This is a genomic window from Sphingobacterium multivorum (genome assembly GCF_900457465.1).
In the GTDB taxonomy this organism is placed as follows: Bacteria; Bacteroidota; Bacteroidia; order Sphingobacteriales; family Sphingobacteriaceae; genus Sphingobacterium; species Sphingobacterium multivorum.
Window position 1 is genome coordinate 632,627 of record NZ_UAUU01000008.1, and the last position, 57,671, is coordinate 690,297.

The window sequence follows — 57,671 nt, forward strand, 5'->3', positions numbered from 1 at the left end:
CCAAATTTGCATTTGATTATTTGACCGGAGGAGCCAATGAAGAATTGAACCTTGCCAGAAATGAAAACGATTTTGATAATATTCTGTTGAAGCCTCAATATCTGCTTGCGAGTGAAGAAATAGACCTTTCGGTCGAACTATTCGGTCGCCGTTACAGTGCGCCGTTTGGGGTTTCGCCTATTGGACTTCAGGGATTGATGTGGCCGAATGCGCCAGAGATTCTTGCAAAAGCAGCTGCAAAAAATGATGTTCCTTATATTTTGAGTACTGTATCAACAAGTAGTATTGAACGTATTGCCGAGGTATCTGATGGGAAAGCGTGGTTCCAGCTCTATCATCCGACAGAAAACAGGTTGCGCGATGATATTATTCGACGTCTACAGGCTGTTGAATGTCCCGTATTGGTAGTTTTGGTCGATGTTCCTGCTTTTGGACTTCGTTATCGCGAGATAAAAAGCGGATTGTCTATGCCACCTAAAATGAGTATCGCCAATATCTTGCAAACTTTTGCCTGCCCGACTTGGGGGATAGAAACATTAAGACATGGAATTCCTTCTTTTGCAACATTGAAGCCTTATATGGAAAAAGGTCTTGATTTAGCTCAGCTGGGACAGTTTATGAATAGAACATTTACCGGTAAGGTAGATGTTGAGAAAATTAAAGCTATTCGCGATCTTTGGAAAGGGTCATTGGTGCTTAAAGGGATTGCCACCGACGAAGATATGCAGGCTTCTATCGCATTGGGCGTGGATGGCGTCATTGTCTCAAATCATGGTGGACGACAGCTCGACGCAAGTGAATCTTCGATCAATTCATTGATTCATTTGGCGAGCAACCCAGAATATAAAAATAAGATAAAAATCATGTTAGATGGTGGTATTCGATCGGGAGTTGACCTAGCCCGCGCCCATGCGGTTGGATCAGATTTCAATTTTATGGGAAGACCATTTATGTATGGCGTTGGCGCATTGGGCAATGAAGGTGGGGAACATACAATCAATATGTTCAAGACACATTTGTATCAGGTTATGAAGCAATTGAGTCTTTCAAAGATTGAAGATTTGCCGCAACGTCTACAAGCTGTCCTGTAACCATTGTAGCAGCTCGAGTTTTCGATCCAGCGTTGAGGTGGGAATCAGGCTCACCATAGAAAGAAGAGAATGTCTCTTATGTTTGTATGAAGCAAATGTAGGAGACATTTTTTGTTTTATAGTTTGACATAAAAGCTAGTTGGCTTTGATGTAATATGATTAAGTTTTCGATATAGCAAACGGAGATCAATCGGTGGCCAAATTCGCGATTTTAACAGTGCTTGTTCAGTGCTCGTTCAGTGCTTGTTCAGTGCTTGCTCAGTGGAGACTGAATAAACAATGACTAATTACTGTCCAAATATTGAATAAAAATTGTTTTTTCACCTAATTTGGTATGAGTATGTTTCCTTGATAATGTTTATCTTTAATATCTATAACATTATCAAGCAATTATGGCAATCGTTAAAAATGGTGTTAATGGAACTGTTTCCGGGAAAGCAGGTTCTGTTGTATTTGTGTCGACTAAAACAGGAAATTATGTACGATCTCTCCCTCGTGTTAAAAAACGGGAGCCCAGTCCTGAGCAACTGCTCAGTAGAAAACGCTTCAAAATGGTGAGGTCACATATTAGCCAGTTAAAACCGATCATCAATATGGGGTATAAAGCGTACAGCTATCCTAAACGGGCATACGATGTCGCGATGTCTTATAATTTGAAAGAAGCGCTTATCCAGGAAGAAAATGGTTTTTTGATTGACTGGCAGAAATTTATGATTGCCAAAGGAAGCCCCAATCCCATCACTTCCTACACAATGGATTTTGACAAAGAAAACCAAGTACTTCAGGTTACCTGGGAATATGACGCCTATCTGGAGGAAAAGTTCAATACCAGAACTTACGATTCCTTCTTGGTCCTGTATAATGTAGCGGATAACGGGAACGGATATTCACTTGTCATGAACGACTTCAAAGGTAGCTTACTATCTGGCAAACAACATATTGAAATGCCAAAACATAGAAAGGAAGTGACCTATCAGGTGTATATCTTTTTTATCGAGAGTTACGGTGGAGGTAATACAGACAGTCTGCATTTGGGTTCAATAACGATTTGAGTATACATAGTGCTGACACGATCGTGTATTATAATATAGCATAAAAAAGGGCTATCCACATTCGGCTAGCCCCTTTTTATCCACATTGGAAATAGTTTACCAGTCGATATTTCTATTGTCTGTTGAACCTACTTCCCATTGTTCGCTCACTTTACCGCTGTTGGCATCTTCTGGTCTGGCGTATGCCGAACCGGCGGCGATACCTTGTTCAAGTTCGATCGTCGTCATGTTTATTCGAGGGGCGATGTATGCTAATTTCTTTTCCATAATACCTTTTTTATCCTTGCTGAATTTCTATTGTTATGCTCAGCGTGTATTTAATTTTTAAGATTATTGATCTATTTATTGACTAATGGTGACTACTGACAAGGGATTTTCTTCTTTCCAGCACCTACACCTTTGATAATTGTACGTCCATCAACAAGTTGGGTCACTTTTACGGTGTTGCTTTGTGTTGCACTCCAAGGGAATGTGTTGAAGCTGTTGCCATTAACGAGTTTAAGTTCATATAGAGGACCGCCGGATGTTTTGCTACCAAACATGGTAACCTGGCCAGTTCTGCTGATGACAAGCTTGATCAATGGGGCTGCACTTGTACCTTTCATGTTGTAGACCTGATCAATTCTTTTACCAGTTTCAATATTGTTGCCTGCGTATTTGCTTCCATCAACAAACTGGATGTTTTGAGCAGAAGAGGCACCCACTTCAAATTGAATTTCTTGTTTCGCCAATTTGACACCATTTACTTCCATGTTAAATGCATTGTCCAGTTCGGTAATGTCGAAAACAAAGCCATAGTCTGCCGCTGGGGCAGTGAAATTTCTATCGATTGTCGTTCCATTGGCATAGAATTTTCCATCTTTCATAATACCCGTTTTACCTCCCGATGTAGTTGCCGGATAACTCCAGTCCAGGCCATTGCTGGTTACATTTTGTGTGCAGGTTCTGAAATTGAGTTTCAGATCGTATTTCTGTCCGGGATTGATCTTAACATTTGGAATGGTGATGTTTGTTTTAGTCTCATCATCCAGTGTTAGACTACCGAGCATCAGTGTTCCATTGCTGGTTGCCGGGTGGATCAATAAAGAGGGGTTACTGATCACGGTACGCAGGCCATTTCCTAAAGCCGGGAATTGCGTGGTCACGCCTGCGTTGTTCAAGCCATTGTAGGTTAGTGTTTGGTCTGAGAATTTCAAATTTGCACTACCATGACTAGGTTTTAATACGGCAGTCCCGATTTGAGTAATAGCTCCGGTCATACTTGGATCCATGGTCAATGTTGTGGTGATTTGGCTAAACCGGTGTTTTAATACAACATTTAAGTTATTTACACCACTTTTTTAACGTTAATGTGCCCGTGTAATACATCAAATCACCACTTATATTGTCTAAGCTGGCAGTGGACAGTGTATTTTGATTGTTGATACCCGGTAATGCTGTGGTACTATTGATCGAATAGGCAATGAACGTGTAAGATTTTTCCAGCGTCAAGAACGATACCTGCAGCAGTAGCTTCCTCACCATAGCTATAAATCTTTTCCGTTACGTAAGCGCCTTGGTTGTCATAGACAACAACTTTATATTTAACGTTTTTGTCCAATGGCTTCTCTTGTGTCTGGACAGCCGCTAGTTTGGGGGTGGACGAAGCGACGAGGCTTTTTGTGATCGCTGAATTGTTTGTTAGGACCACGTCGACAGAACCACCGTTTTCAAGCGGTACTGTCATTTCCTGTACATCAGGTGCATCGATTGATGTGCGTGAAGCTTTTGCAGATGCTTGCTTTTGAACAGCATTGTTGTCCGTTTCAGTGTAAGCTTCTACACCCGAAAGATTGACTTTAACGACAGTTTCTCCTGTCAATGCGGTGTTTTCTCCACTTTTGTTACAGGAGTAGAGACTAAGTGCGAAAGCACTGCAACCCAGCATGAACAGGTTAGTCAGTCGGTGATGGGGGATTAGATTCATGTTAATTGACATTTTGTTTTGTTATTGATTTTTTGATTTAGTTATTGATTTATTTGTTGTACTGTTTTTGCAGGTGTATGCCTGTTTATGTTTAAAATGTGGTATACGATTGCTTTTTTTGTTGCTATTATTTTTATCGATGCAATTATATAAATAGCATTTTACTTAATATGACGTATTTGTATTATCTTATTTTTCTTATAGAGAAATATCTACAATACAACTATTTGCTGCTTTAAGGCTGTTTAAACATGTTTTATGCTGTTTTTCTGTAAATTACAATTCGTTTTATTTGAATAATAATTTACTTGTAATTAATATTAGTATCGAGTGATTGTTCTTTGTTGGGTTATGCGGTTTGTGTGGATTTAAGGTTAAGAAAAGCGTTCGATAGAGGGCAACTGTTCCATTGTTTTTTAGGAAGAATAGGATGTGATGATCGCAATAGATTTCTGAGACTAAGCGGAGATTTTAATTTATTTTTTAAATTTGTGCATTCATGAGGTTAATTGTTTTCATATTGATAGCATATATTATGGGACTTTCTTTTGTTCCCTGCAGTGATTCTACCAATCGCTGCGAGCAGACTGCTATGGAAAGACAATTAAACCAAACTCATAACCATAATGATGACGCGTCCGATGCCTGTTCGATTTCTGCTATTGCAATTGTTGTAGTGGAAATATAACGGCTTATGCGTATCAATTTCCGCAAATAGATGGTGTCCCGGTTTCAATTTATTTTGATAATCGTAATCCTGTCCTCAATACAGCGATTGTTTCCAGTTATTTTGGGAGCATCTGGCAGCCGCCAAAGGTTAATGCTTAATTTTTCGTAAAAATTCTAGAAACAAATCTGATAGAGCATGCTATGCTGTTCTTTATTCAGCTTTGTGCTCGGAATACGCTTGTTGTATGGTATTACGACAAAAGATGAGCTATTCTAACGAGCTATTATTTAAGCATTAATCACGTATAATTGTGTTAGATCATATTATAAAATTTAGCATTAAGAACAAGATCATTATCGGTTTAATGACCTTGTTGCTTATCATTTGGGGGGCATGGAGTGCAACGAAACTGCCAATCGATGCCGTTCCCGATATTACCAATAATCAAGTCCAGATCTTTACCTCTTGTCCAACGCTTGCCGGGCAGGAAGTGGAACAATTGGTTACTTTTCCAATTGAACAAAGTATTGCAACTGTACCCAAAATTGAGGAGATCAGGAGTATTTCGCGCTTTGGACTTTCTGTCATTACTGTTGTTTTTGACGATGATGTAGATATCTATTTTGCCCGTCAGCTGATTGGTGAGCGTTTAAAAGAAGCGGTGGATCAGATTCCACAAGGTATTGGTAAACCTGAGCTGGCTCCAGTGAGTACTGGACTAGGAGAAGTATATCAATATATTATACATCCCAAAAAGGGAAGCGAAAAGAAATACAACGCAAAAGATTTGCGCACCATGCAAGATTGGATTGTTGCCCGTCAGCTCTATGGCACACCTGGAATTGCCGAGGTCAATAGTTTCGGTGGTGAGCTCAAACAATATGAAGTAGCTGTTGATCCGAATAGACTTAAGGCGATGAATATCACCATTCCAGAGCTATTTACTGCCCTGGAGAAAAACAATCAAAATACAGGTGGTGCCTATATTGATAAAAAACCGAATGCCTACTTTATTCGGGGAATTGGGCTGGCGACCTCCTTGGAAGATGTCAGAAATATTGCCATCCGAAAATCTGGAGCAATACCGATTTATGTTAAAGATGTTGCGGATGTACGTTTTGGTCATGCTGTGCGCTATGGTGCCTTGACATACAATGGTGAGGTTGATGCTGTGGGAGGTGTCGTCATGATGCTAAAGGGTGAAAACAGCAATGAGGTGGTCAACCGCGTGAAAGAAAAACTACCGACTATTCAAAAGTCGCTACCTGATGATGTGGTTATAGAGCCCTATTTGGACCGGACAGACCTCGTTGGGCGTGCGATAAGTACCGTTGAAAAAAATCTGATTGAAGGTGCCCTGATCGTCATTTTTGTCCTGGTCTTATTTCTTGGGAACTTGCGTGCAGGTCTTATCGTTGCGTCGGCGATTCCACTGGCGCTGCTGTTTGCACTTGGACTGATGAACGTCTTCGGCGTAAGCGCCAATTTAATGAGTTTGGGCGCGATAGATTTCGGTTTGATTGTAGACGGAGCCGTCATTGTGGTGGAAGCTACACTACACCATTTAGGCTTACGAAAGTCTACCGAGAAATTGACCCAGGCCGAAATGGACCATGAGGTATTTGAGTCTGCTTCAAAGATTCGTACCAGTGCAGCCTTTGGTGAGATTATTATTCTTATTGTCTATATTCCAATTTTAACATTAGTGGGTGTTGAAGGGAAAATGTTTCGTCCAATGGCACAAACAGTTGGGTTTGCTATTTTCGGCGCATTGATTCTCTCGTTAACCTATATCCCCATGATGTGCGCTCTGTTCCTACCGAAAAAACACAGCGACAAGAAAACGTTGAGCGACCGGATGATTGCGGGACTGCAACGTATTTATGAGCCTTTATTACAAAAAGCCATTCGGTTTAAATACCTAATCGTGAGTTTAACCGTTGCCATTTTTGCTTTGTCGGCCTTCTTTTTTAAGAATATGGGAGGCGAATTTATTCCACAATTGCAGGAAGGTGATTATGCATTCCATTGCATACTTCCCCAGGGAAGCTCACTTTCGCAAAGTATCGAAACCTCGATGCAGGCATCCCGGATTATCAAAGAGTTCGATGAGGTGAAGATGGTTGTCGGTAAAACAGGAGCTGCTGAGGTACCAACAGACCCTATGCCACCGGAAGCGACAGATATTATGGTGGTATTGAAGCCTCAAAAAGAGTGGAAGTCGGGCCGTTCTTATGAAGAACTGGGGAGCGCTATTCTGGAGAAACTAGAAGTAATTCCGGGTGTCTTCTTCGAAAAAAACCAACCTATTCAAATGCGTTTTAATGAACTAATGACGGGTATCCGTCAGGATGTTGCTGTAAAGATCTTCGGTGAAAACATCGATTCGCTGGCCGCTTACGCCAATGTGGTTGCCGCGCAGATTCAATCCGTTCAAGGGGCGACTTCGCCACAAGTGGAGCGTGTATCCGGCCTCCCACAAATCAATATCGTTTATGACCGCACCCGTATTGCAAATTATGGCTTGACGATTCAGGACGTCAATGACGTGGTGAGTACTGCTTTTGCCGGTCGAAGCACGGGACAGATCTATGAAAATGAACGTCGCTTTGATTTGGTCGTCCGGTTAGATACAACGCATCGAAACAGCATTGATGATGTGCGTAATCTGATGATTCCTACAGATACGGGTACGCAGATTCCGCTTTCTCAGGTCGCTGCCATTGATTATAAATTGGGGCCGGCCCAGATCAGCCGCGAAGCGGGTAAACGAAGAATTGTGATTGGATTTAATGTGGCCGGGCGTGATGTTCAAACCGTCGTAAAAGATATCCAACAACAATTGGCTGCAAATGTAAAACTTCCTGCAGGGTATTATTTCACCTATGGGGGGCAGTTTGAGAATTTACAGAAGGCGAGCTCACGCTTGTTGATTGCTGTGCCAGTTTCCTTATTGCTTATTTTTATGCTGTTGTATTTCACGTTTCATTCCTTTAAGCAGGCGACGCTTATTTTTACTGCAATTCCAATGAGTGCTATCGGGGGTGTATTTGCGTTGATGTTGCGCGGCATGCCTTTCAGTATTAGTGCCGGTATCGGTTTTATTGCCTTGTTTGGCGTAGCCGTACTCAATGGTATCGTTTTAATTGGGACATTCAATCAGTTGAAAAAAGAGGGTGTCGATGATATTTTTCAACGCGTTAAAGAAGGTACGTTGACTCGTCTGCGTCCAGTACTCATGACTGCGACCGTGGCTTCACTGGGCTTTTTACCGATGGCAATAAGTACAAGTGCCGGCGCTGAAGTTCAGAAACCTTTGGCAACGGTTGTTATTGGCGGATTGGTAACGGCAACTTTCCTGACCTTGTTTGTGCTACCCTTATTGTATATAATTTTTAATTCTAAATTGAATATGAAACGAAGTAGAGGTGCTAAGACCATCGTCACAATACTTGCTTTCCTATTTATGGCTTTGGGATCTCAGGTGTTTGGACAGGAGCGCATTTCTGTCACAGAAGCTGTAGAAACTGCGCTGAAGAACAATCGTCAGTTTCAGATCAACCAGGCTGAAATCGTGGGCGCTGGTTTCAATGTTAAGACGGCGACTGAAATTCCCAAGACCGGGATTTTTGCAGAAAATGAAGATTACCGTCCTACGGATAAGGCCGGCTTATTGAAAATTGGTATAACGCAAAGTATTGCCTGGCCTGGACTCTACACTGCGCGTAAGGCGTATTTTAAAGAACAACTAAAATATGTGAACCTAAATACAGATGTATTGAAAACTGCGATTACCAAAGACGTGAGGACAGCCTATTTTCAGCTCTGGTATCTTCAGGATCGCCAAAAACTGTATATGGAGTTGGATAGTATCTATACCGCCATGTTCAAAGCAACTGAACTTCGCTTTAGAACAGGTGACGTAGCTGCGCTGGATAAGATTGCGGCTGAAGCAAAGCTGAAAGAGCTGCAGGCACAACTTGTTCAAAACAAAAAGGATATCATTATTCAGCAACAGCAATTGATGATGTTGTTAGACCGTAATGAGTGGATGCTCCCATTGGATCAATCCTTGGAGAAGATTGTCGTGGACGCAAGTCCATCAGATGAAACGGCGCATCCTTTACTGGTTTTACAGCAGCAAAATGTAAATATCGCTTCATCAAACATCAGTGTTCAGAAAAATACCAATAAGCCTGAGTTCTCGGGTCGATTTTTCTCCCAACGTGTTTGGGGAGCCAAAGATCCATTATCGGGATTCTCGGTCTCCGCATCCTTCCCGGTCTTTAGCTTGGGCGCCTATAAAAGTAAAGTGAAGGTTGCCAACGCTGAAATGGAAGTTCAACAGCGTAAGTTGGAATATGATACGCAGGTATTCCAGACAAATAAAGGGAATGCACTTGCTGAAATTGACAAGAATAGTGCATTGCTGCAATTTTATGAGTCTTCGGGGTTAAAACAAGCTGATGCAATTATTAAAGCAGCTAGTTTGGGTTATAGAACGGGGGAGATCAATTTTGCTGAATTAAGCCAATTTTTAAGTCAGGCCATTGGCATTCGCCAGAATTATTTAGAAGTCCTCAATCAGTATAATCAATCAGCAATTCAATATAATTACTTCAATAACAAATAAGGCAACAATGAAAGTTTTCATAAAGATATTTATCGTATGTGTAGCCGTTACTGTTTTTTACGGTTGCGGTTCTAATGAGTCGGAGCGTAAAGGTCAACCGGAAGAAAAGGAAGTACCCAAAGCCGAAGCGGAGCATGAGGAAGGGCCGGTTACGGTGGCGGCATTGAGTGCTGCACAAATAAAGGCTGTGGGAATCGTTTTTGGAGGGATTGAAGAGAAGGAACTAACAGCTACCATTAAGGCCAATGGACTTTTGAGTGTACCCAATAACAATAAAGCGAATGCGACGGCGCTTTATGGTGGTGTTGTAAAGACATTGAATGTGCAGCTGGGGGACAATGTGCGTAAGGGGCAGGTGATCGCTACGATTACCAACCCCCAGTTTGTACAATTGCAGGAGGAATATGTATCCCTGGCAAGTAAGATTACCTTGGCCGAACAAGAAATGGCAAGGCAACAGGAACTCAATGAAGGCAATGCAGGCGCACGGAAAAATCTGCAGGCCGCAACAGCAGACTTCAACAGTTTAAGGGCCCGAAAGGCTTCTTTGCAACAACAGATCCAATTGATGGGTATTAACCCCAATAGCGTGAATCTGTCCAATATGCGAACTTCACTGGCCGTAACAAGCCCTATCAATGGAACAGTTAGTAATGTTTTTGCGAAAATAGGGAGTTATGTGGATGTCTCTTCTCCGGTGATCGAGATTGTTGACAATAGTCTGTTGCATTTGGATCTGCAGGTATTTGAAAAGGATCTACCTTTGGTTAAAGTCGGACAGCTCATCAACTTTCAGCTGACCAACAATCCGGATAAGACCTATACCGCTAAAGTTTTTACAATTGGATCTTCATTTGAAAATGACAGCAAGACCATCGCTGTACACAGTACGGTTGTGGGCAGCAAAGTGGGGTTGATTGATGGGATGAACATTACGGGTATGATCGGTGTCAAAAATGTGCGGACTCCGGCTGTTCCGAATGACGCAATCGTGGAGGCTGACGGCAAGTATTATATTTTTGTGGAGACCAACAAGAAACCGGAAGAGCATGAGGAGGGGCATGACGATCACGGGCATGCGCACGATGAAGGTGAAGCAAAACATGCACATAAAAATGAGCAAGAAGCCGGGCAGCATGGAGAAGAACAGGCTAAAAACATCAATTTTGAAAAAATTGAGATTCAAAAAGGCGTATCTGCTTTGGGATATACTGCGATTACCCCGGTTACAGAAGTGCCTGCTGGAACAAAAATTGTTGTGAAGGGTGCTTTTTTTATCAATGCCAAAATGAGCAATACAGGTGGGCACGAACATTAATTGACCGTATTTGTTAACATAATCAAAGCAAGTGATGGAACATAAACATCGTTATGATGCACAAGGCAGGCAGCTTTGTTGTACACAGACAGAAAAAATATATAATCAGGCTGGAGCTGAGGATCTTATTGGGAAAGCTCCGGCTTCCAGCCAAGGTCATGACCATAGCCATGATGAGGACGGTCACGATCACTCGACGGCAGGGGCCAGTCAGATGCAGTTATTTCTACCTGCGCTAATTTCTTTTATCTTACTCATTGCTGCTATAGCCATGGATAATTGGATTGCACAATCCTGGTTTAAGGATTGGGTCCGTACAGGCTGGTACATATTAGCTTATCTACCGGTTGGGTTTCCTGTTATCAGGGATGCTTTAAAGAGTATAGCCAAAGGGGAAATCTTTTCGGAGTTTTTGTTAATGAGTATTGCTACCATAGGCGCTTTTGGGATCAAAGAATACCCCGAGGCTGTAGCGGTAATGTTGTTTTACGCCGTAGGAGAGGTGTTTCAGACCTTGGCGGTAAGTAGGGCTAAAAGTAATATTAAGGCTCTACTGGATCAGCGTCCGGATGAGGTGACCATTTTGGAGAATGGAAAGAGCAAAGTGATCAAAGCTGCCGATGCAGGTATTGGAGCAATAATTCAGCTGAAACCTGGTGAAAAGCTTGGGCTTGATGGTGAATTGTTGTCTGAGCAAGGTGCATTTAATACAGCTGCGCTGACTGGCGAGAGCAAGCCAGATACAAAGATGAAGGGTGATGTTGTACTGGCTGGAATGATTAATATGAACACCGTGAGCCTAATTCAAGTGACAACAGCATATCAGGACAGCAAGTTGAGCAAAATCCTCGAGCTCGTACAGAACGCAACGGCTCAAAAAGCACCCACAGAGCTGTTTATTCGCAAATTTGCTAAGATTTATACCCCAATTGTCGTGTTTTTGGCCATTGGAATTTGTCTCCTGCCTTACTTGTTTGTGGATCAATATGTATTTAGCGAATGGTTGTATAGGGCTCTCGTGTTTTTAGTGATCTCTTGCCCCTGTGCACTCGTCATTTCAATTCCTTTGGGGTATTTTGGTGGAATTGGTGCTGCAAGTAGAAATGGTATACTTTTTAAAGGCAGTAATTTTTTGGATGCGATGGCAGCTATCCGCCATGTCGTGATGGATAAAACCGGAACAATGACTGCCGGCGTTTTTAAAGTGCAGGAAATTAAGCTACAGGCCGGTTACGACGAAGCAAGGATTTTAAAGCTCGTCAATAAAATAGAGAGCCACAGTAGCCATCCAGTTGCAACAGCGATTAGAGAATATGTCGGTCCGATCGATGAGTCTGTCGATCTCAATACCATAGAAGAAATCCCTGGACATGGACTAAAAGCTATGGCTGATGGCAAAGTGTTGCTGGTGGGCAACTTTAAATTGCTGGACAAATTTAATGTAGTCTATGATATCGATCCCAATAGTATCGTATATACGACCATCGCGATCGCTTTAGATGGTAAATTTGTAGGATTCATGACCATTGCTGATAGCATCAAAGCGGATGCTGCGCTTACCATACAGCTACTGCATAAACTCGGTGTAAAAGCCACAATGCTGAGCGGGGACAAGACGACTGTTGTCGCCTATGTTGCCAAGGAACTTGGAATAGATCAGGCCTATGGCGATCTGCTGCCGGAAGATAAAGTGAATAAAGTCAGGGAAATAAAGGGACTAAACGAATCTGTTGCTTTTGTGGGGGATGGCGTTAATGATGCTCCGGTTGTCGCACTGAGCGATGTTGGAATAGCGATGGGGGGACTGGGCAGTGATGCGACGATCGAGACGGCAGATGTCGTGATACAAGATGATAAACCTTCGAAAATTCCAATGGCGATTCGCATTGGAAAAGAGACGAAAAAAGTCGTTTATCAGAATATAGGCCTTGCCTTCATAGTTAAGGGGATCGTGTTGATTCTTGGCGCTGGGGGATTGGCAACGATGTGGGAGGCAGTCTTTGCCGATGTTGGCGTATCGTTGATTGCGATATTGAATGCCATAAGAATTCAGAAAATGAAATTTTGACATTTAGCATCAAGTTGCACCCGCCCTTTTCATTGGATGAAATGAAGGGTGGGTGTATGCCTATTTTTATTAGCCATCATCTAAAACACTAAATATATTAGTATATTTGGGCGTGATTTTTATGTAATGACGAAAGAGCAAATTGCCGGATTGCTTGAAGGAGTACCTTCAGCAGTCGGCGTATATTATATTTATGATAAGCATGATGCGCTAATTTATGTGGGCAAGAGTATCGATATTAGAAATAGGTTATTGCAGCATTTTAGAAGTACAGATTTTAAGGAACGTAAAATCCAAGGAGCAGCCTGCAGAGTTGGATTTGAACTGACCGGTCATGAATTACTTGCGTTATTGTATGAATCTGACCTGATCAAAAAACACCAACCCTACTACAATCGAGCGCAGCGTCGAACTTACTATGGATTTGGCCTTTATCTGGCTGTGAATCCGTCAGGTTATCAAGTCTTGCAGGTTGAGACACTTGATCCCGAACGTGAAGAGTTAATGACTTTTCGAGTTACCAGGAGGGGCGGGAGCAATTATTTCATATAGTGGAAGCTTATCAGCTGTGTCAAAAAATAAACAAGTTACAGACGTATACGAAACATTGTTTTCAGTATATGTTGAAGACCTGCAAGGGGCTTGTATTGCGCAGGAGCTTCCAGAAGACTATAATCGAAGAGTGCAGGAATTTGTCGTCTCTTCGGAGCTTCCGCTGGGCGAAATATTTTTGGAATTTTTAGGGCGTAATCCCAATGAAAAGGGCCTTGTTTACTTGTTGGACGGTCGGTATAAAGGATTTGGCTACTGCAATAAGCGTGTTTCTAGCGAAAAGAAAAAGCGAGAAGCCATCGTCTTCAAGGCCGAGAACAGAGATGTTAGACGTATTTTGAGACGCTATTTCAAACTCAACCCTGTTTAAATTTTTAACAACACTGATTTACTGGCTTGATACACCAGTAAATCAGTGTTTCACCTTTGGTAAAAACTTTTTGTCGTTCTCATCGGAATCTTTATAGTAGGCTCGCGCTTCGTCCAGTTTATGATGCATTTCTTCACGTACGTTGTGGTATCCTTGTACATGGTATACATTCTGCATTTCCTGTGGATCTTTTTCTAGATCGTATAATTCCCACTCATCTTTGTCATAATAGAAATGGATCAGTTTGTACCTTTCGGTACGAATTCCATAATGTCGTTTTACCATGTGAATGGAAGGATACTCATAATAGGTGTAATATACGGCATCGCGCCATTGCTTTTCTTTTCCATTGAGTAGGCCACGAAAAGATTTTCCCTGCATATCTTTCGGGATTGCAAGTCCTGCATAATCTAGGATTGTTGGGGCAAAATCGAGATTCTGGACAAGTGCTTTTGAGGATTGGCCAGCTTTAATTTCTGCTGGATAGCGGATCAATAAGGGAGTTCGAAGCGATTCCTCATACATAAAACGTTTATCAAACCAACCATGTTCACCTAGATAGAATCCTTGGTCTGAGGTATAAATGACAATGGTATTTTCGTCAAGTCTATTATCTTTCAGAAATTCCAATAGGCGTCCAACACCATCGTCTACCGCTGCAACGGTACCCAGGTAATCTTGCATATAGCGTTGATATCGCCAGCGCATCAGGTCTTCTTTGGACATGCTGGGATATTTTATCTTAAAATCTGCCATAATTGGGTTGTATATTGAATCCCATGTTGCACGTTGTGCTGCGGTCATTCTTCCTAAGTTTCCATTAAAGGCAGCTTTATCCCAAGATAGATATTCTTTTAGTCCCAATTCATCCATTAGCGTAGGCGGTATCTTATTGTCACCAGCCCAGTTCATGTGTTTAAGGATATTCATTTCCGCGGTTTTTGCGGCGGTTCCTCTTCCTTCGTAGGTGTCGAATAGATTGTCCGGTTCTTTATAGGTTTTTGATGTATATTGTTGAATATGCCGTAAAGCAGGTAGCCATTCTCGGTGTGGCGCTTTTTGATGATAAAGCACACAGAATGGTTTACTAGTATCTCTTTTAGCGATCCAATCTAAGGTCATATCGGTGGTGAGATCCGATACATAGCCTGGCATTTGTTGTTTCACACCATTGATAATGAAGTTAGGATTATAATATTCGCCCTGGTCGATAAGTACCGCGGAGTAGTTGAATCCTTGTGGCAATCCATCCATGTGGATTTTACCAATTAATGCTGTTTGGTACCCATTTTTTTGAAGAATCTTGGCAAAGTTGTCCTGATTCCAGTCGAATTTTGCCTCATTATCAATTTTCCCATTCATATAACTGTGCTTTCCCGTTAAAAGTACAGCCCGACTGGGCGCACATAATGAATTTGTCACGGTCGCACGTGTGAAAATGGCACCTTCCTTTGCTAATCTGTCAATATTGGGTGTTTCATTTAATCCGTAACCATAAGCGCTGATCGCTTGATAACCATGGTCATCACTCATGATATATACAATATTTGGATGCTTTTTTGTCTGCTCTTTTTGTGCCAATGCCCAAAAAGGTACACATGCGTACAAGGTGAACGTAAGAATATAATGATGCAATTTCATGGTTAAGGTTTGTATGTGTTGCGACGATCGTTTTTACCACAAGCTAATATAGCTGTTTTCATTGAGACAAAGATGATGCTATTAGTTTAATGATACCTTTTACTATTTAAATGATTTGTTTATTTTATTATTCTGATAGAAATTTGCAGTATTGATAATTTTACTTATATATGAAGAAGAGTTTATCAGCACTTGCACTAGGGGGATTAGGGATAGGTATTACCGAATTTAGTATGATGGGGATGTTACCGGACGTTGCCCAAAGCCTGCAAGTTTCAATTCCGGAAGCTGGTTATCTCATTACCGCTTATGCTTTGGGTGTTGTTATTGGTGCTCCACTATTGGTAGTTGCTATGAATCGGTTGTCGCCCCTTAAAACCCTGATTACCCTCATGGGATTATTTACCCTGTTTAATGGATTATCTGTGATTGCTCCAGACTACGGTCTTTTGCTGGTGTCGCGTTTTATTTCAGGATTGCCGCATGGTGCTTTCTTCGGTGTAGGGTCTGTCATTGCTAGTCGATTGGCCGATCCTGGGAAAGAAGCGCAGGCGGTAGCGACGATGTATTCGGGATTGACCGTTGCCAATTTATTTGGGGTTCCATTGGGTACCTATATAGGGCATCATTTTTCATGGCGTTATACTTTCTTATTGATTGTTGTCGTCGGTATTTTGACCATGTTAGCCTTAAAGTTGTGGATGCCTAAAATGAAAGCAGCACCTAAAAATAATCCCTGGAAGGACTTTGGCATTTTTCGCAATGTGAATGTCTGGTTTATGGTTTTATTATTTTCAGTGGCCCCAGGGGCGTTGTTTGCCTGGATAAGTTATATTGCTCCGCTGATGACTGAAGTGTCTGGGATTGCTGATAAATACCTGCCGTATATTATGGTGTTGGCTGGATTGGGTATGTTTGTGGGGAATTTGATCGGCGGGAAGTTGACGGATACTTTTTCGCCAACAAAGGTGGTCGTAGCCGTATTGGTGGTTCAGATTTTATGTATGCTGGCTATTTATGGCCTGTCCGACAACGTTGGGATATCCTTGGTGATGACTTTTTTAACCGGAGTCACTACTTTTGCGCTTGTACCTTCGTTAACCCTATTATTGCTTAATTCGGTAAAGAGTGATGCTGAAATGTTGGTTGCTTCTCTGGGGCCTGCATGTTTTAATATTGCGAATGCGTTGGGTGCTTTTTTAGGTGGTGTGCCTATTAATCAAGGCTATGGTTACACTTCTCCAGCTTTGGTTGGTGCGGTAATGGCGGCATTAGGGATAGTCATTTCTTTATGTTACATCCAACGAAGCAAAAAGCAGCCGACTATGGATAACAAAGAAGTTCTTGAGGATGCCGTTGGTCAACTTTCATAACCCTTCATGTCGTCTTGAAATTTGTTGTCGGTCCTAAGAAAATAGCGAATAGAATTGATGTTAACCAATATTTCCACCAATTCTATTGAAGATAGACTTAAATTGAACATCGATATTTTCCCCCAGGTACATGCGCTTGGCCCGGCGTTTTATAGGATTTCGTTGGTTCAATAGGAAGGAAACTGTGGTTGTATTCTCTTGAGGTAGTACAATTTTGGAATTTTGCCTTAAATAGAGTTTTAACAAAGCCATTCCGGCGGATTGTTTATTGGCGACAATAAGACCTTCTCCCAAAGTGGGAAGATAATAGCCGCGGACAGTTTCGTTCTCCACATAGACAAAGCCAGCCGTGAAATGTGGTTCTATTTCGAACCGTCTATTTTCGGCAGCAGTTTTCTGGTCGAGTGCCAAAAGTTGCTCGCTATAACGGGATTGATAGTGCTGTATGCTGTGGTCCGGTTCTTCAAGCTGAGTGATCTGTATATCCTCAAAGAAAAGATAGGAAGAAGATTCCTTAAAGCCGAGTTTTGTGTAAACTGGTGCGCCCATATCCGTTGCAATGAGTTGGATGCTCTTGCATTTTTTGCTATTTGCTATACGAATAAGTTCTTGGGTGATGTGTTTCCCATAGCCTTTTCCTCTTTCATCGGCAGAAACGATAATATGTCCCAACCAGGCTACGTTACTATGGATAATGGTCGTACCTATGGCGACAATTTTCTGATCGACCAGGAGTTTTATGGGAAAACAAAAAGGGCTTTCTATATAGTGTTGTATTTTGATCGTGATATTGCCCCATCCTTCCGGACTTAGCGTTGTAATTATGGGAAGATCGGAAAACTGAATAGGATCAAAATTCATGTAGCCTCTATTTTATTGCGGTTTTATTGTACTTGTTTTTATATTCAAGGGGGGATAGTCCCGTAAACCGGCGGAATATTTCACGAAAAGCCTTTACGTCAGTATACCCAATAGCGTACATTACTTCATTTACCGTTTTCCGCGAGCTTTCCAATTCCTTTTTTGCCGATTCCACTTTTATCCGTTGAAGATATTCCACAGGTGTATTACCTGTCGCTTTAATAAATCTACGGTCGAAATTCCGGCGTCCGACGGTGAATTTTTCAGATAACTTCTCCATGGAGATTTTTTCTGAGAAGTTATTCTCGAGATAGTCCTGTGCACGCATGACCATTTCATCGCCATGTGACTTTTGACCATTAAAGATCATAAAATCGGATTGCGTTTGTCTGGCAATATCAATTTGAAATATTTTGGAGCAATAAATCGCTGTCTGTCTGTCGTAAAACTTTTCAACCAGGTAAAGGAGGAGGTTGAGGAAGGAATAACCGCCACCATTGGTATAGATTCCCTGCTCATCGGTAATAATTTGTTCAGTTTTTAAGTTGACTTTGGGGAAGAGCTTATGGAAGTTTGCTGCTGATTTCCAATGGATAGAGCAGCTTTTGTTATCTAAAAGTCCCGTGGATGCGAGCAGATATGCACCGGTACACATGCTTGCTACATTTGCTCCTTTGGCATGATGGTGTAATATCCATTCTGAAAGAACGCTATTCCCAGCTTCTATTGCAGTAAAATTGGAAATGACAGCGGGTACAATAATGAGGTCTGTTTTTTGAATTGCAGTGATATCTTTCTGTGGCATGACCGTTAATAATCCATTGACAAAGTTACTCTGTTTAGAAACTCCTGCTAATTCTATAATAAATATAGGCTCCCTGTTCAGTTGATCGTAATAGCGGTTCGCTTCGGTGAATACATGGTATGTTCCAATAATGCACGATATGGTATTAGGGCCTGTCTGACTGTTTGGAACTAAGATCGTTAGGTGTTTCATGTTGAAAGTTTATAAGATTGAATAAACGATAGTACGCTTATTTGATACTATTCAAATATACCGAAACGACTTGTCTAAATCAACCGCTGAGAATGTCTATTTTACACCCCTTTTTGTGTTTTGAACTCCACTATATTTGATCTATAAATTTAAATTAATACGACAGGATGGTACGAATGATCGCAATATATAAGACCCCTACGAATAGGGAGTTTTTTGACAAACACTATTTTGAGACCCATATTCCCTTGGCAAAAACGCTTCCTGGACTTATTCGTTATGAAGTGGCCAAAGGTGGAATTATGTCCACGACTGGACACAACGATGTGTATTGTATTGGAACTTTATATTTTGAAAGTTTAGCAGCGATTAAAATAGCATTTGCGTCTGAAGAAGGAAAGGCGTGTGCAGTTGACCGAAGAATCTTGGCACCTCATGATCATGATGTTCAGATTTACATATTTGATTCGATTGAGGTATAGGAAGATAAGAAGTATGAGTTAATGGTTAAAAATACGAAGAATGATGAAAAAGGAAGATTTTAAAATGAGTATTACCGTTGATGCAGGTGCTCAACGCGTATTTGAAGCAATCAATAATGTCCGTGGATGGTGGTCTCAAAATATTGAAGGGCCAACTGCTGCTTTGCATGATGAGTTTATATATCATTATCAGGATGTACATCGTTGTCGAATACGAATAGAAACGATGGAAACAGATCGTAAAGTAGCCTGGCGGGTCCTCGAAAACTATTTTAAATTTACCCAGGATGAACGGGAATGGACTAATAGTTCCATTATCTTCGATATTGTTGAAGATGTAGGTACAACTACATTACATTTCACCCATCGTGGGCTTAATTCCCAGATGGAATGTTACAAGGTATGTCATGATGCCTGGACATATTACATAGCGGACAGCCTAAGACAATTGATTTTAACGGGGATGGGACAGCCTACTCCAAAGGAGGAAATAGCGCTGGACGCTATGGAAGAGAATCGCATACCACATGATCCTGGGACAAAAAGTATCTACCATAGATTGTTAATTGAAACTCCGGTAGAGACTGTTTACAAGGCGCTTACAACGGCGGAAGGACTAGCAGGCTGGTGGACACCAGATACGAAGGCAAAGCCAGAGATTGGTGCGATCCTGCGCTTTGGATTTGGTCCCAGCTATTTTAAAAATATGGAAGTTATTGCGCTGAAGCCTTATTCCAGGGTCGAGTGGCGCTGTGTCAAGGCATTTGAGGAATGGATTGGAACGACACTGACCTTTGAACTTGAACCTCAGCAAAAGGGATGTATGCTGCTGTTTCACCATGATGGCTGGACAAATTATAGTGCGGAATTCGCTTCCTGTAGTTTTGATTGGGCACTATTTTTCAGGAGTTTAAAATTTTTCTGTGAAAAAGGAAAGGGTTTTCCTTATCCCGAATTTAATGTATAAAATTCGGGAAGGGGCATAGTGTATTTTTGGTATAAAATGAGACTATCGCAATAGCTTGGCAATCGCATGCAGATAGTCTTTATTTTTAGAAAAATCATTATGTCCCTCCTTTGCCAACCGAATCAATTTATCCTGTTTTTTAAAGAATCTACTCAGTTTAATGGAAGAGTCAAAATAGACGGCTTTATCCTGGTCTCCGTGGAAGATGATCGTTCTACATTTTACTTTTTGTAATGCCGAAGCATTGTCGAAATGAAAGGGGAGCCCGCTTGTATCGAGCTCAGGAGCGATATGTTGCGTCCAATCTTCAAAACTATAGTAAGGTGCCTGAAGAATAAGTATTTTTGGGGCGTTATGCGAAGCAATAGTTGAAGCCAGTGCTGTACCCATCGATTGACCAATTATGATGATATGATCTTCCGGATAATGTTGTTTCAGGTTATCATAGACTATTTGCAGATCACTATAAAGTAGTTCTTCATTGGTTACTTTACCTTCACTTTTTCCGTAACCTCGGTAGTCTAACATAAAAAGATCATAGCCGTTATCAGTATAGATATTCGCAATTTTACCCCAAGTGTCTACCGCCCCATTACTGCCATGCAAATAGAAAATTAGTCCTTTGCTCTTGTCTGCCTTAAACAAGATCCCATGGAGTTTAACATGATCTGCTGTTGTGATAAATTTTTCTTCATATTTGCCCTGAAAATGGAAGGTTGAATCTTGGAGCTTTTTGCTTGGAAATAGTTGTTCCTCAAGGATCTCATTCCAGTTTGGTTTCACTTTAGCCTTACTATTGGCTTGCGCATGTACTACGAGGTATGAAAAGATGAATAGCAGGAGTAATAGCATTGGACGTGACCAAATGTGACGATAGAATTTTGTTAATGCGGTGGTATTGTTTACGTGCATAAATATACTTGGTCTATGATTTTTATTTAAGTTACACATTTCTGTGGCATCCAGAAAATGTGGGAATTCCTAGTTTTAGCGGTATCTTTCTTATAAACTTAATCTAGGTTAAGTTTACGCCTTAATCTAGGTTGTTGGAAGCAGACTTCTTCTTGTCGTACCTTTGAGATAGCAATTTAAAATGAAGTGATCATTTAGGCTTCAACTTAAATTCATCAAGAACGATAAAAAAGGAGATTATAACATGAAAAAATCAATTGAAAGAATTTTCCAACGTCCAGCTCAACCTGGCATGGTAGGAGATGGATTTCGTGTATTTAATATGATACCAGGGAATGGGATTTCCCAAAAGAGGATGAGTCCATTTCTTTTACTGGATTTCAATGCAGCATTTGATTTTGGACCTTCGGATCATATTAGAGGCGTGGATGTACATCCGCATAAAGGATTTGAAACCGTGACTATCGCCTACAAAGGTAGTGTAGCCCATCATGACAGTTCGGGGAATAGCGGTGTTATTCGTCCGGGTGATGTACAATGGATGACTGCCGGCGCTGGCATATTGCATAAAGAGTACCATGAAGAGGAATTTTCAAAGAAAGGCGGATTATTTGAAATGGTTCAGCTCTGGGTTAATTTACCAGCGAAAGATAAATCAACAGCGGCGCACTATCAGGCAATTACTGCCGATCAGAAGGGGAAAGTCGTGTTGCCCGATGCGGCAGGGGTAGTCAATGTCATCGCGGGGAAATTTCAGGATATGGTTGGACCAGCGAGCACCTATACCCCTGTCAATCTGTTTGACATCAAATTGGAAGAACAGCATGAAACGAACTTTTTGGTTCCACAAAATCATAATACAGCGATGCTCGTTGTGAATGGCGAGGTTGTAGTCAACGGTGAACTTGCTAAGGAGCATAGCTTTGTCTTATTTGGTCATGATGGTGAAGAGATTTCGATAAGGGCAAATAAGAATGCAGTTTTACTTGTGTTAAGTGGTGAACCCATTGATGAACCTATCGTGAGTTATGGCCCATTTGTAATGAATACACAGGCGGAGATTTACCAAGCCTTTGAAGATTTTCAAGCTGGCAAGTTTGGCGTACTTGAATAAATGAAATAAATTTCCATACATGGCTTATATCCTTAATATGTAGGCCATGTATGGAAATCAAAATGTCCGTTAACTTGCATTTCTTGGGATTGTCGTGCTCAACGACTAAGAAAAGTTTTTTGGTCGTCTATCATAGCCGACATGCACGATGAGGACCAGTAGTGTACAACAAAAGCCGGTCAATACCACGCCATTCCATTGAAAGTATTTCCAAGCCAGGGAAGCCAAGTAACTACCCAATGATCCACCGGCAAAGTAACTAAACATATAGACTGTATTTAGTCGGTTGGTTGCCCCTAGATTTAAGGAAAAAAAGCAGATTGATTGCTGATATGCATGGATTGTAAACCCAGGTCGATTAAGATTACACCTGTTATTAATCCGATATAGCTATTCCCTCCGATGTAGAATAAAATCCAGCTCAATAGCAGGATAAATATGGAACCAAGAATAATGGTATACGTAGAAACACGCGTTGCAATCCGGCCGACCACTGATGCTGCCAGCGCGCCAACAGCCCCTATTAATCCGAAGGATCCCGCTACGGCAGAGCCTGCGTAGAAAGGAGCTTCCTGTAAATGAAATACTAATGTAATCCAAAAAGCACTGAATCCAGCAAAGCCTAAAGCCCCTCTGAGTGCAGATAGCCGTAATACCGGTTGAGTTTTTGTCAGATGGACCAAGGAGTGCATTAATTGGAGATAAGTACCTTGAAATGTCGGTTTTACATCAGGTAGTGCGAAAGCTAATAATAACATGAATAAAACCATTAATGCTATAGCTATATAATAGATTGCTTGCCATCCCCAGATATCGCCAATAAATCCAGCTGCGACACGGGAAAGCAGAATACCCAATAGTAAGCCACTCATGACCATTCCGATTGATGAATTGCGTTTTTCGGGAGCAGCTAGTTCGGCCGTGAGGGGAACGAGCATTTGAGGAACGACAGAGCTGAATCCAACCATAAAGCTTGCGATATAGAGCAACTCGAGGGTGGGAGCTAAGACCATAGCCAATAAGGAGACTACGATCAGCAGAAATATGGTTAATATTAATTTCTTTCTTTTTATCATATCTCCCAAAGGGACGATAAAGAGCAGCCCGGTTGCAAAACCGATCTGTGTGAGCATAGCAATCATGCTAATTGTAGCTTCACTAACGTGAAAGTCTTTTGCCATCAATCCCAAAAGCGGCTGATTATAATAGTTGTTGCCGACCACTATTCCCGTTGTCAAGGTAATAAGCCATAAAAGGGGCTTCGTAAGTACAGGTGTATGCCGCTTTGAGTCTACGTGAAACTCTATGTTTTGATTTGTTATGTCTGTTGTATGTATCATTTTGAATTTTATTTCCTTGGCTGCAAATTTACAGCGATCAGTAATGGAGGAATTGAAGAATTCGATCCATGAATTGAAGAATTGAAGTTTGATTAACCTAAATTGATCCAGAAGTTCGATAATTATGTACTGGATTAGCTATTGTGTTGCTGTTTTTTGACTTAAGTCATGGTTTTTCAGTTGCGAGGCGATTAGTTTTGGGACTTAAATTTTTTATCAAATGACAGAACTCGAGCATATTATTTGGATTTCTATTATTTTAATTGTGATCACATCAGTTAGGAGCCGTTTAAAACTAGCACTCCCCATTTTATTGGTTATCGTGGGACTTATATTGAGTTTGGCACAGTGCTTTCCGGTATTGGCGATTAATCCCGATATAATTTTTAATATAGTTTTGCCGCCAATTTTGTTTGATGCAGCCTGGAATACATCTATTCCGGATTTCAAACGGCAATTTTCTAAGATTTCTTTATTGGCAGTCGGACTGGTATTGATTACAACGACTGTTATTGCAGTTGTTGTTCATTCGATCATTCCAGGATTTAACTGGGCGATTTCCTTTGCGTTAGGGGCAATTATTTCGCCACCGGACGCGATAGCAGCGACGAGCATTGCGAAGGATCTTCCCCTATCGAGAAAATTAATCACGCTTCTTGAGGGGGAAAGTCTGCTTAATGATGCATCCGCATTAATTGCATTTAAGTGTGCGATTATAGCATTGGTAAGTGGTGGTTTTTCATTTTGGAATGCTGGATTACAGTTTGTGATAATGGGAATAAGTGGAGTGGCAATAGGTTTGTCGATCGGTTATGGGTTTGTAAAATTACATCGCTTTCTCCATGGCAATAGTAATGTCGAAACCTTTGCTGTGTTGTTGTTACCATTTGCGACATATAGCCTTGCTGAACATTTAGCCGCTTCAGGGGTCCTGGCTGTCGTCAGTTTAGGTATGTATATCTCCTGGAATTCCTTTTCCTTATTTAGCTCAGCAAGCCGTTTACAGATGAGCCATTTTTGGGATGTCATTATTTTTATTCTAAATGGACTCGTTTTTTTGATTTTAGGCATGCAGCTTCCCCACATTGTTGAAGCAATACCTCGTTCAGAAATAATCGTTCTGACTTTGTACGGCTTCTTGATCTTCTGTCTGTTAATTCTGATACGCTTAATTGTGACCTACTTTTTTCCGCTGTTTTCTTGTCGGGAAGATAAAGAGGATGCAGCTTTTCAATGGCGATTTCGAAAGGAGTATATTATTTTGTCTTGGTCGGGTATGCGCGGGGTTGTTTCACTTGCTACCGCATTTGCATTGCCTTTATATGCAAACAATGGTTCGCTCATTGCACAGCGAAATACCGTTCTCTTTCTTTCCTTTGTTGTCATTATTTTCACGTTAGTTATTCAAGGAATTAGTTTGCCTCAACTTATTAAGCGTATTACTCCCAAGCCGAACAAACAGGATAAGGGGAAAGAACTAAACGATTTATTGATTGAGCGTTCGTTAAGCTATTTGGAAAGTCTGGAAATCGACAGACCATTAGTGCAAGAAGTCGTACAAAAGATGCAAGTAAAGTTGCAAAATCAAAGGGAAGAACCTAACGACATGAAGAGATCTATCAAAGACATTATCTGTAGGGATGAGTGGCGAGCATGCTATTTTGACATCGAACTATCTATGATTCAAGTGCAGCGAAAAGAACTTGTGAGAAGCTATCAAAAGGGGATTTATCCCTTGGAAGATGTTAGGAAAAAGGAATTTGAACTTGATTTATGGACAGCAAATATTTATCAAGAAATGAAATTGTAGGTGTTTGCTGTTTTTGACTTAAGTCAATGTTTATTGTTTTTCATGGATAGATCTTTGTCATCAAATAAGCCAGCCTCAGTTATTCGGAAAGAGGCAGGATAATATAGAATGATATGAAAAATTTGTTAACAATGTTTGGGGATGATCCCATAGCAAGAGTAGAAAGGCATTAAAGGATTTACAGGCCGGTAAAGGGGTTCTTCTTATCGATAATGAAGATCGAGAGAATGAGGGGGATCTTATTTTCTCTGCCCAAAACATGAGCATACCGGATATGGTACAAATGATCCGGTATTGTAGTGGTGTTGTCTGTCTTTGTCTCACCCATGAGAAAGCGAATGAATTAGACTTACCTTATATGGTGTCAGCTAATTCAAGTCCTTACCAAACGCCATTTACAGTATCTATCGATGCAAAGATAGGGGCAACTACGGGGCTCTCGGCTTCCGATCGAATTGCCACAATAAGAGCGGCCTGTGCGCAGGATGCCAAACCGGGGGACCTTGTTCGCCCAGGTCATATCTTTCCCTTGCGGGCGCACGCGAACGGAGTATTGGGTCGCGATGGTCATACAGAAGGCAGTATCGATTTGATGCTTATGGCGGGTTTAGAACCGATGGCTGTCTTATGTGAATTGATGAATGAGGATGGGACAATGGCGCGTTTGAATGAGGTCTCAGCATTCGGACTGAAACATAATCTTACCGTATTATCTATTGAGGATATTGTTACCTATAGAAAGCTAAATAGTAATCATCGAAAAACAGTATATGAATCAGACAAACACTAAAAAAATAAGATCGTTATTCCGCGTTGGCCGAAAAGAGTACCTTACACCACATCTTATCAGGGTAATATTTGATTTAACCGATGAGCAGCTCGGGTTATTGGCCGAAGTCAGTTCGGGTTCAAATAACAAGCTTTTCGTTCCGTTACAGCACAATGCGCAAGAAGTAGTCGTCAGAACTTACACCAATCGTAAAATAGATCTTTCTAACAGAGAATTGCATATCGATTTTGTTGTTCATGGTGATAGCGGTCCTGCATCTGCATGGGCAATCAAGGCGGAAAAGGGCGATCAATTGGAAATTGGCATGAAGGAGAGCAAAAGAAAATTGGTTCCCCAGGTAGACTGTTACCTGCTGGTTGGAGACACAACAGCTTTACCGGTTATTGCTGCAATATTAGAAGAGCTTCCAGCGACGGCTAGAGCAAAAGTAATTATTGAGATTCCGGCAAAAGAAGACGAGCTTGTATTGTCCTCAGCCTGCAGTGCACTCATACAATGGTGTTATAATCAGACACCAGAACAAGGGAGTAATCTCGCTGAATATGTTAAAAAAGCCGACTTTAGGGCGGATGATCAAACGAGTTATATCTTTATTGCTGCGGAGTATGCCATTGTGAAAGAATTACGTCATTACTTTCGGGAGGAAAAAGGGAGAACTTCACAAGACCTATATGCCTGCGCATACTGGAGAGTGGGGCATGCAGAAAGTGAACTTATGAATTTAAATGAGCCGATCTAGTTCTTGAATTAGTTACTGTTAATCCAATTTTATTAGTTTTGCTGGAAATTAATTTAGAACAGCAATTAAAATGGATGAGCTATTGATATCCTATATCACGAGTAAAATTACGGTAACAGAAGATGAATTACATCTAATACGCTCATATTTTAAGCCTTTAAAGCTAAAGAAAAATGAGTTTTTGTTGGCCAATGGTGAAATAAGCCAACGCTCATTTTTCGTGACCAAGGGGTGTTTACGTATTTTTTTTATTAATGAGTCTGGACAAGAAGCAACACGCTACTTTGCCTTTGAGAATCAGTTTGCAACCGCATTAGTCAGTTTTATTACAGGAGAAGAGTCCGAAGAATTCATTCAGGCTTTGGAACCTACTGAAATCTACTATATAAGTCATAAGGATTTTTATCATTTGTTGGACCTTATTCCACAGTGGGAGAAGTTCTACCGTCTCTATTTGGAAATTGCCTATGTAACAAATACAAAGCGTCTGATGTCATTTTTAATGCAAGATGCCCTTGAAAAATATCGTTTATTGTTGGATGAAAATCCAATGGTTGTCAGAAGGCTATCCAATAGAATAGTTGCTTCCTATCTGAATATTTCACAGGAGACATTGAGCCGTTTAAAGTCAAAGCTCTAAAACTCAACTGGCCTATGCTGTTCTTAAATGCATAGGCCAGTTGAGTTTTAGAGGAAGATAGATGAAAATAGTGCAGACTGATCAATCAGGTTTAAAGATTTATTTGCTGATTTCTCTTTTTGCGAGAAGCATTATAGACAATGATCACACTAATCGTCATCAGGATAAATGCTAAGAAAAACGGCGCGCCAGAAAATTTAAATGGTGCTTTGTCATGGGTGAAATAATAAAATAGGTTTGTCATCATTGGTGGACCAATAATCGATGTTGCACTCATTAAGCTTGTTAGTGCACCTTGAAGTTCACCCTGTTCGTTTGAAGGAACATTTTTTGTAATAACAGACTGAAGAGCTGGTCCACAAATACCACCCAAGCAATAGGGGATAAGGAAGACGAACATCATCCATCCTTCGCTTGCAAACGAGAATAACAGTAGTCCAATAGCATACAGGGTCAATCCATAGAAAATGCTTTTTTGTTCACCAAGTTTGGGCGTTGTCCATCGAATTAAAACGCCCTGAACCAATCCAATCAATAATCCAATAACACCTAATGAGATACCCACCATTCTTTCTGTCCAGTCGAATTTATACATGGTGAAGAAGTTCCAGTTACTTTGAACTGCGTGGCCTGCGATATATATTAAAATTAAGGCAACGATTAATCCGGATATTTCTGGATGTTTTCCAAGAAACTTAAAGGATCCAATTGGATTTGCGCGTTTCCATTCAAAAGCTCTACGTTTTTCTTTATCTAAGCTCTCAGGTAAGATAAAATAGCCATATAGAAAGTTTAGCATACACAGTCCTGCGGCCGCATAAAAGGGAACCCTGGCACCATAGTGACCGAGCAGACCGCCAATAACTGGGCCGATGATAAAGCCTAGACCAAATGCAGCGCCTATCAAGCCAAAGTTCTTTGCCCGATCTTCATCCGTAGATATATCGGCGATATAAGCACTTGCCGTTGTAAAACTAGCACCTGTCAATCCGGCGATAACGCGTCCTAAGAATAGCCAACCTATAGTTGGTGCGAGGGCAAGAAAGATGTAGTCTACCGCAAAGCCAAAAAGTGAGATCAATATAATTGGCCTTCTGCCATATTTATCGCTGAGGTTACCAACGACGGGAGAACAGATGAATTGCGTGAAAGCATAGGCAAAGCCGAGCCAACCGCCATATTTTGCCGCTTCACTGACATCGCTATGAATCAATTCCTCGATAAGTTTAGGGACGACAGGAATAATGATTCCCCAACCCGTAATATCGATTAGTAGTGTAATAAATATGAATCCGATTGCTGCTTTTTTCTTGGAATTTTCCATCATGATTTAAAAGTAATGAAATCCTTAAAAACTTGTTTGTTATTTAATTACTAATTTGTGGTGAGTGTCGCATTTTCGATAGCGTTAACAAATCGAAAAGAGGGAGCTTTTTTCTTTCGATAGCGTGCCCATTTCTGGTTAAATCGCTTGACATTTGGGATGGTGCAGCACCGTGAAATTACATGAATTCGCAATAAAACACAGTTTATTTGCTTGGGTATGTAAGGATAAAGCAAGTTCTATCTGGGATTCATCTGTGATGAGAACCTCGGGGTGTAATATAACTTCTGTAAAACGACCACTTCCATCTCCATCCGTTTCCAGGGTAGCGATAGCATTGTCCTTATAGGATAAAATCTCGATGCTATTTTTCGAGCAGACGTATAAATAGGACATCATGTGGCAAGAAATCAGGCTGCTCAGCAGCAAATCTTCCGGATTGTACAATGCAGGGTCACCCTTGAATGCTTTTGCTGCGGAAACTTGCAGGTCAGCTTTCCCCTCGATCGCGATGTGATGGCTTTTTGTATAAATTTTTGAACCTACAACACTAGGCTGTTCAGGATGATTCCAAGCCAAGGACGCTTTAAAGATATGTTTGTAACTCATTTTGTTTCAAATTTAAGGTCTTCTCCGATATTATAGAACGTCTAGTCCGCCAACTGCAACTACTTCGTTTGTCATCAGACCACGGCGGCGTCTGATGACAGTACTGTTATGTGCGAACAAAAGTGATATAATCTGTGTTGACAGGTTCAATGCCATTTTTTCGCATTTCGCTTGCTATTTGCGCCCTGTGATAGGTGCCATGATTAAAGACGTGTAACAGAATGTCGTTGGCCTTGTTATGAAAAGCCTGATGCTGTGTGTTTGTATAATTGACAATTTCATCCTCCGTATCATTTCTGCGCCGAATTTGCTGCCTAAATCCTTCAGAAGCTAAATCGTGATACCTTTGGCAATCGATGATACTGTGCTCATCCCAAACACCAACAGGTGGTTTTTCACCAGTTAATCGACTTAACCAAATAATCTGAGCATTGACAATATGGCTAAAGAGCCGTATGCAAGAATGAGGTACATTTTCGCCTTCACTTTTCAATTTATCCAGGAGTGCTGTATTGGCCCAGTTATTATATAACCAAAGCTGCATAAAAGTAGTTGACATCTAATTGTTGTTTATGTGGGTTCTATAAAATTAAATATACGGAAGATCGCAATAAATTTTTTGCCAACCCCATCAATCGTTCATTTTATGGACAATTTATGGTTGAAAATTTAAAGCAATATATTTGTTACAATTTTATTCTTTTCTACGTAATTCTATTTTTTGGTTTGTTCAGATCTTAATTGAGATATATTCAGATTGTTAGCGTTATAGGTTGTTGTTTTTTGTCGCAGAAATGTCTTTTTGCGTTCTCGCATAGCAAGTCAGACTACCACAGACTAAAGGATATCATTATATTAGACTGATATTATCGAAAAGTATGCTATCTATGAACAGGTTTTTCCAAAATTACAATACGGGAAAACGTATTATTCTTCATTTGTGTTTTTGGTTTTTGGTTTTGGGAATGCAATTCATTTCCTATCAGCGGATAGATATTGATAATTCCTGGATTTTGTTTGTAAAGGACGTATTTTCTTTGTTGACCATATTTTATGTAACAGCGTATGTCATCATTCCGCGCTGGTTTATTCCTGGAAAGTTTGTGTTGTGTATATTGTGGTTATTGTTTATTTATGCCTGGTGGTCGTTTCTAAGTTATTTTGCAGCCCTATTAACATTGAAATATCTAACACCAGATGTTCGCCTGTCAAGCTATCTTGAAATAATACTAAGTCAAGGAATCTTCGGTGCTTTTCGCCTTTCTTCCATTAGCGATTATTTGTTGGATTTTATTTTTCTGGTGGCCCTGCCTTTGACCGTAAAAATTGTACAGGCGTTTATGTCTGTCCGAAATTCAAAAATGAAACTCGAATTGAAAAATTCAGCACTTGAGTTGAACAATGTCCAGTTGGAACTTGCTTTTCTAAAATACCAGATTAATCCACATTTTTTACTTAACACACTTTATAGCATCTATGTGCTGGTATCCGATCATGATGAAAGAGGCGGCGAAAGTATGATGCGTTTAAGCAGTATGATGGTGTATTTACTGCATGAAAGTAATCAACCCAGGATAGAAATTAGTCGCGAATTTCAATTGCTAAAGGATTATGTTGAATTGGAAAAGTTACGCTATAGCGAGACCGTGCAGATCAATCTAAATTTGGCGGCTGAAGACGAAAGCTGCATGATGGTTCCTTTGATCTTTTTTCCGTTTGTAGAAAATGCATTCAAACACGGACCTCGGCTAAGTTCTTCGGCGGGATGGATATCCATAGACATTAAGGTGAAGGATGACAAGGTGTATATGCACGTGGCTAATGCATATAGGGAACTTTCAAAACCAGAAAATTATATCGGCGGATTAGGGATAGAAAATGTAAAAAAGCGACTGGAACTTCATTATCCTCATCATCATAATTTGAAAATAAAGTCGCATGAGGGTGTATTTAGTGTTAATCTTGTTGTAAATTTACATTCGGAAACAGAACCGTAGCACCAAAGCAGCGGGTTGCGAAGTACTTATGAATAGAATTAAAACTATCCTTATTGAAGATGAGCCTATTGCGAGAGGTCGCCTGGAGAAATTAGTTTCCAAATTAGGCCTGATCGAAATATTGGGTGTATTTGAAAACCCATTGCAAGCAATTGACGTTTTAAGGCAGCAAGAGGTAGATCTCATTTTGTCAGATATAGATATGCCTGAAATGGATGGAATTACCTTTCTCAAAGGACTTGCTCATCCACCATTTGTTGTTTTTATAACTGGGCATTATGAGTATGCTGTTGATGGGTTTGAATTGGAAGTAATCGATTATATCTTAAAGCCACTCCTGACGGAAGAGCGATTGATCAAGGCAATTGAAAAAGTTCAAAAGGCAATCTTGTTTTCTCGAAGAGGGCACAGGGTGAAAGAAAAGCGATTAAGATAAAGGATCGGAACAAAACTATTTTTATAGATCCTGCAGATATTTTCTATCTAAAAGCCTGGGGGGATTACATTCAAATTTATACGTTAGAAGGTATGCAGACTTTGCTGTCGACAATGAAAGATATGGAAGCAGAACTGCCTTGGGATATGTTTGCTCGTATGCATCGATCCTATATTGTCAATATCAAACAGATCAAGGGTGTTGAGGCAAGTAAAGTCATTCTGAAAAATGGGACAGAACTCGGTATTGGTTTACAATATCGTAATCAGCTCTTCGCGAAGATGGGACTTATATAATTTATCGGGTTCATAGGTTATACGTTTTTTCTGTTTCCCAATTTGCATTTTATAATAGCCAACCATAAAATGGTAAACAGCAAGTTCATGTAAGCGTTGATCGGACATGAACAATCGGTTAATGAACATATGAATGTAGCTTGATAGTAACGATGTTCGGGCTGACTTGAATTCATCTTGATCGGTATGACTCCGTAAGGTGTTAAATATGCTGTATTGAAGTGCATTTAGTTTCTTTTTCGATTCTTCAGGGTTGTCTAAAGGTTTGTCGAACCAGTCTTTTTCTCTTTAAACTTATTGTTGAGATGAATCCAAAGGTTTTTATTATTATCAAATTCTTGCTGATAAAGGGTATTCATCTGTAGGCAGAAATCTCTTTTCTCGATCAGTGTAAATTTTGCAGCTTCTAATAGCGACTCAATATTTTCGAAAGCCAGGCGCCATCGATCATTGATTGAAGTACTTTGTTGGATAACCTTCAGTACCGTTTCGCTCTGTTGATAGAATAGCTCCTCACTAAGTTCCATACAAAATGGTGTATATCGTTCAATCTCCCGTGTATAAGTGTCAAAGGATAGCGTTGATATCTGTCCATCTTTAATAAACTGTTCCAATAGGGTATTAAGCGTGGATATAACGAAATAATACTGGCTTGGATCTGAAAGCTCAACTCTAAATCGAATGGGGGGCGATGGATCGTCGTAGCGTATAAAAAACCATTTTTTTAGGACATCTTGTTGATTAAGTGTCGCTACGATTAGGGGGAAAATTTCCTTTAACAAGGTGTCTGCAACATGTAAACCACAATAGATCTTGGCGTAAAGCCATTCACTGCCCAAGGGAAAGCATCTTTTTAGGTTACTTTCTTGAGGGGCTGATTCATTTGTGAAAGTCTCCTGCTGTGATTCTATTGGAATAATGATTTCGTTGGCAAAAATATGTCCATCTTTATCGCAGACTACTGATGAATAGTCATTCAGGATATATTCGGTTAATATGATCTCTCTTTTGCACATATGATCCAATACGATTTCTATGCAAAAAGGATTGTCTAAATTTATCAACAATTCATTATCGCCACTGCTGATGATGACCATTGCAGGAATTGCTAGCTCCGCTTGTATATTTTTTATGAAAGCCTGAGGGGTACTGGGGTATTTCGCTATTTTTTGAATTCGCCATTGTGCTCTAGACAAGATAATATTTTTGTAGCTTGTTCTTGGGAGTCTCGGCTGCTCCTTCATAATCCCCCAATTCCAGGAAAGATCCAACCTATTATTTTGGAACTGAAAATCTGCGAGAAACTTATATATATTCATACCCTGTTCAAAATTGTGGGCGGTAGTTAAACGGGGTATAACCATTTTATTGAATTTCCTGGACCACAAGATTAGGCGCTGGTCTTTGATGAACAGGTATAAGTCATTAACATCAATTTGCTCTTGTTCTTTATCGATTGTCGGGCTTAGACAAATTGATGCTTTTCGCAGCGCAGGTCTATAAATGATATTTCCAGCATTATTGTCTGGGTAATGACAAATCTCGGCAAGTATCGCATTTGGAAACTGCTGTTGCTCTGTGTCGGCAGATTCCTTCAACTTGTTATTCAATTTTTCATCCAGATGTGCAAATCTGGAAATTAAGTTTCCTGATGACGAACCACCAATGGTAACCAGATTGAAGAATAAGTTTTCCTGACATGAACTTCTAAGGAGATTGCCGATGGCATAGCATGAAGAAGGGATCTATTGACAGTTTGTTTACGTTGTTTAGCGATATGATCTAGATCTTCGCTGGTCAGCTGAATTCGGTGAATTGATTTTTTACACTTTCTACAAATTTTTCAATGACCAGATCTTGATAATGGTGGTCGCCATATTTTTTTTCGCCCGCCGGGGTGATGTTGTTAACTTCCCCGAGTATTTCATCCGTTATATTGTAAACACCTTCTTGACGTCCGTAACCAATCCCAATATCGGGGTCTAGAGCTGTCGTTAGCGGAACCATTCTATCTTCATATTTAACAGAGAACGCAGCTCTAAACCGATCAAAATCTGTTAACTTAGCCTGGCTGCAAAGTGGTAGTAAATCCTGAAATTGATCTCTTATGTGATCTAATGCGGTATCTGATAAATTGTTTTCGTCCATCCTATGAGAAGGTCCCCCTGTAACGAATTGGTCATATCGAGGTCTGGAGCCAAAGGCTGCAATAATTTAAGGATGGCGGTTCGGATCTCAATGACAGATTGAGAACTATGAAGCCATTTTCTTATCGTTAATAAAGGATTTAAATAATTTCCCTCCTTATCCACTCTTTCAAGCGTCGTTATCAGGCTGTCCAGATAACCTCGGCCAATGACATTGGGCTGTAATTCAGAGGATATGATTCCAAGGCTGATGAGTTATTGACGAATAGGGCCGCATGCGTTATCGATGCTCCAAGACCTTGCAGCAGATCGATTAATGATTGATAGTGGCTGGTTCTCTTATTGTGTTCAAAGTATTGGATGACTCGATCCAAAACTGGAGTAAGCCTTATACGTTTCAGGATATGCTGTCCTTTCTTCCCATTTGTCACTTTTTGATAATATTTGTAATATTTACCATCTAAGTATAAGGTGGGATTGAGACGATAATAGAGTTGACTGTAAATTCTTTTGTCTTTTGATATCTGTTCAATAATTTTTGTCAAATGGTGTATCCAGTTTTAAAACAGCTTGATTTGCATTTGACCTGATTAACGATACCTTTTTTTCGGAGACGGCAATGTTCCCAAAAGATACCCCTGCGAATAAACCGAAAGGCGTACTTCTGGTGCTCATCCTAATCGCATATTTGAGTAGTGAAGCGATCATTTTTGAGCTGCTTTCTTTCTTGTATTCAAGCCATTTTTGAACTTCCGCCGAGAAGGCCGGGCTTGCCAGAAATAAGGCTTCTTTTAATTGCTCAATTTGAAACAAATGACGAAGTTTCTCTTCTATTTCATGTCGCTCAGTTATCGTTAAAAGATCAACGGCAGATGCAGCTGGAAGTAGCGGCGTGCGCAGAAGAAAATAATCGGATAAGTGGAATAATGACATGAATTAGTTGGACTAGTATTGCATGACTTGTTTTATACAAGACTGAAACATCTGGGGCGAAATTGGTTTTTGCAGCGCAAAATGCTTCCTGTTTTTGATAAATTCTGGATATTGCCAACGTGACACGGCGGAGGTGATGATCAGGATTGGAATATCAGCGATCAATTCGGCTAGTGTATTAATATTACCGCCGCTAACAATGAGATCGAGGAATAGGATGTCTGCAGATTTTAGATCATGGCTAAATAATGCTGGATTTTCAATGTCTTCAACCATCTTAATCAATTGAAGATCTGGAAACATGTGAATGTATTCAACTATTTTTTTTGTCGCCAGTGGTTCATCCTCAATGAGAATACATTTAAGCTTGGGTGAAGTCATATACTCGATTCTTTTTTTATTTATTAGGCAATGAAGACGATTGCTGTAAGGCGCCTACCAGAACGCCTTCACAGCGTTATCCTCTTTTATATTACTTTTGAAGATGTAACTGTCTTAATAGTTACCAGTTCCATATCATCAAAATCAAAAAATGAGATCGGTTCTACCGCGCAGACAGTTTGTACATCCAGTACAAAATCCTCTGCTAAAAAATTTTCAATGTTTTCCATAGTTATACGTTTAAATTGTAAACAAATGTGCTCGCTATGGAAAAGAACAACGAAAAATATCGACAGAATTGAAAATGAATCAGACGAACTAAAGAATCTATTCGACGAAAAAAATAGTGTCTGTTGCTATTTATGTTCGCGATGTAGTAGACTTTGTTTGCAGAGCCTGCCAGATCATCATGGACATTGAAAGAAGTTCTATTGTGTGTTTCTGGAAAATTCGACGAAATAGCATTTGAATACGATGAAACAGCAGTAGCTTCATTGTAGTATTCCATCTGGTTCGTTATCTTAGATTCATCTATTTTAGCATCAAAAAACCATTTCTTTAGCCATTAAAGCCATGTAGCTTAAATAGATCAACCAACGAGAGGGCTTGAGGTAATTCCTTAAACCAAAAAAGCATCTACCAAAAAAATAGGTGAGTAGTGTGGGCGCGTAAAACAAATGAGAATATGAATTTATCTAATGAAATGTATGGTTTTTTGAAAAGAGAAGGTTTACGGTTATTTAGAAAAAAAGTAAGCTGGCAGACCTCTGCGAGATATCAAATCTATGGAGATGGGAAAACAAAGATCGGTGTCGGCATTTGACAGAATTCAAAATTTTATCGATGAAGATACCAGTGCATCCGGCTGGAGTGGAATGGAAAAGATTAAACTCGAAGAACGGGGTGATTATATTATCTATGGTTTTGTTGAGAAAATTGAAAGCTAAGAAGAGTTCTCCATATGATTTTTTCCATTGAGCTTGACCTTTCGTATTTTATTATCGAGTAAATTTTACAAATCAATTCCTTAATTGTGTAATGACTTTAATCTTATTTGTGGCCAAATTTGTTGTGTAAAATTAAACAATAAGTTATGGCGACAGATATTTATAAGGATACGGTTTTATCTACCTTTAGAAGATGTTGAAAGCGAACATTGTGCATTCAATTGTCGAAAAGGACTAGCCCAGGTTAAAGGCCTAGCGAGCTATCGGGTGGAATTGAATAACCACAGAGCTGCTATCGTACCGAAGGATAGTGAAGCCGTCGTTAGCAGTGTAAAACGATCAAAGATCTTGGTTATGGTGTTTCTACATTAACCAAAACATTTCCAGTTCTTGGGATGACTTGTGCCTCCTGCGCCAGTAGCGCTGAAAGTATGGCGAAATATGAACAAGGGGTTGTCAATGCGTCTGTAAATTTTGCAACAGGAAACCTTACGGTGGAGTATTTGCCTAATATTACGGATCATTTAAAAATCCAGAAAGCGGTTCAGGCTGGTGGCTATGATTTATTAATCGAAGATGAATCTACTCAGCAGGAAACGTTGGAGGCTATTCACGCCGAGAAATTCCGTAAGCTTAAAATCAAAACTCGATGGGCAGTAATACTTTCGCTTCCCGTGGTCGTGATAGGTATGTTCTTTATGGATATGCCGTACGCAAATCCTATTATGTGGCTGTTTTCCACGCCAGTAGTTCTTTGGCTGGGCAAGGACTTTTTTGTCAACGCGTGGAAACAGGCAAAACATCGTTCGGCAAATATGGATACGCTTGTTGCGTTAAGCACGGGAATAGCCTACATCTTTAGTGTGTTTAATATGCTCTTTGCTGAATTTTGGCATCAGCGTGGCTTGCATGCACATGTGTATTTTGAGGCCGCCTCAGTCGTCATTGCTTTTATTTTATTGGGTAAACTACTGGAAGAGAAGGCTAAAGGTAACACCTCATCCGCCATTAAAAAGCTAATGGGCCTGCAGCCTAAGACGGTGATGGTCATTCAATCGGATGGAACAGAGCGTCAGGTCGCTATAGAAGCCGTTAATACCGGCGATATTATTCTGGTGAAACCAGGGGAGAAGATCGCCGTTGATGGGGTTGTTATCAGTGGAAATTCCTATGTTGACGAAAGTATGTTAAGCGGAGAGCCGGTCCCTGTTTTAAAAATGGGCAATGAGCAGGTATTTGCAGGGACGATCAATCAGAAGGGCAGTTTTCAGTTCAAAGCTACAAAAGTTGGCCGGGAAACAATGCTTGCCCAGATCATTAAAATGGTACAGGATGCACAAGGAAGCAAGGCTCCTGTGCAAAAACTGGTCGATCGAATTGCTGCTGTATTTGTTCCTATTGTCATTGGTATTGCTATTTTAACTTTTCTACTGTGGTTTACTTTAGGTGGAGAAAACCATCTGGTACAGGGTTTATTGGCGGCAGTAACGGTTTTGGTTATCGCTTGTCCTTGTGCACTAGGTTTAGCAACTCCCACAGCAATCATGGTTGGAGTGGGTAAGGGAGCTGAGCAGGGTATTTTAATTAAAGATGCGAAAAGTCTGGAGCTGGCCAAAAAGGTAAATACAGTTGTTTTGGATAAAACCGGCACCATTACGGAAGGAAAACCTGTGGTCACTGACCTGTATTGGAAAAATGATGAGGATAGTTTGAAAGTTATCTTGTTGAGCCTGGAGAAACAGTCAGAGCATCCATTGGCAGAAGCTGTAGTCGGGTATTTTAAAGATGTAAAAGCTACTCCAGTATCCTTTATTGAAAGTATTACTGGGAAAGGTGTTAAAGGCAGTGATGGAATCGAAACGTACTCTGTAGGTAATCGCAGGTTGTTGGATGAGAATGGGATCACAATTCCGACGGATTTGATGGAACATGGCACCCAATGGGAAAATCAATCCAAAACAGTGATCTGGTTTGCCAACAGTCATACTGCGTTAGCGGTAATAGCCATTGCGGACCGGATTAAGGAAACTTCTGTGCGTGCTATCAAGGAGATGCAGGCCATGGGCATTGAGCTATATATGCTGACTGGTGACAACGAGGCTACGGCTAGGGCCATTGCCGCGGAAACAGGTCTTCAGCATTACAAAGCGGAAGTATTGACAGAGCACAAAGCTGATTTTGTTAAAGAATTGCAGCAAAGAGGGCAGGTGGTCGCTATGGTTGGGGACGGTATTAATGACAGTACAGCCTTAGCAACCGCGGATGTCAGTATTGCAATGGGGAAGGGAAGTGATATTGCAATGGATGTAGCAAAAATGACAATTATTTCATCTGATTTGACGAAGATACCGCAGGCCATTCGACTTTCGAAACAAACGGTCGCGACGATTAAACAAAATTTGTTCTGGGCTTTTATTTATAATTTAATTGGGATTCCCCTCGCCGCAGGTATTCTGTATCCAATCAATGGTTTCCTTTTAAACCCGATGATAGCTGGAGCTGCAATGGCATTGAGCAGTGTAAGTGTTGTCAGTAATAGCTTGCGACTTCGCTGGAAAAAATAGCTAACTATGGTTGAGGCCTAGACCTCATCTTAAACGGTAAATATTGCAAAACAAAATAGAAAAACTGTAAATACAACCCATCGAATTAAAGGGATATTTGTATAGATAATTAAATAGATTAATAACATTAAAATTAAATAACATGGAAAGCAAAGAACTTCAATTTAAAACAAACCTTACTTGTGGGGGATGCGTGTCCAAAGTAAGCGCTGATCTGGATAGTGTGGACGGTATCTGTGAATGGAATGTTGACACCACAAATGCAGACAAAATTCTGACTGTAAAAGCTGAAGGCGTTTCGGAGGAAGAAATCATTGAAATTATCAAAAAGAAGGGCTTTAATGCCACGGCCTACTCCGCCTAATTGTTCAATAAATCTATAGAACCCCATAAAAATACCCTAAAAGTTTTGTCCAACCTTTAGGGGTTTTTTATGGGGTATTGTGATGAGACTAAACCGAGCTTAGCTTTCTGTTAATTAAATTGGATAAACATATCTTTAAAATTTAGTATCATTATAGAAAATTGGCGAATAATATCTTGTCCTATATTTCCATACACGGTTTCATTCTTAATCTTCGATTTTAATAGGCTTATATTTTTAAGAGCGATCGGTTTATCGCTAATATGGAATGTATGTTGTATAACAAATCCGTCATATTCAACTTGACCGCCTGCGCCTCCCATGGCGACCTTGGTCGGTATATCCTGTTTTTCGATATGTTATTTGTAGGTTTCGTAAAATGGTGCATAAAGGATTGTTTTTTCAGCTCCTGTATCAAAAGTATAGTGCTTTCCGTCAATGGCAATAAGCGGTGATAACCCATCTATTGCAAGATTCGATGCTTTCCATGAAACTGTAGGTCTCTTGGGTACAATGAAAAAATCGTCCTGGGTAAGCTGTACTTCTTGCAGTGCTTCAATAACAGGGAAGCCTATTATACCATTGATCTGATAGCCAATTTGCGGGATACAAAGTGCGCTGTCTGGGAAAACCAGGAATATTGCGTTTGAAATGTTGATGCTACCAAGTTTTAATTGTTTACAAACGGCCAAATCGGCTTTGATAGAAACACCGGTAATGGCGTCTACATCAATATCTGCACGGATAAGATCCATATGAAGACGTTTGGCCACGGACTCTGTGACTGTCGATAGGTTTGCTCCGGTATCAAATATAAAACTTGCCGTATCGCCGTTGACTGTTAGTGTTAGATTCTTCAACCCGGCTTTATCTTTCGTCATTTTAAGACGGGTATCGGCGTTGATTTCTATAAGCTGTGGCCGCACATGTTCTAGTGCTGACCAGATTTTTAGATTGTTTCTGAGATCCGCTCTTGTATCTGTTGACAGCAAAGGATCGAAGTCGAGTAGGATTTTCTGGGTTGTCTGTTTTGCCCCCGCGTAATCTTTCAGTTTGACAAAATTATCTTCCTGAACACGCCGTAATTTTAGTCGCAGTGTGTCGGGTAATTCTTCTGTTGCTGCGCTCAATAGTGCTATTTTTTTGTTTGAAGCGATGGGTTTGTTAAAGGCGTTATCGAGTATTGCCAAAATAAAAACTTGCTCATTGGCGTTTAAGAAAGGTTTATTTACCCTAAACAGGTTGCGGGCAGTGAAGAAATCTTTTGATGCTATTAGCTGATATAGCCTGTTGAATTTAGTTGAGGAGGATTGTCCGAAATTAAGCTGGATGGTGATGAATAACAGGAAACATATTGATACGCATTTTTTGAAATGATTTGCTGGGAGATTCATGGTGTATTCAATTAATTGTCTTTTGGTCAACGATATGTTCACGCTCTTAAATGTCGGAAAAGTTCTTGTTAATTTTTTAATTTTATTGTTGCTTATTTTGTTATTGATCAATGGTTTATGTTGTGGAGTTGTGTGTAATACTTGTGGTCTTGAATAATTAAGGTTAAATTAGCTAATGTTTTGAGAAATTTCTCCCAGAAGGATTGGATAGACGAGGTCTCCGCGATTGGTGGACAGTAATATATTTGTAAATAGCATAATTTAATGAAACAGAAGACGATGAATATTAGGTATAATAAAGGAATTATTTTTTTTGGTCTTGCGGCTTTATCGACCAGTTTATTTTTTGGCTGTGGAAACACAGGCACTAAAAATGAGGCCAAGGCCGAAAAGGTCGAGGGACCTGCTGAAGCTATTGCTGACACTGCAACCACAACGCAGGAGTTATCTTTTAAGGATAAAGAGGGTAAGGTTCTTCAATTAAGTGCTTTAAAAGGTAAGGTCGTGTTTATTAATTTCTGGGCGACTTGGTGTCCCCCATGTATTCATGAACTACCTTCTATTGACCAGCTTAGGCAATCGCTTAAAGATAATAAAGATATCGTTTTTCTCATGGTAGATGTTGATGGCGACATGGAAAAGTCTTCAGCATTCATGGCCGAAAACAAGTATCATCTACCACTTTACATAGCAGCGGGTGAAATTCCTGCAGAATTCTTAGGACAGTCCATACCAACAACGGTTATCTTGGATAAAGCGGGTAAGATCGTGGAGCGTCTGGAAGGAAGCCGTGACTATGGGGCCCCTGAGATAAAAAAAGCATTGGAGGATATCGCGAGCGGTAGCTAAAGCTCGAAGGTTGTGATCACTATTTTCTATAGCTGGAGAATAGAATTTGAAAAGAAAAACAGTATTTTCGCGGTGTCAAGTTAATTTATAGCTATGTCCGAACTTCAAGAGCAGACTGCAGTCAGAACGACTTATTTTAGTATTGTAGGTAATGCATCACTGGCATTATTAAAATGGTTAGCTGGTTTCTTTGGAAACTCTTATGCGCTGATAGCGGATGCAATTGAGTCAACGGCAGATATTTTCTCTTCATTTCTAGTGCTCCTCGGTTTAAAATATGCGCAACGACCTGCCGACGACAATCACCCTTATGGTCATGGTCGGGTAGAACCACTCATTACATTTATTGTCGTTGGTTTTCTTATTGTTTCTGCAACCATAATCGCTTATGAAAGTATTGAGAATATAGGAACGCCACATGACCTGCCAAAGCCTTGGACCTTATTTGTTCTGGGTGGTATCATTGTGTGGAAAGAGATTTCTTATAGGATCGTTATGAAGAAAAGTAAAGAAACTAATAGTTCTTCACTTCGTGCAGACGCTTGGCATCATCGAAGCGATGCGATAACGTCAGTTGCAGCTTTCATTGGGATATCTATTGCATTGTTGCTCGGAAAGGGATATGAAAATGCGGATGACTACGCGGCATTATTTGCCGCTGGATTTATACTTTATAACTGTTACCATATTTTCAGACCGGCGCTTGGCGAGATCATGGATGAAAATGTATACGATGAGGTCATTGACAATATCCGGCAAGAAGCATTAAAAGTAGATGGGATAAAAGCCACGGAAAAATGTTTTGTCCGCAAATCGGGGGCTAAATATCACGTCGATCTGCACGCTATTGTCGATAGTGAAATTACGGTAAGAGAAGGGCATGAGCTGGCGCATAAACTCAAAGACCACTTGGTTGCGCATATTCCTGATCTTAGTCATGTGATGATCCATATTGAACCGAACGAATGCCTTTGGGAATCAAATTAAAAATGGCAGCACCTATTATTTTTCTTGAACCGTGCTGCCATTTGATTGTTTAAAAACTTAGGTGTTTTCAGCTTCAAGCAATTGAATCTGCCATTTAATCTGATCCGCTTTAATAGGGTAATCGATATTATTTCTTAAGCTTTCATAAATGGCTTCAAACAGCTGATTGTAATCTCCTGTATGTGGCGTTACTAAAGACTGATGTTTTTGATTTGATACGTCTATCGTAACAAGTTTTCCCTCGAGGCCGGCTGGCTCAAGGCCATAAGATGGATCGTCGGGCAGCATACCATCTAGCAATTGCTGTTCTTGCACATCCGTCATATTCTTGATAAAACTCCCTTTTGTACCATGTAAGACAAAGGCGGGCTGCGGAGAGGCGACAAGTAAACTGCCTGTTAAATACACGTTCAGTCCAGCTGGATAATAAAGATGATAGTGAAAATAATCTGCAACTTTAGAATCGGGTCTGTTGATGGATGTTGTCTTGGTAAATTTAACCGGTTTTCCAAAAAGTGAGATTGCCTGATCAATAAGGTGCGGGCCTAGGTCATAAGTGATACCATTGGAAATATACTGCGTATCTTCCTTAAAGTATTTTTGTCCCAATTCCATTTTATAGCGATCAAATCTGAAATGCACTTCAATCAGTTTTCCTAATTCTCCACTTTCGATCACTTTTTTAATGTCTAAAAAGTGACTGTCATATCGTCTGTTTTGATAGAAAAATAAGTCTTTTCCTTGTTTTTTGCTGATGGCAAGAAGCGTATCGAATTGTGTAGAATCATCAACGGCAGGTTTTTCTATCAAAACATGTTTTCCTGCCTCTAGGGCGTCTTTTGCGTATTGGAAATGGGTATAGTTTGGTGTGTTCACAATGACCAGTTCGATGCTTTCATCCGCTAGTAATTCAGTTATATTATCGTAGCTTTTTATTGCCGGATAAAATTCATGTGCGTTTTTTTTCGACCGTTCTACAACAGCGCTGAGATTGAAATGTGGATTGGTATGTATAAATGGCGCGTGAAAAACACGTCCTGACATGCCAAAACTTAGTATTCCTGTGTTAATTTGAGTGTGTTTCATGTTGATTAAAATATTTTAGCGCAGTCTTGCTACTTGTTGGACTTCAATATAAAATTTAATGCTATTGCGTGCTTTTTTTGTCCGTGTTCGATTCTACAATGCGGTTTGCAAAGTGATGTGTTACGCCATCTTCTGTTGCTCGAAGACATACCGAACACAGTTGATAAAAAAGTGAATGTTCTACAACGCCTGTAATGAGTTTGATTTGTTTATTCAAATCAAAAATATCAGGCAGTTTAGAAAAATAAATGTCTGCCAGGAAATTACCTCTCTCAGATAGTAGAGGCCCCGATTTTTGTTCAGATTTTCGTAATACAATGTTTGATATCGCTGAAGAATAGCTTGATTTTAGTTCTTTAAGTACCGATAGCCAGGCGTCGGGAATAATTTCAACACATAGCGGATATTTTGTGGTCAGTTTATCGACCATCTTTGCGCCATCGACCAAGAGAATAAATTGCTTTGCCATATTCGCCATAATCTTTTCACCTGTATGTACGCCGCCGCCACTTTTGAACGCATTTAAATGAATGTCCACCTGATCACAGCTGTCAAAATAATAATCCAGCGTTGCTATGGTACTGTTATCAATACAAATAAGACCATTTTCTTGGAGCAGTATTTTGGTTTCCAAAGAAGGCGATGTAAATTTCAGGCTGGATTTAAAACTGACCCTACTGGCAATTAATTCAATGAAATAAGCTATTGTTGATCCAACACCTAGTCCAATGAATTGATCAGGTTCTAAAAGTTGAAGAGCAGCTTTGGCGGCTTCCTGTTTGAGATTGTTCATAAATGGTAAACTTATAAAATTGTAATACCTTGTTCGACATAAGGCTGCAAAATGCGATCAGAAGGATCCTTTTCTGTAATTAAATAACTGATATCAGATGCGCGGCATGTTAGAAAAGATGCCAGGGTATCGAGCTTATTGCTCGTTGTGGCAGCAACAATGTTCATTGAATTTTTACATAGTACTCTTTTGATAGCTGTTTCTTCGCGAGTTCTTGCCGTAAGTCCACGATAGGGGTCCAGGCTACATACACCTATGAAGCTGACATCCGCATATATTTCTTCAAAGGTAGAAATAGTTTGCTGTCCCTGCATCGTAAGAGATGATTTGCAGAAAGCGCCACCCGCGAAAATCAAGCTGATGTTTGGGAGGTTTGCAAGTATATTGGCTATCGGGAGACTATGTGTGACCACAGTAAGGTTTAGGCTATCTGGAATGTTGCCAGCAATTGCCTGTGTTGTTGTGCCACCGTCAAAAAAGACGACTTGATGATCTTTCAATAGTGTGATCGATTTTTCTGCTATGGCTTGTTTCTCCATAACATCAAGGTTATTTCGGTCGTATATATCGAATGGTAAGTTTGACCGTAAAGTGGCTCCCCCTCGAATAGCGCGGAGCAAGCCAGCGTCAGATAGTTCTTTAAGATCACGTCGGACGGTATGCTCAGAGACACCAAGTTCGGCCGCTAACTCTGTCATTACTAATTTCCTTTCCTTTTTGATTTTAACTAATATAAAATCGTGACGTTCTTCTTTGGATATCATGCTATAAATGTAGTGTTTTTGTGCTATATGTTGGAATATTTGTCATTATAATCGTTGTAGTATTGCGATATATTGCAATATTTCGAGTTATTTATCGTTGAATTGTTTATTTGTGTTTTTTAGTTTTGGTCCCATTTCAATTTTGTTGAACTTGTTTTTGCGGTACTTTTTTCTATTAGCATTATATTTGTGAATGATCAATAATAGTTTCGATCGCTCTTCAGTGGTAACCAATTTATAATTTTCACTTTTACAGGCTGTTGTTTGCTACTACATGTAAAACCATAGAAATCAATTAAAATATGAATATTATCGTAAAAATTGCAGGCTCTATTCTGTTCGTCTTTTTATGCGGCTGCAGCGTGCAGCCTGCTGGAAAGCTTAAAAAAGAACAATGGGTATTAGGAGGCTTTGAACGGCCCAAAGGTGTCAATCCAATTATTGAGCCCGATACGAGTTCCGTATTTTATGATCCAATGCTGAAGAAAGAAATTCGATGGGAGGACAACGACACTTTTAATCCTGCTGCAGTAGTAAGGGGAGATAGTATCTATGTCATTTATCGTGCAGAAGATCGGACAGGAAAAGCTATTGGCCACCGGACCTCCCGATTGGGGTAAGCAGCTAGTGCTGACGGTATTCATTTTGAACGACTGAAAACGCCTATATTCTATCCGGGGCCTGATGAGCAGCAAGATAACGAGTGGCCTGGCGGGACAGAAGATCCTCGGATAGCACAGACTGAGGATGGGCGTTTTGTGCTATTTTATACCCAATGGAACCGAAAGGTACCGCGGCTTGGTGTAGCAATATCCACTGATCTGAAACACTGGACTAAATACGGTCCTATTTTTAAGAACTCGAGAAATAGGCGCACTCTAGTCAATGAACCGCATAAATCGGCTTCTATTGTGACTACATTGAAAGGTAACAAACATGTTATAGCTAAAATCAATGGGAAATATTGGTTGTACTGGGGAGAACATGGTGTTTATGGCGCCACATCCGATAATTTGATTGACTGGGAACCCGTAACAGATAATAGAGGTACACTGAAAGCCTTCATTTCGCCGAGGGATGGTTACTTTGATAGTTCGTTGACAGAGTGCGGTCCTCCAGCAGTTTTGACTGATAAAGGAATTGTATTGCTATACAATGGTAAGAATCATGCTGAGAAAGGGGATATGCGTTTTAATAAAAATACCTATTCCGCTGGACAGGTTTTGTTTAGTCCACGAGATCCGACAAGCGTATTGGCTCGAATGGATGTTCCGTTTTTACGCCCCATGGAATCTTTCGAAAAAAGTGGGCAATATATAGATGGAACGGTTTTTATCGAAGGATTGGTCTTTTTTAAACAAAAATGGTTTTTATATTATGGTTGTGCGGACTCTAAAGTTGCTGTGGCTATTTATGATCCGCGCCATCCAGGACTTATGGATCCTGTGCCTGAACTGTAAAATGGAAGAAGTTGCCTTTGAAGCTTGTTAGGATGATGGGTAGCTGGTCAAGGAGAATTTGTTTAGTTGGCTGAGAACTTATCAAATTAAAAAAGGCAGATCATTTGATCTGCCTTTTTGGGTAAGTAATCGGGCTCGAACCGACGACCCCTAGAACCACAATCTAGTGCTCTAACCAACTGAGCTATACCTACCGTGATTTTGATGATACAAAAGTACGATTAAACCCTATTCCCTCCAAATATTTGACTGAAAAAAAAACAGCGTTTAAAGCCAACTGGGTGAAGATTAGTTTATTAAATTTAATAAAAAACATCTAAAGGGTTGCATTTTGATAATGCTATGCATTTGGCTGCTCCAAATTTGTCATTTGTGTCCAATTTTTAATAAAAAAGGCGGTTACTATTAAAGAGACCGCCTTTTTTATTAGAAGGAATACCCTTAAATCATTTCTACACTTCTCTTCACAAAAGATGTCAGATCTGCTCCTGACAATAAACCTCTGGATAAGAGTGCTAAATCAAAAGCTTGTTTCGCCAGTTTTGAACCTTCTTCGTCTGATGACGATAAAATTCTTTTGATCAGCGGATGGTTCCCATTGACTGTTACCTTATAATTATCGGCAATGAACCATAAAAATTCATGCCACCACCTGTCTTGGCCATATCTTTCATTCGACGCATAAATTCATCAATTGTTACCGATACAGGCAGGTCACTTTCATTTAACGCGTCAACTTCAACTTTCATATCTTGGCGCGAAATTGCTTTTTCGAAAACCTCCAGCGCTTTTTTTGGATTCTTCTTCTGAAAGGGCCAATTCAACCTTTTCATCTTTTTGGATCAACTTATCGATAACGTCAGCATCTACACGTTTCAGCTGTACCTTATCGCCGCCCTTTTGCTCTAAATAAGCTGCAAAGTGTGTATCCAATGGCCCATCAAGCATCAAAACATCATAACCTTTGTTTAATGCCGTTTGGATAAAGCCATCTTGTTGAGCGGCGTCATGTGTATATAAGTAGACAATGTTACCATCTTTATCTACCTGGATATCTTTGACCTTTTCGTAATACTCTTTAATGGTGAAGCTTTGGTTACCTGTGTTTTTTACTAAACAGAAGTCATTTGCTTTTTCAGCAAATTTCTCATCGCTAAGCATACCGTATTTGATAAATAAACCGATATCCGTCCATTTCTCTTCAAATCCCTTACGGTCGGTCTTAAATATTTCGTTCAATTTGTCAGCCACCTTTTTGGTGATATAACTGTTGATTTTTTTTACGTTACTGTCTGCCTGTAAAAATGAACGGGATACGTTTAACGGAATGTCCGGTGAATCAATTACCCCATGAAGTAACATCAAGAATTCAGGAACAATATCTTTCACCTCATCGGTGATAAACACTTGTCGAGAATAGAGTTTAATTTTATTACGCTGGATTTCCAGTTCATTTTTAACTTTAGGGAAGTAGAGGATACCTGTCAGGTTGAATGGGTAATCAACATTGAGGTGTATCCAAAACAAAGGTTCATCCATTGAATATGGATAGAGTTCGCGGTAGAAGGCTAGATAATCTTCGTCTTTTAATTCAGACGGTGATTTTGTCCAGGCTGGATTGGTATTATTGATGATATTATCTACCTCTACAGATTTGTATTTTGGTTTTCCTTCTTCGTCTTCACCGTCCTGTTCAGAATTTGTTTTGGTGCCAAAACGGATTGAAACAGGAAGAAATTTAGCATACTTATCTAAAATGTCCTGTAGTCGTGCCTGGCTTAAAAATTCTGTTGATTCTTCATTAATATGTAAGATGACGTCGGTACCACGTGTGGTTCTTGAGCCCGTAGAAATTTCGTAAGATGTACTACCATCGCAAGTCCAATGAGCCGGTTCTGCGCCATCTTGATAGGATAAAGATTGGATTTCTACGGTATCGGCTACCATAAATGCGGAATAGAAGCCTAAACCAAAGCGACCAATGATTTCATTTGCGTCATTTGCCTCCTTGAATTTTTCCATGAACTCTGTTGCTCCTGAGAAAGCGATCTGGTTGATGTATTTTTTTATTTCATCGGCTGTCATACCAATACCATTATCGGAAATAGTGATGGTCTTGGCCGCTTCATCAAATTTTACGTCTACAATCAATTCTCCTGTTTCCCCTTGGTATTGACCCAAAGAAGCCAGACGTTTGATTTTTTGAGAAGCATCAACGGCATTAGATACCAGTTCACGCAAGAAAATTTCATTATCAGAGTATAAGAACTTTTTGATTACGGGAAATATATTCTCCGTGTGAATTGAAATACTACCTTTTTCTGGATTCATAATTTGTATGTCGCTATTTTAATTTTATGATTTGTTTAAAACATACAATCAGTGTTCCAAATCGTCCCTACAGGACATGATGGCAGAAAACCGCCTATTTTGTCATAGGCTCATTCGGTGATTTACGGACTCGTAAAGCAAACTGTCATATAGCGTAAGTCCCTTTCGCTAATTTAGACCTGGGCTCTGTGGGAAGTTGGCGACATGTGCATATTTGGGACCTAATCCAATGATGGCATCCTTCCATAGCAATTCGCCATTACCTTCAAAAATGAGCTGATGGTGGTATTTGTTTTGTACAGCCCAGCAATTTTCTTTGATTTCGCCGTCCAACTGACCGGCAGACCATCCAGAATATCCGATAAAGAATTTTAATTCGTCAGGTTTTATGCTATCGGTTTGTATGGCTTCAATAAGCTTTTCTTCATCGCCTCCAAAATAGATTCCAGGAGCCACTTCCTCGCCACTTAGCAGTAAATCAAAACGGCTATGTACAAAAAAAAGACTTTCCTGAGCCACAGGACCACCGACGTAGATGGGGAAATTGCAATTCGGTATAGATTCCAATAATTGGCCTATGCGAACATTGGTTTGATTATTTAGGACAAATCCGAGGGAACCCTCTGTATTGTATTCACATAACAATATCACGGATCTGAGGAATCTAGGGTCTAGCATAAATGGCTCGGAAATCAATAGACTTCCTTTTTGTGGGTTTAGTTCGGTAAACATATAGCGCGAATTTTAATTATTTATTGAATTTAATCTTTTTTATTTAATCTATGCGAGATTTGTGCCAAAATTGAGATTTTGTCAATTTCTACTAACTTTATAGAGAAAAAGCAATGATTTTAGTAAGTTTGTGGGATATAAAACAGGTTTCTATGTCCATTCAACATAAAGATATTGCAGCAATCAGACAGGATTACGTATTAGGTAGCCTATCTGAATCGGATGTGGATCGTAATCCAGTCCACCAGTTTAAAAAATGGTTTGATGAGGCTATTCACAGCGAGGTAATCGAGCCTAATGCCATGGTGCTTTCAACGGTGTCATCCGATCAATTACCTTCCTCGCGAGTTGTTTTATTGAAGGACATTGTAGCTGAAGGACTGGTCTTTTTTACAAATTATGAAAGCCGTAAAGGGGAAGACATGAAAGTGAATCCGCATGTTGCCATGTTGTTTTTTTGGCCTGAATTACAAAGGCAGGTCCGAATTGAAGGTGTTATTGATTTTGTAAGTGAGGCCGATTCCGATGAATATTTCCAATCGCGCCCAAAAGCAAGCCGTATCGGTGCACTAGCATCCCCGCAGAGCCATGAAATCCCCAACCGTAGTTTTTTGGAAAACAGGGTGGAAGCACTCGAAAACCAATACAATGGAAGCGATTCTGTACCGAGACCGTCACATTGGGGTGGCTATCTGTTGAAACCGATTTATTTTGAGTTTTGGCAGGGGCGTGCAAGCCGGCTACATGATCGCATAGTCTATAAAAAGGTGTCGGATTCCTGGAAGATTACGCGTATAGCTCCATAAATATGACATTTGACGAAATTAAATCGATGCTTGTTTCCAAATTTGGAACTCAACTTATTCTTAAAGAAGATCGCAATGGGCTGCAGCCTGCACTATTTATAGATAAAGCAGATATTGTAGCCGTTTGTTTATTCCTCCGGGATACAGAAGGCTTATATTTTGATTTTTTAAGCAACCTTACTGCAGTGGATTATCAAACGCATTTTACCATTGTCTACCATTTAAATTCCTTGCCGTATCAACACAATTTGGTCTTAAAAGTTGAGTTGTCTGGTCATCGTTCGCTGGATGAACTACCGGAGATTCCTTCGCTTACTTCGGTGTGGCGCACGGCAGACTGGCATGAGCGCGAAGCATTTGACCTGATGGGGATTTATTTTGAGGGACATCCGGACCTTAGAAGGATTTTGCTGCCTGACGATTGGGAGGGCTATCCTTTACGGAAGGATTATGAGGAAGCGGAGAAATATCATGGCATTCATATTAATTGATAGAAATGGCGAATCCAAAATATAAAGAGGCATTACTGCGCTATGAAAAACACCTTACAGAGATCTCAAGTCAGGAAATGGTGTTGAATATGGGACCTCAGCACCCTTCGACACATGGTGTGCTTCGGTTACAACTGATTACAGACGGAGAGATTGTGAAAGAGGTTGTTCCACATTTGGGTTATCTGCATCGTTGTTTCGATAAGCATGCTGAATCGTTGAATTATGCAAAAACAATTCCTTTTACCGATCGCTTGGACTATTTGGCTTCGATGAACAATAGCCATGCTTTCGTTATGGGGGTTGAACGTATGCTTGGCCTTGACAGCAAAATACCTAAAAGAATAGAGTACATTCGGGTTTTGGTCTGTGAACTCAACCGAATAGCATCCCACCTGATTGCTATTGGTACATATGGTATTGATATCGGTGCCACAACGCCATTTTTGTGGTGTTTTCGGGATCGTGAACATATCATGAATATGTTGGAATGGGCCTCAGGTTCCAGGATGCTGTACAACTATATCTGGGTAGGCGGGTTATTTTATGATTTGCCCGTTGGCTTTGAAGAGCGCTGTACAGAATTTATCACGTATTTCAAACCTAAATTGGTCGAACTGGATGAGATATTGACACAGAACCAAATATTTATTTCCCGTACGGCTAAAATAGGTGTACTTCCTGCTGATGTAGCCATAAATTATGGTGTATCGGGACCTATGCTGCGTGCTTCGGGAATAAAATGGGATTTGAGACGCATAGATGGTTATTCTGTCTACCCGGAAATTGATTTCGAGATACCTGTGGGAAAAGGTGAAATGGGGGTAATCGGTGATTGCTGGGATCGTTATAAAGTTAGGGTGGACGAGGTCAAGGAATCGGTTCGCATTGTCGAACAATGCCTTGAACGACTACAGAAAGACTTTAAACGTACGGCCGAATTTGATCCGCGCGCTTTGGTCCCGAACAAAGTGAATCTGAAAGCTCAGGACTACTATGTCCGTGCTGAAAATCCGAAAGGAGAATTAGGGTTTTATTTTGTCACAAAAGATAAATCAGATATCCCGTTGCGGGTCAAGTCAAGGGGCCCAAGCTTTAATAACCTTTCCGTGATTTCAGAACTTGGAAAAGGGGTGCTGATTGCTGATTTAATTGCGATCCTAGGATCGATTGATATCGTTTTGGGAGAGGTTGATCGTTAGACTGCGGTAGTGTGCATGTTTTATAAACGATTTAGCAAAATAAAATAGAGATTGTATTGAAAATGTTGCATAAAAACGCAATTAAATTTGTAATTGAAAGCAATTTTCATCATATTTGCAGTCTCATAATTTAAGTTTATAATTGGTTAATGAAAGCTCGTTACTCCCAAAGTAACGGGCTTCTCTTTTTTATAGTGTGCAATCTATTGATGCTGTGTATTTATGATACTGGTGTGTTGGTTTGAGATTGAAGGGTTTACTGCCTTTTCTCGCGAGTATTGTTGATTATCCTGTAGATTTCATCGAATTCCTGTACTAGAATTTAACGTAAATGATTACCTTTACTGGTCTTAAATATAAAAAAGTGACGGATAGTTTAGTTATCATTCCAACATATAATGAAAAGGAAAATATTGAAAAAATCATTCGCAAAGTTTTTTCCTTATCACACGCATTTGATATTCTAATTGTAGACGATGGTTCGCCCGATGGGACGGCGACAATCATCAAGAATTTACAGGTTAATGAATTTTCTGGCCGTTTGTTTATCGAAGAGCGAATCGGGAAGCTGGGTTTAGGAACAGCGTATATCCATGGATTTAAATGGGCGCTATCCGCGAACATTACCGCTATATTTCGAAATGGATGCAGATTTCAGCCACAATCCAGAGGATTTACTTCGTTTACGGCAGGCTTGTGCGGATGGTGCAGACATGAGCATAGGTTCGCGTTATATCAAGGGCGTGAATGTTGTCAATTGGCCGATGAGCCGTGTGTTGATGTCCTATTTTGCTTCAGTATATGTTCTTTTATAACGGGAATAAATATCCAGGATGCTACCGCAGGATTTGTTTGTTTCACGAGGGAAGTCCTGAGGACAATCCCACTCGAAAAGATTAAGTTTGTAGGGTATGCTTTCCAGATTGAAATGAAATTCACCGCCATAAAATATGGCTTTGATGTAGTCGAAGTACCCATTATATTCACAGATCGGACCGAAGGCACATCAAAGATGAGCACAAGTATCTTTAAGGAAGCTTTTTTTGGAGTTATCCAATTGAAATTAGGAAGTATCGGAAAGCGGTACAAGAGAAATTAAAAGATCGCTACAATGAACGAGAATTTAGATCCAAATCCAGAGCGTCTGAGCAACACAGATCGTGATATTGAACGGGCATTGCGGCCTCAGGCTTTTGAAGATTTTACAGGTCAGGCTAAAATATTAGAGAACCTCAATATTTTTGTGAAGGCAGCCAGGCTGAGAGGCGAGGCGCTGGATCACGTTTTGCTACATGGCCCCCCAGGCTTAGGAAAGACGACCTTATCCCATATCATTGCTAATGAGATGGGTGTTGGCATTAAAATTACTTCGGGACCTGTATTGGATAAACCGGGTGATCTTGCAGGATTATTGACAAATCTCGAAGAAGGGGGATGTCTTGTTTATCGATGAGATCCACCGTTTAAGCCCTTTAGTAGAAGAATATCTCTATTCGGCAATGGAAGATTTTAAAATCGACATTATGCTGGAAACAGGACCGAATGCACGGTCTGTGCAGATCTCCCTTAATCCGTTTACCCTAATCGGGGCAACAACACGCTCAGGACTTTTGACAGCCCCCTTGCGTGCACGCTTTGGAATTAATTCGCGCCTACAATATTATGATGCGAAACTCCTGACAACTATCGTGTTGCGTTCGGCACATATCTTAAACACACCGATTTCTGATGAAGGTGCCTATGAGATTGCACGAAGAGCAGAGGTACACCCCGGATAGCCAATGCTTTACTGCGCCGTACACGGGATTTTGCACAGATAAAGGGTAACGGAAGCATCGATAAAGAAATAGCGAAATATGCTTTGCACGCGCTTAATGTGGATGAAAATGGTTTAGACGAGATGGACAACAAAATCTTAACGACTATTATAGACAAATTTAAAGGTGGACCTGTCGGTTTAAAAACTGTAGCCACAGCAGTTGGGGAGGATGAAGGTACGATTGAGGAAGTCTACGAACCCTTTCTGATTCAAGAAGGATACATTATGCGGACCTCGCGGGGGCGCGAATGTACCGAGCTGCTTATAAGCATTTGGGCCGTGTCAATCACTCGAAAGGAAATACATTGTTTTAATCGCGAATAGAAACGATACTTTAACTTTTCTGCTGAATAATTTTATTGGTCCGGCTCATTAGGGCTGGACTAGGTTTTGTTCGTTGAAATAGTTTATCTGAGCCTGTAACTCCTCATGTATCCAAGGGTACTTTTTTCGTAGGTTATTTAAGATGTCCAGGCAGTTGACCAATACAGCGACAGGACATGCAGGTTCGATCATCCATTGGAAGGAATGCTCGATAATTTCTTCTTCTATCTCATTTTGAAGTATATATTCTTTATTTTTTTTAGACGTTAAAAATAATAGAATTTTAGTATAGCTTCTAAGACAACTCCAGTTTTTTTGTTTTTTTAAATTGTTCAAGAATTGCGGGAGAACAGATTTTAGCAACGCTGTATTCTTTAAAACGATGGTTTCAAATACCCATGCGGCGCGAAAGGCAACCTTTTTATCCTTCTCTAAGGAGATGTTCAGCAGATCAGCCAGGGTTATTCCTTGGAGCATCTCCAAAGAAAAATCCGTTACCTCGAAAGATCTCAAGGTAACGGATAAAAATGCTAATTTTTCATTGTAGGTCATGTAACCGTTATTTTTGTGGCTTTTCTCGATTCATTTCAGTCATGTCAACTTCGTTCATCTTGGAATCACCCAACAGATATTGGCTAAAGTAATCGCCCATTTTCCAGAAGAAATACTCCGTCATATCGCCAAAGCCATGTCTTTGTCCAGGTAATAGCAGGAAATCAAATCTTTTGTTAGCCTTGATCAATGCGTCTACCATGCGAATTGAATTTGCCGGGTGCACATTGTTGTCAATGTCTCCTGTAGCGATAAGTAGTCTGCCTTTTAGGTTTTTTGCGAGCTCTGTATTTTTATTGATTTGGTAGGAGAATGTTGTATCGCCTTTAGCCGATACTTTTTCTGTCACCCCATGATGACGCTCACTCCACCAGCGGTTGTAAATCTGATTTTCATGGTTTCCGGCGCCAGACACCGCAACTTTAAAGAAGTCAGGGTAAACAAGCATCGCCGCTGTAGACATAAAACCACCGCCGGAGTGACCAGTTATACCAACGCGGTTAATGTCGATGTATTTATAACGATCTGCGAGCTGTTCCGCCGCTACTTTTTTATCTTCCAAACCATAATCGCGCAGATTGCCATATCCATAGGTATGATACCATTGCGAACGTGAAGGATGTCCACCACGGTTACCAACTGTGATGACGATAAAGCCAAACTGCGCTAGCCTGTCGATTCTGTCCATGCTTCTTCCAAAGGATTTATTGACAGCTTCGGTTTGAGGCCCAGGGTATACATATTCCACAATTGGATAAGTTCGGGTACTGTCAAAGTCAAATGGTTTGTACATAACCCATAGAGATCCGTGGTGCCATCCCCAGCTTTCACTTTAAAAGGTTCTGGAAATTTGTAACCTGCAGCAAATAGCAAGGATAGGTCAGCTTTTTCCAGTGTCATTATTTTCTGTCCATTGCTATTGTATAAGACGGATTCAGGAGTCGTGTTTACTCTGGAGGAATTATTGACAAAATATCGGGAAGATTCGCTCACTTCCACTTGGTGGTCAAAGTTTCCTGGATTTAATAATTTAATTCCGGAACCATTTGTATTTACACTGTACTGATGTAGATAATAGGGGTCTTCGTTTTTCTCACGTCCGATGCTGTAAAGTATAATGTTCCGGAAGCAGGGTCAAAGCCGGTAATTTCCTCCGTATGAAAAGCTCCTTTTGTAATTTGATTAATCAATTTTCCATTTGTGTCGTAGAGGTAGTAGTGGCCCCAGCCATCTCTTTCCGACCAATGAACTAATTGCTTCTTGTTTTCGATCAGGAATGGTTTTTGAACATCCAGATATACATTGGAACGCTCCTGGATAATATTGTTTACCGTACCATTTATATTGACCTTTAGGAGATCAATTCGTTTCAGGTCGCGGCTAGAGCGTGAAATGTAAAACTCTTCGTTATTGCCCAGCCAATAGTTGGTAAAATAATCCTCTTTATAGAATTTTTATCCGGGGTTTTTGTCCAGGTAGAGACGGTCTGATTTTTAAACGCAGCTATATTGATGCGGCGTGGAGTTTTTGCTGCCGCGTCGAAGATATATAGTTCAGTTTCTGTCGAATCGACTTCGCCTGGCATTTGGTATTTATAAGTTTCAAGTGTCGGCCGGGATGAGCCAACATTATTGATTACCCATAAGGGCTTTAGAGAACGGTTGTCCTTTCTGGTCAAGGTAAAATAACGTCCATCCGGAGACCAGCTGATCCATACCCGCTTGCGTTTAGTATCGTTGTCTTTATCTTTTTCCTCACCCGTAGTTGTGCTATATTCATCACCGCCCCAAGCATAATATTGCACCCCGTCTTTTGTTATCTGGTGCTCAACAATGGTGCTGTCTTTTTCATCCTTTACCGCTTTAAGATAGTTGGATTTGTCCATCCAATACAAGTTGTAATCTTTCGCAAAATAGACTGTATTGGTGTCAGGCGAGAATGTCGCCCAACCCAATGGCGGTTTTACCTTTGTCGAGTCGCTGATTTCTACCACAGACTGTGCTGCTAAGTCATATTCCAGATAAAATAGTTTCTTTTTGGTGGTATCGGACTTATTCTTGAGCTTTTGTATTTCATCTTTGGATTTCACCGTATCTTTGGTGCTCTGAATCTGAAACCTCAATTTTTTTCTCATCTTCGGTAAATCGAAGGCCCTGTAATTCCAAATGTTGTGCATCTACAGGATTTTTAACGATTTTAGTAATTTGTGCGGCGAGGTTGTCGTTATTGAAAAGAAGTTCTTTCTTTTTCAGCGCAGGGTTTACAATGTACCAGTTTCTTCCCTGCGGACTTGCGTAATCATACCAAAAGCGATCGGAAAAATTGATCCAATTTGGTTTGATGCTGGGTCGAAAAAATCATTTTCTTTAATTTTTCAGGGGAGAATTTTGCAGCCAGCTGATAATTTGACTTTATAGGGGCTTCCTTCGCCTGTTGTGCAGTGCTAACATAGGGCAATAAGCTCGCCGCTAGGATTAAGTAGTACTTATGCATTAATAATATAGATAATTGTATAATAATGGTTCTGAACGTAAAAATATCTATTATTAGGTTCTTTTGCGAATGATTCGTGTAATAATCCTATGATGGATAGAAGTTTTCATTGAAATTGACCAGAAAAAGTTCCTTTGTTGCTCGGGTAACCCCAGTGTATAACCATCTTAAAAATTCAAGATCCAACATATCATCGTTTATATA

General features: G+C 40.3%; 57 protein-coding genes, 1 tRNA gene and 4 pseudogenes (2 of these 62 running past the window's edge). 30 read left to right on the forward strand and 32 right to left on the reverse strand.

Annotated elements, in window-relative coordinates:
• Positions 1-1,091: the 3' portion of an alpha-hydroxy acid oxidase gene (locus DTA23_RS11335; RefSeq protein WP_112374758.1), read on the forward strand. It extends 76 nt beyond the left edge of the window; the window shows 1,091 of its 1,167 coding nt (coding positions 77-1,167); the start codon falls outside the window, past its left edge; it ends in the stop codon at positions 1,089-1,091.
• A gap of 392 nt (positions 1,092-1,483) precedes the next feature.
• A complete protein-coding gene (locus DTA23_RS11340; RefSeq protein WP_070564348.1) occupies positions 1,484-2,143 on the forward strand; it encodes a DUF6266 family protein in 660 nt (219 codons plus the stop codon).
• 96 nt (positions 2,144-2,239) lie between these two features.
• Here the strand turns inward: DTA23_RS11340 and DTA23_RS29060 are convergent, their stop codons facing one another.
• The 3 genes from DTA23_RS29060 to DTA23_RS11350 all read right to left on the reverse strand — a co-directional run bounded on the left by DTA23_RS29060 (position 2,240) and on the right by DTA23_RS11350 (position 4,109).
• The gene (locus DTA23_RS29060; protein ID WP_256603458.1) at positions 2,240-2,371 is read right to left on the reverse strand and encodes a hypothetical protein; all 132 of its coding nucleotides are present in this window, start codon (positions 2,369-2,371) and stop codon (positions 2,240-2,242) included.
• Positions 2,372-2,502: 131 nt separating this feature from the next.
• Positions 2,503-3,414: a hypothetical protein gene (locus DTA23_RS11345; RefSeq protein ID WP_112374759.1), complete on the reverse strand. Its 912-nt coding sequence runs from the start codon at positions 3,412-3,414 to the stop codon at positions 2,503-2,505.
• A 173-nt stretch (positions 3,415-3,587) separates the two neighbouring features.
• The gene (locus DTA23_RS11350) at positions 3,588-4,109 is read right to left on the reverse strand and encodes a hypothetical protein (protein ID WP_172462390.1); all 522 of its coding nucleotides are present in this window, start codon (positions 4,107-4,109) and stop codon (positions 3,588-3,590) included.
• A 980-nt stretch (positions 4,110-5,089) separates the two neighbouring features.
• Between DTA23_RS11350 and DTA23_RS11355 the strand changes: the two genes are divergently transcribed.
• From DTA23_RS11355 to DTA23_RS31075, 5 genes are all read left to right on the forward strand, one after another.
• Positions 5,090-9,412: a CusA/CzcA family heavy metal efflux RND transporter gene (locus DTA23_RS11355; RefSeq protein WP_112374761.1), complete on the forward strand. Its 4,323-nt coding sequence runs from the start codon at positions 5,090-5,092 to the stop codon at positions 9,410-9,412.
• Between the two features lie 7 nt (positions 9,413-9,419).
• Positions 9,420-10,730: an efflux RND transporter periplasmic adaptor subunit gene (locus DTA23_RS11360; protein WP_070564339.1), complete on the forward strand. Its 1,311-nt coding sequence runs from the start codon at positions 9,420-9,422 to the stop codon at positions 10,728-10,730.
• A 34-nt stretch (positions 10,731-10,764) separates the two neighbouring features.
• Complete coding sequence (locus tag DTA23_RS11365; protein ID WP_112374762.1) at positions 10,765-12,798, forward strand: heavy metal translocating P-type ATPase; 2,034 nt, start codon at positions 10,765-10,767, stop codon at positions 12,796-12,798.
• Between the two features lie 126 nt (positions 12,799-12,924).
• Entirely contained in the window at positions 12,925-13,350 is a 426-nt protein-coding gene (locus DTA23_RS11370) for a nucleotide excision repair endonuclease (protein ID WP_112374763.1), read from the forward strand.
• A complete protein-coding gene (locus DTA23_RS31075; protein WP_502263821.1) occupies positions 13,350-13,541 on the forward strand; it encodes a hypothetical protein in 192 nt (63 codons plus the stop codon). Before DTA23_RS11370 ends, DTA23_RS31075 begins: the two co-directional genes overlap by 1 nt.
• Before the next feature lie 221 nt (positions 13,542-13,762).
• Here the strand turns inward: DTA23_RS31075 and DTA23_RS11380 are convergent, their stop codons facing one another.
• Positions 13,763-15,361, reverse strand: a complete 1,599-nt coding sequence (locus DTA23_RS11380; protein ID WP_070564330.1) for a sulfatase family protein — start codon at positions 15,359-15,361, stop codon at positions 13,763-13,765.
• 170 nt (positions 15,362-15,531) lie between these two features.
• Here DTA23_RS11380 and DTA23_RS11385 point away from each other — a divergent pair, with 170 nt between their 5' ends.
• The gene (locus DTA23_RS11385) at positions 15,532-16,734 is read left to right on the forward strand and encodes an MFS transporter (RefSeq protein ID WP_112374765.1); all 1,203 of its coding nucleotides are present in this window, start codon (positions 15,532-15,534) and stop codon (positions 16,732-16,734) included.
• A 60-nt stretch (positions 16,735-16,794) separates the two neighbouring features.
• On the opposite strand, the gene DTA23_RS11390 is transcribed toward DTA23_RS11385, so the two are convergent.
• Together DTA23_RS11390 and DTA23_RS11395 are read right to left on the reverse strand one after the other, a co-directional pair.
• Positions 16,795-17,595, reverse strand: a complete 801-nt coding sequence (locus DTA23_RS11390) for a GNAT family N-acetyltransferase (protein ID WP_070564323.1) — start codon at positions 17,593-17,595, stop codon at positions 16,795-16,797.
• A 7-nt stretch (positions 17,596-17,602) separates the two neighbouring features.
• A complete protein-coding gene (locus DTA23_RS11395) occupies positions 17,603-18,592 on the reverse strand; it encodes a GlxA family transcriptional regulator (protein ID WP_112374766.1) in 990 nt (329 codons plus the stop codon).
• Between the two features lie 176 nt (positions 18,593-18,768).
• On the opposite strand from DTA23_RS11395, the gene DTA23_RS11400 reads away from it, so the two are divergent.
• The gene (locus DTA23_RS11400) at positions 18,769-19,074 is read left to right on the forward strand and encodes an EthD family reductase (RefSeq protein WP_256603462.1); all 306 of its coding nucleotides are present in this window, start codon (positions 18,769-18,771) and stop codon (positions 19,072-19,074) included.
• Between the two features lie 40 nt (positions 19,075-19,114).
• Positions 19,115-20,041, forward strand: a complete 927-nt coding sequence (locus DTA23_RS11405; protein WP_236560191.1) for an SRPBCC family protein — start codon at positions 19,115-19,117, stop codon at positions 20,039-20,041.
• A 42-nt stretch (positions 20,042-20,083) separates the two neighbouring features.
• On the opposite strand, the gene DTA23_RS11410 is transcribed toward DTA23_RS11405, so the two are convergent.
• Positions 20,084-20,953: an alpha/beta hydrolase gene (locus DTA23_RS11410; protein WP_159332938.1), complete on the reverse strand. Its 870-nt coding sequence runs from the start codon at positions 20,951-20,953 to the stop codon at positions 20,084-20,086.
• Between the two features lie 244 nt (positions 20,954-21,197).
• Between DTA23_RS11410 and DTA23_RS11415 the strand changes: the two genes are divergently transcribed.
• Complete coding sequence (locus DTA23_RS11415) at positions 21,198-22,067, forward strand: pirin family protein (RefSeq protein ID WP_112374768.1); 870 nt, start codon at positions 21,198-21,200, stop codon at positions 22,065-22,067.
• 105 nt (positions 22,068-22,172) lie between these two features.
• On the opposite strand, the gene DTA23_RS29065 is transcribed toward DTA23_RS11415, so the two are convergent.
• Positions 22,173-22,334, reverse strand: a complete 162-nt coding sequence (locus tag DTA23_RS29065) for a hypothetical protein (RefSeq protein ID WP_236560192.1) — start codon at positions 22,332-22,334, stop codon at positions 22,173-22,175.
• A 35-nt stretch (positions 22,335-22,369) separates the two neighbouring features.
• Positions 22,370-23,407: an MFS transporter gene (locus DTA23_RS11420; RefSeq protein ID WP_236560193.1), complete on the reverse strand. Its 1,038-nt coding sequence runs from the start codon at positions 23,405-23,407 to the stop codon at positions 22,370-22,372.
• 220 nt (positions 23,408-23,627) lie between these two features.
• On the opposite strand from DTA23_RS11420, the gene DTA23_RS11425 reads away from it, so the two are divergent.
• The 4 genes from DTA23_RS11425 to DTA23_RS11440 all read left to right on the forward strand — a co-directional run bounded on the left by DTA23_RS11425 (position 23,628) and on the right by DTA23_RS11440 (position 27,386).
• Positions 23,628-25,217, forward strand: coding sequence for a Na+/H+ antiporter (locus DTA23_RS11425; protein ID WP_112374769.1), 1,590 nt, complete (start codon positions 23,628-23,630; stop codon positions 25,215-25,217).
• A gap of 205 nt (positions 25,218-25,422) precedes the next feature.
• Entirely contained in the window at positions 25,423-26,007 is a 585-nt protein-coding gene (ribB, locus tag DTA23_RS11430) for a 3,4-dihydroxy-2-butanone-4-phosphate synthase (RefSeq protein ID WP_083295864.1), read from the forward strand.
• A complete protein-coding gene (locus DTA23_RS11435; RefSeq protein ID WP_070564305.1) occupies positions 25,988-26,746 on the forward strand; it encodes a siderophore-interacting protein in 759 nt (252 codons plus the stop codon). Before ribB ends, DTA23_RS11435 begins: the two co-directional genes overlap by 20 nt.
• A gap of 70 nt (positions 26,747-26,816) precedes the next feature.
• Positions 26,817-27,386, forward strand: a complete 570-nt coding sequence (locus DTA23_RS11440) for a Crp/Fnr family transcriptional regulator (protein WP_070564302.1) — start codon at positions 26,817-26,819, stop codon at positions 27,384-27,386.
• Between the two features lie 91 nt (positions 27,387-27,477).
• Here DTA23_RS11440 and DTA23_RS11445 read toward each other — a convergent pair whose 3' ends face one another.
• From DTA23_RS11445 to DTA23_RS11455, 3 genes are all read right to left on the reverse strand, one after another.
• On the reverse strand, positions 27,478-28,713 hold the full coding sequence (locus DTA23_RS11445; RefSeq protein WP_321167224.1) for a TCR/Tet family MFS transporter: 1,236 nt from the start codon (positions 28,711-28,713) through the stop codon (positions 27,478-27,480).
• A gap of 135 nt (positions 28,714-28,848) precedes the next feature.
• Entirely contained in the window at positions 28,849-29,319 is a 471-nt protein-coding gene (locus DTA23_RS11450; protein WP_070564298.1) for an OsmC family protein, read from the reverse strand.
• Between the two features lie 106 nt (positions 29,320-29,425).
• Positions 29,426-29,878 (reverse strand): DinB family protein, encoded by a 453-nt coding sequence (locus DTA23_RS11455; protein ID WP_112374770.1) that lies wholly within the window; start codon positions 29,876-29,878, stop codon positions 29,426-29,428.
• A gap of 328 nt (positions 29,879-30,206) precedes the next feature.
• On the opposite strand from DTA23_RS11455, the gene DTA23_RS11460 reads away from it, so the two are divergent.
• The 3 genes from DTA23_RS11460 to DTA23_RS11470 are packed head-to-tail and all read left to right on the forward strand — an operon-like array spanning position 30,207 to position 32,048.
• The gene (locus tag DTA23_RS11460; protein ID WP_172462391.1) at positions 30,207-31,316 is read left to right on the forward strand and encodes a sensor histidine kinase; all 1,110 of its coding nucleotides are present in this window, start codon (positions 30,207-30,209) and stop codon (positions 31,314-31,316) included.
• A gap of 28 nt (positions 31,317-31,344) precedes the next feature.
• The gene (locus tag DTA23_RS11465) at positions 31,345-31,752 is read left to right on the forward strand and encodes a LytR/AlgR family response regulator transcription factor (protein ID WP_112374772.1); all 408 of its coding nucleotides are present in this window, start codon (positions 31,345-31,347) and stop codon (positions 31,750-31,752) included.
• Positions 31,753-31,775: 23 nt separating this feature from the next.
• Positions 31,776-32,048, forward strand: coding sequence for a LytR/AlgR family response regulator transcription factor (locus DTA23_RS11470; RefSeq protein WP_256603507.1), 273 nt, complete (start codon positions 31,776-31,778; stop codon positions 32,046-32,048).
• Here the strand turns inward: DTA23_RS11470 and DTA23_RS30375 are convergent.
• The 7 genes from DTA23_RS30375 to DTA23_RS27115 form a co-directional block, all read right to left on the reverse strand.
• A complete protein-coding gene (locus DTA23_RS30375) occupies positions 32,004-32,258 on the reverse strand; it encodes a lantibiotic dehydratase C-terminal domain-containing protein (RefSeq protein ID WP_112374774.1) in 255 nt (84 codons plus the stop codon). The genes DTA23_RS11470 and DTA23_RS30375 overlap by 45 nt on opposite strands.
• Before the next feature lie 47 nt (positions 32,259-32,305).
• Positions 32,306-33,793, reverse strand: a complete 1,488-nt coding sequence (locus DTA23_RS11480) for a lantibiotic dehydratase (RefSeq protein WP_256603508.1) — start codon at positions 33,791-33,793, stop codon at positions 32,306-32,308.
• Positions 33,794-33,845: 52 nt separating this feature from the next.
• Entirely contained in the window at positions 33,846-34,196 is a 351-nt protein-coding gene (locus DTA23_RS11485) for a lantibiotic dehydratase (RefSeq protein WP_112374776.1), read from the reverse strand.
• 181 nt (positions 34,197-34,377) lie between these two features.
• Positions 34,378-34,740 (reverse strand): lantibiotic dehydratase, encoded by a 363-nt coding sequence (locus DTA23_RS11490; RefSeq protein ID WP_172462392.1) that lies wholly within the window; start codon positions 34,738-34,740, stop codon positions 34,378-34,380.
• Positions 34,724-35,128: a lantibiotic dehydratase gene (locus DTA23_RS11495; protein ID WP_112374778.1), complete on the reverse strand. Its 405-nt coding sequence runs from the start codon at positions 35,126-35,128 to the stop codon at positions 34,724-34,726. Before DTA23_RS11495 ends, DTA23_RS11490 begins: the two co-directional genes overlap by 17 nt.
• 12 nt (positions 35,129-35,140) lie before the next feature.
• Entirely contained in the window at positions 35,141-35,509 is a 369-nt protein-coding gene (locus DTA23_RS11500; protein WP_070564280.1) for a response regulator, read from the reverse strand.
• Between the two features lie 86 nt (positions 35,510-35,595).
• Entirely contained in the window at positions 35,596-35,739 is a 144-nt protein-coding gene (locus tag DTA23_RS27115; RefSeq protein ID WP_159332940.1) for a hypothetical protein, read from the reverse strand.
• 561 nt (positions 35,740-36,300) lie between these two features.
• On the opposite strand from DTA23_RS27115, the gene DTA23_RS27120 reads away from it, so the two are divergent.
• From DTA23_RS27120 to DTA23_RS11510, 3 genes and pseudogenes are all read left to right on the forward strand, one after another.
• On the forward strand, positions 36,301-36,456 hold the full coding sequence (locus DTA23_RS27120) for a hypothetical protein (protein WP_172462393.1): 156 nt from the start codon (positions 36,301-36,303) through the stop codon (positions 36,454-36,456).
• 156 nt (positions 36,457-36,612) lie between these two features.
• Positions 36,613-39,020: pseudogene (locus tag DTA23_RS11505) on the forward strand (heavy metal translocating P-type ATPase).
• A 142-nt stretch (positions 39,021-39,162) separates the two neighbouring features.
• A complete protein-coding gene (locus tag DTA23_RS11510; RefSeq protein ID WP_112374779.1) occupies positions 39,163-39,384 on the forward strand; it encodes a heavy-metal-associated domain-containing protein in 222 nt (73 codons plus the stop codon).
• A gap of 359 nt (positions 39,385-39,743) precedes the next feature.
• Here the strand turns inward: DTA23_RS11510 and DTA23_RS11520 are convergent, their stop codons facing one another.
• The gene (locus tag DTA23_RS11520) at positions 39,744-40,778 is read right to left on the reverse strand and encodes a retropepsin-like aspartic protease (RefSeq protein ID WP_146753064.1); all 1,035 of its coding nucleotides are present in this window, start codon (positions 40,776-40,778) and stop codon (positions 39,744-39,746) included.
• 279 nt (positions 40,779-41,057) lie between these two features.
• On the opposite strand from DTA23_RS11520, the gene DTA23_RS11525 reads away from it, so the two are divergent.
• Complete coding sequence (locus DTA23_RS11525; protein WP_112374838.1) at positions 41,058-41,627, forward strand: TlpA family protein disulfide reductase; 570 nt, start codon at positions 41,058-41,060, stop codon at positions 41,625-41,627.
• 93 nt (positions 41,628-41,720) lie between these two features.
• Entirely contained in the window at positions 41,721-42,614 is an 894-nt protein-coding gene (locus DTA23_RS11530) for a cation diffusion facilitator family transporter (protein ID WP_112374782.1), read from the forward strand.
• 57 nt (positions 42,615-42,671) lie between these two features.
• Here the strand turns inward: DTA23_RS11530 and DTA23_RS11535 are convergent, their stop codons facing one another.
• The 3 genes from DTA23_RS11535 to DTA23_RS11545 all read right to left on the reverse strand — a co-directional run bounded on the left by DTA23_RS11535 (position 42,672) and on the right by DTA23_RS11545 (position 45,257).
• Positions 42,672-43,700 (reverse strand): Gfo/Idh/MocA family protein, encoded by a 1,029-nt coding sequence (locus tag DTA23_RS11535; RefSeq protein WP_112374783.1) that lies wholly within the window; start codon positions 43,698-43,700, stop codon positions 42,672-42,674.
• Between the two features lie 61 nt (positions 43,701-43,761).
• Positions 43,762-44,493, reverse strand: a complete 732-nt coding sequence (gene rpiA, locus DTA23_RS11540; RefSeq protein WP_070564256.1) for a ribose 5-phosphate isomerase A — start codon at positions 44,491-44,493, stop codon at positions 43,762-43,764.
• 11 nt (positions 44,494-44,504) lie between these two features.
• The gene (locus DTA23_RS11545) at positions 44,505-45,257 is read right to left on the reverse strand and encodes a DeoR/GlpR family DNA-binding transcription regulator (protein WP_083295861.1); all 753 of its coding nucleotides are present in this window, start codon (positions 45,255-45,257) and stop codon (positions 44,505-44,507) included.
• Between the two features lie 302 nt (positions 45,258-45,559).
• On the opposite strand from DTA23_RS11545, the gene DTA23_RS29070 reads away from it, so the two are divergent.
• Positions 45,560-45,877, forward strand: a complete 318-nt coding sequence (locus DTA23_RS29070; RefSeq protein WP_239468865.1) for a hypothetical protein — start codon at positions 45,560-45,562, stop codon at positions 45,875-45,877.
• 15 nt (positions 45,878-45,892) lie between these two features.
• A pseudogene (locus tag DTA23_RS11550) lies at positions 45,893-46,717 on the forward strand (glycoside hydrolase family 130 protein); the annotation flags it as partial.
• A 120-nt stretch (positions 46,718-46,837) separates the two neighbouring features.
• Here the strand turns inward: DTA23_RS11550 and DTA23_RS11555 are convergent.
• The 4 genes from DTA23_RS11555 to DTA23_RS11565 form a co-directional block, all read right to left on the reverse strand.
• Positions 46,838-46,911, reverse strand: a tRNA-His gene (locus tag DTA23_RS11555).
• Positions 46,912-47,322: 411 nt separating this feature from the next.
• The gene (locus DTA23_RS30380) at positions 47,323-47,466 is read right to left on the reverse strand and encodes a hypothetical protein (protein ID WP_256603476.1); all 144 of its coding nucleotides are present in this window, start codon (positions 47,464-47,466) and stop codon (positions 47,323-47,325) included.
• A complete protein-coding gene (gene htpG, locus DTA23_RS11560; protein WP_256603478.1) occupies positions 47,456-49,048 on the reverse strand; it encodes a molecular chaperone HtpG in 1,593 nt (530 codons plus the stop codon). The genes DTA23_RS30380 and htpG overlap by 11 nt, the downstream gene beginning before the upstream one ends.
• A 168-nt stretch (positions 49,049-49,216) precedes the next feature.
• Positions 49,217-49,780: a YqgE/AlgH family protein gene (locus tag DTA23_RS11565; RefSeq protein WP_112374784.1), complete on the reverse strand. Its 564-nt coding sequence runs from the start codon at positions 49,778-49,780 to the stop codon at positions 49,217-49,219.
• A gap of 152 nt (positions 49,781-49,932) precedes the next feature.
• On the opposite strand from DTA23_RS11565, the gene pdxH reads away from it, so the two are divergent.
• From pdxH to ruvB, 5 genes and pseudogenes are all read left to right on the forward strand, one after another.
• The gene (gene pdxH / locus DTA23_RS11570) at positions 49,933-50,586 is read left to right on the forward strand and encodes a pyridoxamine 5'-phosphate oxidase (protein WP_112374839.1); all 654 of its coding nucleotides are present in this window, start codon (positions 49,933-49,935) and stop codon (positions 50,584-50,586) included.
• A 2-nt stretch (positions 50,587-50,588) separates the two neighbouring features.
• Positions 50,589-51,077, forward strand: a complete 489-nt coding sequence (locus tag DTA23_RS11575; protein ID WP_112374785.1) for an NADH-quinone oxidoreductase subunit C — start codon at positions 50,589-50,591, stop codon at positions 51,075-51,077.
• 5 nt (positions 51,078-51,082) lie between these two features.
• A complete protein-coding gene (locus DTA23_RS11580) occupies positions 51,083-52,279 on the forward strand; it encodes an NADH-quinone oxidoreductase subunit D (protein WP_112374786.1) in 1,197 nt (398 codons plus the stop codon).
• Positions 52,280-52,610: 331 nt separating this feature from the next.
• Positions 52,611-53,378 carry a glycosyltransferase gene (locus tag DTA23_RS11585; RefSeq protein WP_256603481.1) on the forward strand — a complete coding sequence of 256 codons (768 nt, stop codon included), beginning with the start codon at positions 52,611-52,613 and terminating at the stop codon, positions 53,376-53,378.
• A 12-nt stretch (positions 53,379-53,390) separates the two neighbouring features.
• Positions 53,391-54,412, forward strand: a pseudogene (ruvB, locus tag DTA23_RS11590) (Holliday junction branch migration DNA helicase RuvB).
• A gap of 58 nt (positions 54,413-54,470) precedes the next feature.
• On the opposite strand, the gene DTA23_RS11595 reads toward ruvB, so the two are convergent.
• The 5 genes and pseudogenes from DTA23_RS11595 to DTA23_RS11605 form a co-directional block, all read right to left on the reverse strand.
• The gene (locus DTA23_RS11595; RefSeq protein WP_112374787.1) at positions 54,471-54,974 is read right to left on the reverse strand and encodes a HEAT-like fold family protein; all 504 of its coding nucleotides are present in this window, start codon (positions 54,972-54,974) and stop codon (positions 54,471-54,473) included.
• A 7-nt stretch (positions 54,975-54,981) separates the two neighbouring features.
• Complete coding sequence (locus tag DTA23_RS29080) at positions 54,982-55,662, reverse strand: alpha/beta hydrolase family protein (protein ID WP_256603483.1); 681 nt, start codon at positions 55,660-55,662, stop codon at positions 54,982-54,984.
• Positions 55,641-55,973 carry a hypothetical protein gene (locus DTA23_RS29085; protein ID WP_256603484.1) on the reverse strand — a complete coding sequence of 111 codons (333 nt, stop codon included), beginning with the start codon at positions 55,971-55,973 and terminating at the stop codon, positions 55,641-55,643. Before DTA23_RS29085 ends, DTA23_RS29080 begins: the two co-directional genes overlap by 22 nt.
• Positions 55,974-56,026: 53 nt before the next feature.
• A pseudogene (locus tag DTA23_RS29095) lies at positions 56,027-57,150 on the reverse strand (DPP IV N-terminal domain-containing protein).
• A 404-nt stretch (positions 57,151-57,554) separates the two neighbouring features.
• A protein-coding gene (locus DTA23_RS11605) for an ATP-dependent DNA helicase (RefSeq protein ID WP_112374788.1) crosses the window boundary here: on the reverse strand, positions 57,555-57,671 show its 3' end. It continues 1,308 nt past the right edge of the window; 117 of the gene's 1,425 nt are visible here — the last part of the coding sequence; the start codon falls outside the window, past its right edge — the gene reads right to left on this strand; the stop codon is at positions 57,555-57,557.

Bases quoted from the DNA above. Each gene is read 5' to 3' on its own strand.
- DTA23_RS11565 (WP_112374784.1), bottom strand. From the start codon at position 49,780: ATGTTTACCGAACTAAACCCACAAAAAGGAAGTCTATTGATTTCCGAG.
- DTA23_RS27120 (WP_172462393.1), top strand. From the start codon at position 36,301: ATGGGAAAACAAAGATCGGTGTCGGCATTTGACAGAATTCAAAATTTT.
- DTA23_RS11545 (WP_083295861.1), bottom strand. From the start codon at position 45,257: ATGATATCCAAAGAAGAACGTCACGATTTTATATTAGTTAAAATCAAA.
- htpG (WP_256603478.1), bottom strand. From the start codon at position 49,048: ATGAATCCAGAAAAAGGTAGTATTTCAATTCACACGGAGAATATATTT.
- DTA23_RS11510 (WP_112374779.1), top strand. From the start codon at position 39,163: ATGGAAAGCAAAGAACTTCAATTTAAAACAAACCTTACTTGTGGGGGA.
- DTA23_RS11390 (WP_070564323.1), bottom strand. From the start codon at position 17,595: ATGAATTTTGATCCTATTCAGTTTTCCGATCTTCCCATAATTACAACG.
- DTA23_RS11435 (WP_070564305.1), top strand. From the start codon at position 25,988: ATGAATCAGACAAACACTAAAAAAATAAGATCGTTATTCCGCGTTGGC.
- DTA23_RS11420 (WP_236560193.1), bottom strand. From the start codon at position 23,407: ATGATACATACAACAGACATAACAAATCAAAACATAGAGTTTCACGTA.
- DTA23_RS11385 (WP_112374765.1), top strand. From the start codon at position 15,532: ATGAAGAAGAGTTTATCAGCACTTGCACTAGGGGGATTAGGGATAGGT.
- DTA23_RS29060 (WP_256603458.1), bottom strand. From the start codon at position 2,371: ATGACGACGATCGAACTTGAACAAGGTATCGCCGCCGGTTCGGCATAC.
- DTA23_RS11525 (WP_112374838.1), top strand. From the start codon at position 41,058: ATGAATATTAGGTATAATAAAGGAATTATTTTTTTTGGTCTTGCGGCT.
- DTA23_RS11395 (WP_112374766.1), bottom strand. From the start codon at position 18,592: ATGAAACACCTAACGATCTTAGTTCCAAACAGTCAGACAGGCCCTAAT.
- DTA23_RS11340 (WP_070564348.1), top strand. From the start codon at position 1,484: ATGGCAATCGTTAAAAATGGTGTTAATGGAACTGTTTCCGGGAAAGCA.
- DTA23_RS11465 (WP_112374772.1), top strand. From the start codon at position 31,345: ATGAATAGAATTAAAACTATCCTTATTGAAGATGAGCCTATTGCGAGA.
- DTA23_RS11365 (WP_112374762.1), top strand. From the start codon at position 10,765: ATGGAACATAAACATCGTTATGATGCACAAGGCAGGCAGCTTTGTTGT.
- DTA23_RS11575 (WP_112374785.1), top strand. From the start codon at position 50,589: ATGACATTTGACGAAATTAAATCGATGCTTGTTTCCAAATTTGGAACT.
- DTA23_RS27115 (WP_159332940.1), bottom strand. From the start codon at position 35,739: ATGGAAAACATTGAAAATTTTTTAGCAGAGGATTTTGTACTGGATGTA.
- DTA23_RS11445 (WP_321167224.1), bottom strand. From the start codon at position 28,713: ATGATGGAAAATTCCAAGAAAAAAGCAGCAATCGGATTCATATTTATT.
- DTA23_RS11520 (WP_146753064.1), bottom strand. From the start codon at position 40,778: ATGAATCTCCCAGCAAATCATTTCAAAAAATGCGTATCAATATGTTTC.
- DTA23_RS11495 (WP_112374778.1), bottom strand. From the start codon at position 35,128: ATGTCATTATTCCACTTATCCGATTATTTTCTTCTGCGCACGCCGCTA.
- DTA23_RS11500 (WP_070564280.1), bottom strand. From the start codon at position 35,509: ATGACTTCACCCAAGCTTAAATGTATTCTCATTGAGGATGAACCACTG.
- DTA23_RS11370 (WP_112374763.1), top strand. From the start codon at position 12,925: ATGACGAAAGAGCAAATTGCCGGATTGCTTGAAGGAGTACCTTCAGCA.
- DTA23_RS11410 (WP_159332938.1), bottom strand. From the start codon at position 20,953: ATGCACGTAAACAATACCACCGCATTAACAAAATTCTATCGTCACATT.
- DTA23_RS11425 (WP_112374769.1), top strand. From the start codon at position 23,628: ATGACAGAACTCGAGCATATTATTTGGATTTCTATTATTTTAATTGTG.
- DTA23_RS29065 (WP_236560192.1), bottom strand. From the start codon at position 22,334: ATGTTTAGTTACTTTGCCGGTGGATCATTGGGTAGTTACTTGGCTTCC.
- DTA23_RS30380 (WP_256603476.1), bottom strand. From the start codon at position 47,466: ATGAAAGTTGAAGTTGACGCGTTAAATGAAAGTGACCTGCCTGTATCG.
- DTA23_RS11595 (WP_112374787.1), bottom strand. From the start codon at position 54,974: ATGACCTACAATGAAAAATTAGCATTTTTATCCGTTACCTTGAGATCT.
- DTA23_RS11380 (WP_070564330.1), bottom strand. From the start codon at position 15,361: ATGAAATTGCATCATTATATTCTTACGTTCACCTTGTACGCATGTGTA.
- DTA23_RS11455 (WP_112374770.1), bottom strand. From the start codon at position 29,878: ATGTCAACTACTTTTATGCAGCTTTGGTTATATAATAACTGGGCCAAT.
- DTA23_RS11415 (WP_112374768.1), top strand. From the start codon at position 21,198: ATGAAAAAATCAATTGAAAGAATTTTCCAACGTCCAGCTCAACCTGGC.
- DTA23_RS11580 (WP_112374786.1), top strand. From the start codon at position 51,083: ATGGCGAATCCAAAATATAAAGAGGCATTACTGCGCTATGAAAAACAC.
- DTA23_RS11440 (WP_070564302.1), top strand. From the start codon at position 26,817: ATGGATGAGCTATTGATATCCTATATCACGAGTAAAATTACGGTAACA.
- DTA23_RS11450 (WP_070564298.1), bottom strand. From the start codon at position 29,319: ATGAGTTACAAACATATCTTTAAAGCGTCCTTGGCTTGGAATCATCCT.
- pdxH (WP_112374839.1), top strand. From the start codon at position 49,933: ATGTCCATTCAACATAAAGATATTGCAGCAATCAGACAGGATTACGTA.
- DTA23_RS11460 (WP_172462391.1), top strand. From the start codon at position 30,207: ATGAACAGGTTTTTCCAAAATTACAATACGGGAAAACGTATTATTCTT.
- DTA23_RS11530 (WP_112374782.1), top strand. From the start codon at position 41,721: ATGTCCGAACTTCAAGAGCAGACTGCAGTCAGAACGACTTATTTTAGT.
- DTA23_RS11345 (WP_112374759.1), bottom strand. From the start codon at position 3,414: ATGGATCCAAGTATGACCGGAGCTATTACTCAAATCGGGACTGCCGTA.
- DTA23_RS29080 (WP_256603483.1), bottom strand. From the start codon at position 55,662: ATGGACAGAATCGACAGGCTAGCGCAGTTTGGCTTTATCGTCATCACA.
- DTA23_RS11485 (WP_112374776.1), bottom strand. From the start codon at position 34,196: ATGGACGAAAACAATTTATCAGATACCGCATTAGATCACATAAGAGAT.
- DTA23_RS11585 (WP_256603481.1), top strand. From the start codon at position 52,611: ATGATTACCTTTACTGGTCTTAAATATAAAAAAGTGACGGATAGTTTA.
- DTA23_RS11405 (WP_236560191.1), top strand. From the start codon at position 19,115: ATGATGAAAAAGGAAGATTTTAAAATGAGTATTACCGTTGATGCAGGT.
- rpiA (WP_070564256.1), bottom strand. From the start codon at position 44,493: ATGAACAATCTCAAACAGGAAGCCGCCAAAGCTGCTCTTCAACTTTTA.
- DTA23_RS11400 (WP_256603462.1), top strand. From the start codon at position 18,769: ATGATCGCAATATATAAGACCCCTACGAATAGGGAGTTTTTTGACAAA.
- DTA23_RS11360 (WP_070564339.1), top strand. From the start codon at position 9,420: ATGAAAGTTTTCATAAAGATATTTATCGTATGTGTAGCCGTTACTGTT.
- DTA23_RS11350 (WP_172462390.1), bottom strand. From the start codon at position 4,109: ATGAATCTAATCCCCCATCACCGACTGACTAACCTGTTCATGCTGGGT.
- DTA23_RS11535 (WP_112374783.1), bottom strand. From the start codon at position 43,700: ATGAAACACACTCAAATTAACACAGGAATACTAAGTTTTGGCATGTCA.
- DTA23_RS29070 (WP_239468865.1), top strand. From the start codon at position 45,560: ATGAATATTATCGTAAAAATTGCAGGCTCTATTCTGTTCGTCTTTTTA.